Annotated in this window: 50 protein-coding genes and 1 tRNA gene (2 of these 51 only partly in view); 18 read left to right on the top strand and 33 right to left on the bottom strand. The window is 64.8% G+C overall.

Annotation, left to right across the window (positions count from 1 at the left end):
* From ACP16H_RS12885 to ACP16H_RS12875, 3 genes are all read right to left on the bottom strand, one after another.
* Window positions 1-926, bottom strand: the 5' portion of a protein-coding gene (locus ACP16H_RS12885; protein WP_425072708.1) for a calcium-binding protein. 1450 nt of this gene lie to the left of the window's left edge; 926 of the gene's 2376 nt are visible here — the first part of the coding sequence; its start codon is at window positions 924-926; its stop codon lies beyond the left edge, outside the window.
* Between the two features lie 273 nt (window positions 927-1199).
* Window positions 1200-2609, bottom strand: coding sequence for a surface lipoprotein assembly modifier (locus ACP16H_RS12880; RefSeq protein WP_425072707.1), 1410 nt, complete (start codon window positions 2607-2609; stop codon window positions 1200-1202).
* Window positions 2610-2797: 188 nt separating this feature from the next.
* Window positions 2798-3040 carry a hypothetical protein gene (locus ACP16H_RS12875; protein WP_425072706.1) on the bottom strand — a complete coding sequence of 81 codons (243 nt, stop codon included), beginning with the start codon at window positions 3038-3040 and terminating at the stop codon, window positions 2798-2800.
* A gap of 389 nt (window positions 3041-3429) precedes the next feature.
* On the opposite strand from ACP16H_RS12875, the gene ACP16H_RS12870 reads away from it, so the two are divergent.
* The gene (locus ACP16H_RS12870; protein WP_425072705.1) at window positions 3430-4530 is read left to right on the top strand and encodes an efflux RND transporter periplasmic adaptor subunit; all 1101 of its coding nucleotides are present in this window, start codon (window positions 3430-3432) and stop codon (window positions 4528-4530) included.
* 1 nt (window position 4531) lies between these two features.
* Window positions 4532-6469 carry an ABC transporter permease gene (locus ACP16H_RS12865; RefSeq protein WP_425072704.1) on the top strand — a complete coding sequence of 646 codons (1938 nt, stop codon included), beginning with the start codon at window positions 4532-4534 and terminating at the stop codon, window positions 6467-6469.
* On the opposite strand, the gene ACP16H_RS12860 is transcribed toward ACP16H_RS12865, so the two are convergent.
* The 8 genes from ACP16H_RS12860 to ACP16H_RS12825 form a co-directional block, all read right to left on the bottom strand.
* Window positions 6439-8067 carry an ATP-binding cassette domain-containing protein gene (locus ACP16H_RS12860; protein WP_425072703.1) on the bottom strand — a complete coding sequence of 543 codons (1629 nt, stop codon included), beginning with the start codon at window positions 8065-8067 and terminating at the stop codon, window positions 6439-6441. The two genes, ACP16H_RS12865 and ACP16H_RS12860, sit on opposite strands and share 31 nt — an antisense overlap.
* A 4-nt stretch (window positions 8068-8071) precedes the next feature.
* Window positions 8072-8968 (bottom strand): alpha/beta fold hydrolase, encoded by an 897-nt coding sequence (locus ACP16H_RS12855; RefSeq protein ID WP_425072702.1) that lies wholly within the window; start codon window positions 8966-8968, stop codon window positions 8072-8074.
* Window positions 8965-9711, bottom strand: a complete 747-nt coding sequence (locus tag ACP16H_RS12850; RefSeq protein ID WP_425072701.1) for a S49 family peptidase — start codon at window positions 9709-9711, stop codon at window positions 8965-8967. Before ACP16H_RS12850 ends, ACP16H_RS12855 begins: the two co-directional genes overlap by 4 nt.
* 98 nt (window positions 9712-9809) lie before the next feature.
* Complete coding sequence (locus ACP16H_RS12845; protein ID WP_425072700.1) at window positions 9810-10358, bottom strand: hypothetical protein; 549 nt, start codon at window positions 10356-10358, stop codon at window positions 9810-9812.
* 49 nt (window positions 10359-10407) lie between these two features.
* A complete protein-coding gene (locus ACP16H_RS12840; protein WP_425072699.1) occupies window positions 10408-11343 on the bottom strand; it encodes a lysophospholipid acyltransferase family protein in 936 nt (311 codons plus the stop codon).
* Window positions 11340-12629 carry a radical SAM protein gene (locus tag ACP16H_RS12835; RefSeq protein WP_425072698.1) on the bottom strand — a complete coding sequence of 430 codons (1290 nt, stop codon included), beginning with the start codon at window positions 12627-12629 and terminating at the stop codon, window positions 11340-11342. Before ACP16H_RS12835 ends, ACP16H_RS12840 begins: the two co-directional genes overlap by 4 nt.
* A 222-nt stretch (window positions 12630-12851) precedes the next feature.
* Window positions 12852-13061: a hypothetical protein gene (locus ACP16H_RS12830; protein WP_425072697.1), complete on the bottom strand. Its 210-nt coding sequence runs from the start codon at window positions 13059-13061 to the stop codon at window positions 12852-12854.
* Between the two features lie 529 nt (window positions 13062-13590).
* Window positions 13591-13680, bottom strand: a tRNA-Ser gene (locus ACP16H_RS12825).
* Window positions 13681-13904: 224 nt separating this feature from the next.
* Between ACP16H_RS12825 and ACP16H_RS12820 the strand changes: the two genes are divergently transcribed.
* A complete protein-coding gene (locus ACP16H_RS12820; RefSeq protein WP_425072696.1) occupies window positions 13905-14849 on the top strand; it encodes an SPOR domain-containing protein in 945 nt (314 codons plus the stop codon).
* A gap of 112 nt (window positions 14850-14961) precedes the next feature.
* On the opposite strand, the gene ACP16H_RS12815 is transcribed toward ACP16H_RS12820, so the two are convergent.
* Entirely contained in the window at window positions 14962-16527 is a 1566-nt protein-coding gene (locus ACP16H_RS12815) for a sensor histidine kinase (protein ID WP_425072695.1), read from the bottom strand.
* Between the two features lie 265 nt (window positions 16528-16792).
* On the opposite strand from ACP16H_RS12815, the gene ACP16H_RS12810 reads away from it, so the two are divergent.
* From ACP16H_RS12810 to ACP16H_RS12800, 3 genes are read left to right on the top strand one after another with little or no spacing between them, the layout of a single operon-like run.
* Window positions 16793-17986, top strand: coding sequence for a D-alanyl-D-alanine carboxypeptidase family protein (locus ACP16H_RS12810; protein ID WP_425072694.1), 1194 nt, complete (start codon window positions 16793-16795; stop codon window positions 17984-17986).
* Window positions 17983-18612, top strand: a complete 630-nt coding sequence (gene tmk, locus ACP16H_RS12805; RefSeq protein ID WP_425072693.1) for a dTMP kinase — start codon at window positions 17983-17985, stop codon at window positions 18610-18612. The genes ACP16H_RS12810 and tmk overlap by 4 nt, the downstream gene beginning before the upstream one ends.
* Window positions 18605-19747, top strand: coding sequence for a DNA polymerase III subunit delta' (locus ACP16H_RS12800; protein ID WP_425072692.1), 1143 nt, complete (start codon window positions 18605-18607; stop codon window positions 19745-19747). The genes tmk and ACP16H_RS12800 overlap by 8 nt, the downstream gene beginning before the upstream one ends.
* 83 nt (window positions 19748-19830) lie before the next feature.
* Here the strand turns inward: ACP16H_RS12800 and ACP16H_RS12795 are convergent, their stop codons facing one another.
* Window positions 19831-20889, bottom strand: coding sequence for an Mrp/NBP35 family ATP-binding protein (locus tag ACP16H_RS12795; protein WP_425072691.1), 1059 nt, complete (start codon window positions 20887-20889; stop codon window positions 19831-19833).
* 245 nt (window positions 20890-21134) lie between these two features.
* Between ACP16H_RS12795 and ACP16H_RS12790 the strand changes: the two genes are divergently transcribed.
* Both ACP16H_RS12790 and ACP16H_RS12785 read left to right on the top strand, forming a co-directional pair.
* On the top strand, window positions 21135-21350 hold the full coding sequence (locus ACP16H_RS12790; protein WP_425072690.1) for a DUF1127 domain-containing protein: 216 nt from the start codon (window positions 21135-21137) through the stop codon (window positions 21348-21350).
* A 674-nt stretch (window positions 21351-22024) separates the two neighbouring features.
* Entirely contained in the window at window positions 22025-25246 is a 3222-nt protein-coding gene (locus ACP16H_RS12785; protein WP_425072689.1) for a valine--tRNA ligase, read from the top strand.
* Between the two features lie 159 nt (window positions 25247-25405).
* Here ACP16H_RS12785 and ACP16H_RS12780 read toward each other — a convergent pair whose 3' ends face one another.
* The 4 genes from ACP16H_RS12780 to ACP16H_RS12765 all read right to left on the bottom strand — a co-directional run bounded on the left by ACP16H_RS12780 (window position 25406) and on the right by ACP16H_RS12765 (window position 29948).
* Complete coding sequence (locus tag ACP16H_RS12780; protein ID WP_425072688.1) at window positions 25406-26854, bottom strand: TrkH family potassium uptake protein; 1449 nt, start codon at window positions 26852-26854, stop codon at window positions 25406-25408.
* A 211-nt stretch (window positions 26855-27065) separates the two neighbouring features.
* Window positions 27066-27293 carry a DUF1127 domain-containing protein gene (locus ACP16H_RS12775; RefSeq protein ID WP_425072687.1) on the bottom strand — a complete coding sequence of 76 codons (228 nt, stop codon included), beginning with the start codon at window positions 27291-27293 and terminating at the stop codon, window positions 27066-27068.
* Window positions 27294-27489: 196 nt separating this feature from the next.
* Window positions 27490-28590: a GTP cyclohydrolase FolE2 gene (gene folE2 / locus ACP16H_RS12770; protein WP_425072686.1), complete on the bottom strand. Its 1101-nt coding sequence runs from the start codon at window positions 28588-28590 to the stop codon at window positions 27490-27492.
* Window positions 28591-28763: 173 nt separating this feature from the next.
* The gene (locus ACP16H_RS12765; RefSeq protein ID WP_425072685.1) at window positions 28764-29948 is read right to left on the bottom strand and encodes a trans-sulfuration enzyme family protein; all 1185 of its coding nucleotides are present in this window, start codon (window positions 29946-29948) and stop codon (window positions 28764-28766) included.
* A 223-nt stretch (window positions 29949-30171) separates the two neighbouring features.
* On the opposite strand from ACP16H_RS12765, the gene ACP16H_RS12760 reads away from it, so the two are divergent.
* Entirely contained in the window at window positions 30172-31146 is a 975-nt protein-coding gene (locus tag ACP16H_RS12760; protein ID WP_425072684.1) for an alpha/beta fold hydrolase, read from the top strand.
* 152 nt (window positions 31147-31298) lie between these two features.
* The gene (locus tag ACP16H_RS12755) at window positions 31299-33188 is read left to right on the top strand and encodes a monovalent cation:proton antiporter-2 (CPA2) family protein (RefSeq protein WP_425072683.1); all 1890 of its coding nucleotides are present in this window, start codon (window positions 31299-31301) and stop codon (window positions 33186-33188) included.
* A gap of 344 nt (window positions 33189-33532) precedes the next feature.
* Here ACP16H_RS12755 and ACP16H_RS12750 read toward each other — a convergent pair whose 3' ends face one another.
* From ACP16H_RS12750 to ACP16H_RS12730, 5 genes are all read right to left on the bottom strand, one after another.
* Window positions 33533-34039, bottom strand: coding sequence for a CarD family transcriptional regulator (locus ACP16H_RS12750; protein WP_425072682.1), 507 nt, complete (start codon window positions 34037-34039; stop codon window positions 33533-33535).
* 309 nt (window positions 34040-34348) lie between these two features.
* Window positions 34349-34687: a ferredoxin FdxA gene (gene fdxA / locus ACP16H_RS12745; protein ID WP_425072681.1), complete on the bottom strand. Its 339-nt coding sequence runs from the start codon at window positions 34685-34687 to the stop codon at window positions 34349-34351.
* Window positions 34688-34735: 48 nt separating this feature from the next.
* Window positions 34736-35098, bottom strand: a complete 363-nt coding sequence (locus ACP16H_RS12740) for an RNA-binding S4 domain-containing protein (protein ID WP_425072680.1) — start codon at window positions 35096-35098, stop codon at window positions 34736-34738.
* A gap of 42 nt (window positions 35099-35140) precedes the next feature.
* Window positions 35141-38161: a helicase-related protein gene (locus tag ACP16H_RS12735; RefSeq protein WP_425072679.1), complete on the bottom strand. Its 3021-nt coding sequence runs from the start codon at window positions 38159-38161 to the stop codon at window positions 35141-35143.
* A gap of 21 nt (window positions 38162-38182) precedes the next feature.
* Window positions 38183-38734 (bottom strand): tetratricopeptide repeat protein, encoded by a 552-nt coding sequence (locus ACP16H_RS12730; RefSeq protein ID WP_425072678.1) that lies wholly within the window; start codon window positions 38732-38734, stop codon window positions 38183-38185.
* An 87-nt stretch (window positions 38735-38821) separates the two neighbouring features.
* On the opposite strand from ACP16H_RS12730, the gene ACP16H_RS12725 reads away from it, so the two are divergent.
* The 5 genes from ACP16H_RS12725 (at window position 38822) to ACP16H_RS12705 (ending at window position 43893) form a co-directional block, all read left to right on the top strand.
* Window positions 38822-39112 (top strand): SCP2 sterol-binding domain-containing protein, encoded by a 291-nt coding sequence (locus ACP16H_RS12725; RefSeq protein ID WP_425072677.1) that lies wholly within the window; start codon window positions 38822-38824, stop codon window positions 39110-39112.
* On the top strand, window positions 39112-40074 hold the full coding sequence (locus tag ACP16H_RS12720) for an alpha/beta fold hydrolase (RefSeq protein WP_425072676.1): 963 nt from the start codon (window positions 39112-39114) through the stop codon (window positions 40072-40074). Before ACP16H_RS12725 ends, ACP16H_RS12720 begins: the two co-directional genes overlap by 1 nt.
* A gap of 278 nt (window positions 40075-40352) precedes the next feature.
* The gene (locus ACP16H_RS12715) at window positions 40353-41351 is read left to right on the top strand and encodes a ligase-associated DNA damage response exonuclease (protein WP_425072675.1); all 999 of its coding nucleotides are present in this window, start codon (window positions 40353-40355) and stop codon (window positions 41349-41351) included.
* The gene (locus ACP16H_RS12710) at window positions 41348-42937 is read left to right on the top strand and encodes an ATP-dependent DNA ligase (protein WP_425072674.1); all 1590 of its coding nucleotides are present in this window, start codon (window positions 41348-41350) and stop codon (window positions 42935-42937) included. Before ACP16H_RS12715 ends, ACP16H_RS12710 begins: the two co-directional genes overlap by 4 nt.
* A gap of 86 nt (window positions 42938-43023) precedes the next feature.
* Entirely contained in the window at window positions 43024-43893 is an 870-nt protein-coding gene (locus ACP16H_RS12705; RefSeq protein ID WP_425072673.1) for a hypothetical protein, read from the top strand.
* Between the two features lie 42 nt (window positions 43894-43935).
* Here ACP16H_RS12705 and ACP16H_RS12700 read toward each other — a convergent pair whose 3' ends face one another.
* A complete protein-coding gene (locus tag ACP16H_RS12700) occupies window positions 43936-45039 on the bottom strand; it encodes a hypothetical protein (RefSeq protein WP_425072672.1) in 1104 nt (367 codons plus the stop codon).
* 152 nt (window positions 45040-45191) lie between these two features.
* Between ACP16H_RS12700 and ACP16H_RS12695 the strand changes: the two genes are divergently transcribed.
* The gene (locus ACP16H_RS12695; RefSeq protein ID WP_425072671.1) at window positions 45192-47015 is read left to right on the top strand and encodes a M3 family oligoendopeptidase; all 1824 of its coding nucleotides are present in this window, start codon (window positions 45192-45194) and stop codon (window positions 47013-47015) included.
* Between the two features lie 221 nt (window positions 47016-47236).
* Here the strand turns inward: ACP16H_RS12695 and ACP16H_RS12690 are convergent, their stop codons facing one another.
* On the bottom strand, window positions 47237-47506 hold the full coding sequence (locus tag ACP16H_RS12690) for a DksA/TraR family C4-type zinc finger protein (protein WP_425072670.1): 270 nt from the start codon (window positions 47504-47506) through the stop codon (window positions 47237-47239).
* Between the two features lie 179 nt (window positions 47507-47685).
* Between ACP16H_RS12690 and ACP16H_RS12685 the strand changes: the two genes are divergently transcribed.
* Window positions 47686-48198, top strand: coding sequence for a glutathione peroxidase (locus tag ACP16H_RS12685; protein ID WP_425072669.1), 513 nt, complete (start codon window positions 47686-47688; stop codon window positions 48196-48198).
* A gap of 70 nt (window positions 48199-48268) precedes the next feature.
* Here the strand turns inward: ACP16H_RS12685 and ACP16H_RS12680 are convergent, their stop codons facing one another.
* The 8 genes from ACP16H_RS12680 to ACP16H_RS12645 all read right to left on the bottom strand — a co-directional run bounded on the left by ACP16H_RS12680 (window position 48269) and on the right by ACP16H_RS12645 (window position 55330).
* A complete protein-coding gene (locus ACP16H_RS12680) occupies window positions 48269-48505 on the bottom strand; it encodes a YdcH family protein (protein ID WP_425072668.1) in 237 nt (78 codons plus the stop codon).
* A gap of 120 nt (window positions 48506-48625) precedes the next feature.
* Window positions 48626-49300 carry a thermonuclease family protein gene (locus ACP16H_RS12675; protein WP_425072667.1) on the bottom strand — a complete coding sequence of 225 codons (675 nt, stop codon included), beginning with the start codon at window positions 49298-49300 and terminating at the stop codon, window positions 48626-48628.
* A 54-nt stretch (window positions 49301-49354) separates the two neighbouring features.
* The gene (gene betA / locus ACP16H_RS12670; RefSeq protein WP_425072666.1) at window positions 49355-51007 is read right to left on the bottom strand and encodes a choline dehydrogenase; all 1653 of its coding nucleotides are present in this window, start codon (window positions 51005-51007) and stop codon (window positions 49355-49357) included.
* A 153-nt stretch (window positions 51008-51160) separates the two neighbouring features.
* Window positions 51161-52618, bottom strand: coding sequence for a betaine-aldehyde dehydrogenase (gene betB, locus ACP16H_RS12665; protein WP_425072665.1), 1458 nt, complete (start codon window positions 52616-52618; stop codon window positions 51161-51163).
* On the bottom strand, window positions 52608-53189 hold the full coding sequence (gene betI, locus ACP16H_RS12660) for a transcriptional regulator BetI (protein ID WP_425072664.1): 582 nt from the start codon (window positions 53187-53189) through the stop codon (window positions 52608-52610). Before betI ends, betB begins: the two co-directional genes overlap by 11 nt.
* Before the next feature lie 133 nt (window positions 53190-53322).
* Window positions 53323-53520 (bottom strand): hypothetical protein, encoded by a 198-nt coding sequence (locus ACP16H_RS12655; protein ID WP_425072663.1) that lies wholly within the window; start codon window positions 53518-53520, stop codon window positions 53323-53325.
* 112 nt (window positions 53521-53632) lie between these two features.
* On the bottom strand, window positions 53633-54529 hold the full coding sequence (locus ACP16H_RS12650; protein ID WP_425072662.1) for a DMT family transporter: 897 nt from the start codon (window positions 54527-54529) through the stop codon (window positions 53633-53635).
* Window positions 54530-54736: 207 nt separating this feature from the next.
* Window positions 54737-55330, bottom strand: coding sequence for a LysE/ArgO family amino acid transporter (locus ACP16H_RS12645; RefSeq protein ID WP_425072661.1), 594 nt, complete (start codon window positions 55328-55330; stop codon window positions 54737-54739).
* Between the two features lie 81 nt (window positions 55331-55411).
* Between ACP16H_RS12645 and ACP16H_RS12640 the strand changes: the two genes are divergently transcribed.
* Window positions 55412-56311: a LysR family transcriptional regulator ArgP gene (locus ACP16H_RS12640; RefSeq protein WP_425072660.1), complete on the top strand. Its 900-nt coding sequence runs from the start codon at window positions 55412-55414 to the stop codon at window positions 56309-56311.
* A 291-nt stretch (window positions 56312-56602) separates the two neighbouring features.
* Here ACP16H_RS12640 and ACP16H_RS12635 read toward each other — a convergent pair whose 3' ends face one another.
* Window positions 56603-57331, bottom strand: the 3' portion of a protein-coding gene (locus ACP16H_RS12635; protein ID WP_425072659.1) for a YebC/PmpR family DNA-binding transcriptional regulator. Its footprint extends 18 nt past the window's final position; the window shows 729 of its 747 coding nt (coding positions 19-747); its start codon lies beyond the right edge, outside the window — the gene reads right to left on this strand; the stop codon is at window positions 56603-56605.

Below are 57331 nucleotides of genomic sequence, written 5' to 3'. Positions count from 1 at the left end.
GCCTCGTTCTCGAAGTCCTCCGGACGCACCTGATCGTTGGGGTTGTTGGTGATGGTGTGATGCATCACCAGTTCCGCCGCCGAGACGCGGTAGATATTACGCAGCGACGTGGTGGGGTTGTAGGTGTTCCACTCGTCCGGCAGGTCGAGCGTCGCTTCCATTCGCACATCGTTGGGCTTCTTGATGGTGTTGCCCCAGCGGTACAGCAGCTTGCCGTCGTCCTTCAGCGTCACGGAATAATCCGAGCTCGCGGCAATGTTGACGTCGATCTCGGTCTCGTTGGGGGACAGGACGTCCTTGATGTCGGCCACGCCGTCACCGTTCACGTCGCCGACAAGCGGAATGACATCATCCACCAGTTGCCCGTCATAAGCGCCACCGATGATATAAAGATCGTTGTCCAGCGGGTACAGCGCATCCGGGTCACCGATAAAGCGTTGGTCCGAAAGGATGTTCTGCATCACCACGTAATGCTCGGTCGAGGCCTTTACGGTGTTGCCGCCCAAACCCGCCAGCCAAGTGCCAAGGATCGCCGGCGTCTTGAACGTATCGGTCGGCGCGTCCGAGATCACGATGCCCAGCTGGTTGCCATAGGCGTCGTAGATGTCACCGGCCCAGCCCTCGGCATAATCACCATCCAGCGACTTGGTCGTGGCATTGGTGAAATCCGAGACGTAGTAGCCGAATTCGCTGTCGATGGGGTACAGCGTTACCCCTTCCTTGGTGATCTTGGTATCGCTGTCGTCGTTGGGATCGTCGATCGTATCAAAGACCGACTGCGGGTCCGCCGCATTTCCGACCGTCATACCGTCAAAGGTGACTGTCAGGTCCGCCGTACTGAAAACATGCACTGAAGAAAAACGCGGATCGCTCAGCAGCGGCGTGTCCCAATCCTGAACATTGCCTGGATTTATCTGAGTAGCCATGGTTCAAACTCCCTCGTTTCAAAGGTGTCCGACCCCCCTGCTGATGAGTAACTTGGCGTGAAAATGCCCCGGAGCGTCCCCACCAGCACCGGATTGGACGAAACACCCTCACGGGCCAGAGCCGCAGCGGGTTGGACCCCGCTCCCTTCCGGCGGTCCCGGGCAAGTGCTTCGAGCCAAGCATTCCACTTTCGCGATCTAAACGTATTGACGTGAGTCAATTTTTAGCTGACGCGCCGAAATTCGGTAAGGACGTGGCGGATAAACCATGGCGTCAGAACCCCGTTTTCAACCCAAGGTGAAACGACACATCCGACCTGTCGTAAAAATCAACGTTGGAGCGCAACCGCTCCGACTCAAGACTCAGGATCGGCGAGAAACCGTAGTAATCCACCTTGGGAAGACCAATGCGCAGCGATGCCCGCTGCACGACATCCCGGCGCGCCCCTGCTGCATACAGCGAGGCATCGTAGTTGCGCTGCTCGACGCTCACCCCCAGCCCAAGGCTGGCGACCCCTCCCAGCGGGTGCCCCTTCTCCCACGAGGCAGAGGCGATGACGGCGTCGTTGTCGACCTCGACAGAGCGCGACTCGGTGCGCCGCAGACCAAAAGACAGCACGTAGGTATCGCCCGCCCCGCTGCGCCAGCGGTAATGCAGATCGCCCTGCGCGATCCACGCGGTCTTGGCCGGATCGTCCAGCCGCAGCTGACGCTCCGCCGACAGCACCACCGCCATCACAGCTGTGCCCGGATCGCCCCAATCGGCACTTCCGCTCAGCCGCATGTAGCGGCTCAGCCCCTCGCCGCCGTACCACGTCTTGCCAAGACGCCCGTCCAGATGGAAACGCAGCGCCGCGTCGGCAGGTGTCAGCGCCTGCCCGACCCCGACCTCCAACACGCCAAAGGCATAATCCTCGGACCGCGCCGCCGGCGCCTTCGCGCGTGCCTCGTCTGACAGACGCACCTGCCGGGTCGCCGCGTTGAAGGTCAACTGACCGGGCAGTCCACCGGCCCCGGCAAACCTGTAGCGCGCCAGCACCCCGGCCGTGATCTCTGTCCCGCTCAGCGCCTGCGCATCGGGATTGAGGTTGAAGGTCAGCCCACCAATATCAACCGACTCCGCGAGACTTCCGTTGTTCACGTTCGACGACTGCGAGACATTGAATTGCAGGGCGACCTTCCAGGGCATCGCGGCCCCGATGCGCTGCACATCCACAAGCGCGCGGTCATGCGACGCCACCGTCGGCGCCATCTGCGCCGCGCGCCGCATCCAGAACTGCGCCTCCAATCCGCGCCCCTGCCCATGGCTGGCTGCCGCCATCTCGACCGCCGCGACATAGCGCTCGGAGTCATCTCGCGCCGCGTCATTGGCGCGCACGGCGGCGGCGCGCGCCCCGTCGGCATCGCCCGCCGCCCGCCGCGCCCGCGCCAGAACCACAAGTGCTGCGACATCCTCGGGCCCCGTGTCCAGCACCCGCCGCGCCAAAGCCTCGGCCTCCGCCCACCGGCCAGCCTGCGCCAGCGCCACCATGGTTTGCGGAGTCGTCTGACCATCAGCCCCGGTCACCGTCTGCGCGTCCCCGGCTCGTCCAGGACCCTGCCCCAGTTCCTGCGCAACCGCGCCATGCGGCTGCACGAAAGACAGCACAGCCACGGACAGCAACGCCAATGCCTGCGCGGCCAATCTGGACCTTACGCCCTCCCTGTCACCCATCTCTCTCGCGCCCCCTGTCGTCCTGTCATTCCGGCGCGCCGTCAGGCGCAGAAACGCCCGGAAGATCTCCTGACCTTCCGGGCGCCCCATGTTCAGAGCACCTTTGCGCGACCTGACACACCCGCATTTCAACGATCAGGGTGTGCCATTACACGTCATCAGTTGCCTTGGACCTTGTCGCGGGTCTGATCCTGGTCCTGATCCTGCAAATGAGAGGTGTCGATGTCCGCCGGATCAACGGTGGTCGGCGCAGTCGGCGTGGTCGTCACCGGTGTCGCCGCCGCAGCAGCAGCCGGCGTCGACGGCCCTTCGCCCGTGCCGCCATTGCCCATGACACCTTCCGGCGGCTCGCAGCCAGCAAGAAGCGTAGCGAGAGTAAGAGCAACGAGGAGATGTTTCATATCGGCCTCCATCCTTCCTGAATTCCTTATGCTCCAATCTTACCACCCGCTCACATTCCGGCGTTGATATGCGTCAATAAATGCACGTTCTGTGACGTTTTACTCCGCCCACCGCCTGACCACCGCTCACGCGCGACTTCGGCAGCCCGGTTGCAGAGCAGCAGGTTCATGTCGCACTCCTCACCGGCCCGCCGAACACCGAGGCCCCGCAACAGATCTTCCCGGTGAAAGTTAAGGCACGCCCGTCAACTATTTGCACGACAGCGCAGGCCACACCCTCGAAGCACCCCCAAGACAGCATTGCGACAGGGGCGGCGCGCGCCGAGCCTTGCCCGCGGAGAACCGAACAGGTATCAAACACGCGTTGATTGTGTTGACGGCTGGAGTCGATGGCCAGGAAAGTCTTGATCTATCTGGGGGCATTGGTCTGTGCGTCTGCCGTCGGTGCCGTCGCATGGAGCTCTGCGGACCGCGAAACCGCACCGATGGAGCGTGGTACGATCGTCGCAGCCCAGCGCGGCCCCATCGAATCCACGGTCAGCGCCTTTGGTCGGTTCGAACCTTCCGTCGAAGCGCAGGTCAGCCAGCTTGTTGCCGGGCGCATTGGGGCCCTGACCGTCAGGGCCGGGGACCGCGTCACCGCCGGACAAGTCGTCGCCATGGTCGAAGCACCGCTTCAGGAATTGTCTGTGGAAGCCGTCGAAAGCCGGATGAAGCGCCTTGATGCCGTCGTTCGACAGCGCGAGGCCGAAGCCCGCCTTGCACGGCAGACACGCGATACGGCCAAACCCGTCGACGAACGCGGGCGCCCGTCACCGGAGGTGATCGGCAAGGCGAACGCCGAACTGGCGGTGGCCGAGGCGCTGCTGGCACAAGCGCAGGCGCTGCGCGACGAGACCCAGGCAGAGCTTCGCCGGGAGCAGGTCTTGCTGGATCACGCCCGCATATCCAGCCCGATAGACGGAACCGTCCTCGAAATCCACGTCCGCGCCGTAGAATACAACGATCCTGAAAACGGTTCGAACAAGGTCATGCTGATCGGCGACACGGACCAGCTTCTTCTGAAGGCGATGGTCTCCGAAGCGGATGTTCTTGATCTGCATCCCGGCATGGCGGCACAGGTGACGCTGGTGTCCGATCCGGACATGATCCTGTCGAGCACGGTCTCCATCGTGCGCCCACAGCCGCAAGAGGTGAACGGGGCGATGATGTACGTGGTCGAACTGCCCATCGCCAATACAGGCGGGCGCCTCAAACCCGGTATGACGGCGCGGGCACGCTTCGTCACGTCCTCCGACAGCGATGCGGTCATCGTGCCGAGGGTCGCGGTCGGGGTGACGGACAACGGACCAGCGGTCGCAATCCCTGCGGGAGACGGCTTTGAACTACGGGCGGTCGAAACCGGCATCGAAACCCGTAGCCACAAGCAGATCACCAGCGGTTTGAGCGCCGGGCAGCCCGTGATCGTTCCCTTCCCGAAGGACCTCTGAAATGCCGTTGGCCCCGGTGCTTCGACTGAGCGGCGTGACCCGAGTGTTCCATCGCGGCGGCGAAGCGCTTGTGGCGCTCGATGCCGTCGACCTCAGCATCAGTAGTGGCGAGATGGTCGCCATCATCGGCCCTTCCGGTTCAGGGAAATCAACCTTGATGGGCATCATGGGATGCCTTGATCGCGTCGACGCCGGGCGGGTCGAGGTTCTTGGGCATCCCGTGTCGGAAATGCCGGAGCCGGACATTGCCCGCATCCGGGCGGTCTCGCTTGGTTTCGTGTTTCAGAGTTATCACCTGCTGCCCGGCCTGACGGCGCTTGAAAACGTCGCGATTGCAGGGCTGTATGCCGATGTGCCGCGCGAACGCGCCGAGGCGCGGGCGCGCCAGCTGCTTGAGCAGGTGGGCCTCGCAGATCGGATGGATCACCGCCCGGCACAGCTTTCGGGCGGTCAGCAACAGCGTGTCGCCGTGGCCCGCGCGCTGTTCCACGAACGGGCCATCCTTCTGGCTGACGAACCCACCGGGGCGCTCGACAGCAAGTCATCGGCCAATATCATGGCGCTTTTGCACCGGCTCAATGACTCCGGGCGGACAATCGTCATCGTGACCCACGACCCGAAGGTTGCGGAAACATGTGGTCGTGTGATCCGCGTCGAAGACGGCAAGATCATTGCCCACAGCGCCACCGCTGCCGCGCCGCCGCCCCCGCAGGAAACCGGCGTGCCACAGCAGGCACCGTCACAAGCGGGCAGGCTCTTGCGGGACTCCTTTGCCTCTTCGCTCACGCTGATGCGCAGCCGCCTGACGCGCACGCTGCTGACGCTGGTGGGCATCGTGATCGGGATCACCGCGGTGATCGTCATCGTGGCCCTCGGCGACGGCGCAAAGCAAGCCGTGGTGCAGACCGTGGGCAGTCTCGGGCGCAACCTCATCGTGGTCATGCCCGATGACGCCGACCGCCCCGCCAACGCCGAACCCATCCCGCTCTTCACCGAAGAGGAGCGCGCAGAGGTCGCGGCGCTCGATCTGGTTCAGGCCGCCGTTCTGGAGATGCCACAAACCCGCCCGGTGGGTTTTCAGACGCGCGCGACCGAGACGCTCGTCACCTCCACCGGCCCGGACTTTCCATTGGTGCATGACTGGACGGTAGCGCAGGGCGACTTTTTTGATGAACGCGATGCGTTGGGCATGGCTCCCGTTATCATCCTCGGAAAGAAGGTCGCAGAACAGCTTTTTCCGGACAGCGATCCCATCGGGCAATGGATGACCGTCGACAGCGCCTTTCTGGAGGTGATCGGCGTGATGTCCGAAAAGGGTGCGAACCCCGCCGGGGTCGATCTCGACGATGTGGCCTTGATCCCCTTCTCGACGGCGGTGCTCCGTCTAGGGCAGGATCGCACGGCGCAATACATCATGACCAAGACCGCCCCCGGCGCCGACCTCGACGCCGTGTCCGGTCAGATCGACGCGCTGCTGGTGGACATGCGCGGTCAGGACCAGGCAGCGGCGCGGACCCTTGCCGGCATCGTCTCTCTGGAGTTGCAGGCGAAATCGACTCTGACGGCCCTTTTGGCGGCGCTCAGTATGATATCGCTTGTGGTGGGTGCGGTGGGGATCACCAATATCACGCTGATCGGTGTGGTCGAACGCACGCGTGAGATCGGGCTGCGCAAGGCGCTCGGTGCGCGTCGCAAGGACATTGCGCGTCAGTTTCTTGTCGAGACGACCGTGATGTCGGTGGTCGGCGGCGGGCTTGGCGTGCTGTTTGGTCTGCTCTGCGTTCTGGCGATGAAGATGGTGGGCTTCCCGGCAATCTACAACGTTTCCGCCATCGGCGCGGCACTGGCCATGTCGGCTGTGACGGGCATCCTCGCCGGGGTGGTTCCGGCGCGGCGGGCGGCGGCGCTTCACCCCGTCGAGGCGTTGCTGAGCCCGTGATCGCCCGCAAGGCGCGTGACCTCCGCGGATGCCCCGAGGTGAATGCGCCACGTGCCCTGACCGAAGAACGCGTCGTCGTGCGAGACCACAAAGACAATCTGACCGGAGCGTGCGAGGCCGGGCAGGATGTCGGTGTAGAATGTCCGGCGAAAGGCCGGGCTCTGGTTGGCCCCGGTTTCATCAAACAGCGCGATGGGCTTGGGGTGGGCAAGCATATAGGCGAGGTCAAGCCTGCGCTGCTGGCCAAAGGACAGCGGATGATCCTGCCAGCGCGCGGGATCATCCCCCAGCACCTCGATCAGCCCCACCTGCATCATGGCGCGCCGCAGCGGCATGGTCAGTTCTTCGGGCCGGGGCATGGGGGACTGGCTGTCGGCGAAGACGCAATTGACCATCGCGCGGCGCTCCTGCAGGTCGAGCAATCCACCATCGCCGAAGCCGCACCCGCCTGCGCTCGGGAAAAGACCGCAAAGCGCCTCCAGCAAGGTGGTTTTCCCGGCGCCGTTCTCTCCGGTGACAAAGACCACGTCGGAGGGCTGGAAACTGGCGGTCAACCCTGTCGTCATCCAGTCGCGCGGGGCCTCTACGGCGGGACGAAACCCGGCGAGGACCAGCGCGCGCGGCTCGGCAAGTGGCACGGGCGCATCGGCACTCACGCCCGGCTGCGCCTTCAACACGGACTTCAGCGTCGTCAAAGCTGACACGCAGGCGCCGGTTGACGAAAACAGCGCCGAGGCCGTCATAAGCGGTGACAAAAGCAGGATGATAAGGATCACGGCGGCGCTGATCAGGTTGCGATCCCACACGCCCGCCCAGGCCGACAGCACCAGCCCAAGTGCGAATCCGGAAATCAGGACATAACTCACGGCCTCGCTCACGCTCATCCCCCAACGCGGGCCGCGCAATTCGGCACGATGATGCCGCGCCTCCAGGTCAAAGCGCTTTCGGATCAGCCCGTCCAGCAGCGGGTTGAGCCGCGTTTCCGGCACGGCAGAGAGCGCGTGGCCCATGGTTTCGCTCCAGCGCTCCCGATGGCTGGCGGCGCGGGTTTCGACCTCCCCTGAAAAGCGGAAACGGCTGCGCAAGGCGAGCGCGAACCCCGCCAGCACAGCCAGCAGCGTGACAAAGACAAAGGGCGCGACAAAGATCAGCGCCGCGATCATGACGATGCTCGACAAGACAGCCGGTACAGCGCTGCGCAACTCGCCAACATAAGTGGCGACCGTATCGACGGACCCATACAGCGCGGCATTGAGCGGCGGCTCCGCCTTCGCCAACTCCTGCGGAGACAGCCCCAGAACCGCACGTTCAATCCGCGCCAGAAGGTGCGCGCGAACGCTCTCGGAAAACCGCATGTAACCTGTGGCCAGCGCGATGCGGAAGGCGGCGATGACGACAAGCAGCAGACCCAAGGCGATGGCGACGTTGCGCGAAAATGTCTCTGGCACAAGGCCCTGCAACGCTTCGGGCAACACTCCGGAGAGGATAGCCAGAACGCTTAGCGTCAGCGCGCTTTCCAGCATCGCGCCCACGGCGGACCCGAACAGCAGCGCCGCAAGGATTGCCTTCTGGCGGGATGTGACAGCGGCTCCCGACATGACGTCAACGCGCGAGGAAATCAGACACACGCCCCATGACGGTGGCGCGCTGATTGCCGTTCGGCGTGTCGAAGGTGTGGCTGGCATCGGGCACGACGACAAGCGTCGAACGCGCGGCGAGGTCATCGGCCCTGCGCGCGGATTCGACCGGAACGCTCTCATCCGCTTCGCCGATGACGATCAGGACACGCTGCTTCAAGCGCTTGAGCAGCGGCCCCGGGTCGGCGTCGAGCACCGAAGACCAATAGCGGTGCGGCAGGCCCATGACCCGATCGGACAGGCTGTCAGGCCGCGCGGCAACCTGATCGAAGGAGGCCCGCATCGCAGCTTCCCGGCCTTGCCGCCTGGCAAGGATCAACAGCTCTTCGCGCTGTGCCAGCCCGCCAGCCCCCAGCAGGACAAGTGCGGGAATCTCAGGATGCGCAGCCGCCAGTTCGACCGCAACAGGCCCGCCCTCGGAGACGCCGATGATAGCCTCGATCGGCGCACCCGTGGCACGTTGCACGATGTCGAGCCCCTTTTGGTTGCGCTCGACCAGTTGCTCGTAAGTGTAATTCTCCCAGAATTCAGGCGGGCAGCTCAAGCCGAGCCCACGTTGCGGAGTCCCCGTCTTTTCAATGCCATGCAGGACAAACGCCTCGTCCAAAGCCTCGACATAGGTTTGCATGTATACCGCCAGGGCGGCGCATCCCGACCCGCCGACGAAATACAGGTGCCGGTTCCCGGGCGTGTCACCGGGCGAAACCGTCACCACGCGGTAGGTCGCGCCATCTGCCTCGTAAGTGACGACATCAGCCGAGGTGCTGAGCGCACCCTGAAGATACGCAGCCTTGCCGCCGCAGGCCGCCACGACAGCCAGCGCAAGAAGTGCCAGCGGTGTACGCAGGTGAAACCACGTCATCGACCGATCCCTTCGAGCAACGACAAAAGCTGACCACCCGGGACGGCTTGCCCCTGCCCCGGGTTCGGATCGCCGAGAAAGACAAGATCTTGCGCCGTGGGGGCACGCAGCCAGCCTTCTTCGACAAGCAGCTCCAGCGCCGCGTCGAAACCGCCAATCCCGTCGGTCAGCCCGATCTCATGCGCCGCGCGCCCGGTCAGCATCCAGCTGTTGGCCAGGGTCTCGAAATCGCCATCGGACATGGCCGGGCGCGCCTTGCGCACAAGGGCCGCGAACTGCGTGTCGAGATCACGCAGCAGCGCCTCGATCTGCGCCGCGTCTCCCTCATCGGGGCGGCGATTGGGAGAGGCAATATCCTTGTAAGCGCGCGACACGAAATTGCGCTGCGCCAAACCGAATTTCTGGCGAAACTCCATGGCGTCCGGCCAGGACAGCATGGCGCCAAACGCACCGATCTGCGCCGAAGCCGGGGCGAACACGCGATCACAGGCCACGGCCACAGCAATCCCTGCCGACAGGCAGCGCTCTTCGATCACACAGATCACCGGCTTGCCGCGCTTGCGGTACAGCCGATCAATCCAGCCGTTGAGCGTTTCGGCGGTGGCCAGCGTGCCGCCTTCGGTGTCGATGGTCACGATCAGGGCGACGTGCGTCTCCGTATCGACCTGCGGCAGCACGTTGTAGAGATCGGTCACAACCGGCGTGTTGAGCGCGATTTCGCCGCGCAGGCGCAGAACGGCCACAACGGGCTCCTCCGGGCCTCTGGCCTCCTCAACGGGCTGCTCAGCCGCGGCCCGTTCCGCGCCATTGTTCCGGCCTGCGGCAAATTTCGACAGCATGTTCATGTTTTGGCTTCCAACAAGAAAGAGTGCTCCACATCTCCGTGCCTCAGACGCTCCAACCACGTCATCCGGCAGGGTGTCTTCTGCACGTGATCGTCAAGGCCGATATCCTTCAGCACCTTTTTCGCGCGGTGAAGAAAGACCTTCGCAGACTTGGGATTCTCGAAATCGGCAAAGAACACCAGGGGACGTGTGCTGCGCCCCGCCTCCTCTTCGAGCATGACGCCGAAGAGCTGCAGGACGATCATCGGATCGCGCGCGCGCAGATCGGAGGCGACGGCCATGTTCGATGTGAAGATCCGTCCGCGCGGGGCGCGAATGACATACATCGCGCCGCGCACCTGCCCCCGGTATTCCGCCACGATGTAATAACCGCCCCTGCGCCGCATCTGGATGCGCACAGAGCGAATCCTGCTGCGGCGGCCCTTGATGTCACGCGATTCATCAAAGAACTGCCGCTCCAGAAGCCGTGCGATTCCCAGCAGGTGCCGCGGCTCGGCAATGCAGACGCGGACAGGATCAACCCGAGCCGCCGGGCTTTCGTCCACCGGCAGCGGGCGGTCCGTCGCACGACCGGACTCCGGGCGATGCAAGACGTCAGGCAACGGTCGCTTCTCCTGCGACAGCCGGTTCCACCTGCTCATGCTCGTCAAAGCTTTCCGCGTAGGACCAACGACGCGGCAACGAGGGCCAGAAGGTCCATTGCTCCGGATGCGCGCGCACCTGTGTTTCCAGCCAACCGTTCATGGCACAGGCCAGCGCAAAGGTACGTTCTGTCTGATCCCCCTCATCCGGCGCGCGCAGTGGCTCCGATATTGTCACGCGATAGCCGCCATCCGCGGTGCGCAACACGATGACAGGCACCAGCGGCAGTTTCATCCGCACGGCGATGCTGGGAATACCCGCCGGGGTCGCGGCTTCGCGCCCCATGAACGGCGCAAGAAACAGCGAAGTGTCCTCGTAGAAATAGTCGATCATCGCAGCCACCGGGCGCCCCTTGCGCACGCGCGAAATGATCTTCGGCCCGACGGAGGGATCGGTCAGTCCGATGACCTCAAGATCCTGCCCGGTCTGGGAACACAGCCGTTCCATGAGCGCATCGCGCCCTTCGGAGTGGAAGCGGCGAATGATCGTCACCGGATCGAACAACCCCGGCATCAGGGCGCCGAGGTAAAAGCTCGCGAAATGCGCCGAGATGATCATGTACGGCTTGCCGCGCAAGGCTTCGAGGATTTCGCGTCCCTCCACCTCCACCCTGTCGATCAGATGACGCTGCACGCGATCCCACTTGCCGTGCATCATGAGGCCCAGGTCGGCGTAGACACCCGCTTGTGCCGCGTCGACCTCCGCTGCCAGCCGTTTTGCCTCGCGGCCGTTGGCAACTCCCGTCGCTTCCATGACATCGGCAACGAAGTCGCAGTCCTTCACCAAACCGAAACGCCCCGCCGTGGACATCGCCCGGCGCAGGGTCTGGAACGGCATCTTGTGCAGCGTGCGCCCGACCGGGGTTTCAAGGAAATCGTAGTAGTTCATGCGGTCTCCAAAACCTTGCGGCTTTCGGAGAAAAACGCGCGCGTTTCCTGGATGACGGACGCGCGGCGGCGTTGCGGCGGGAACCGGGCGTACCAATCCAGCAGCGCGTCGCTTTGGGCCAAACGGCGCAGCAGCGCCTCGTTGATGAACTTCGACGTGGCACAATCCAGCGGATCGACCGCGTTCAGACCACCGCGCGCAAGGCAGGTGCCGCCACATTGGCCAAGCCACGTACAACTGTGGCACCCGGCAAGATTGCGCGACAGGCGCTCGCGCATCTGCCCCGCCGCAGGATGCGCCAAGGCATCCTCCAGGGTCGCCGCAGGGCTCTGCCCCAGCGAAAGCGCCCGATTGTGGATGATGTCACACCCAGAGATCGTGCCCTCCGCGGACACCGACAAAAGACGCGAGCCAGCCCCGCAGCCATTGTTCCCGGGCAGACACATATCAAGCCGCTCTGCCAGCAGGAGATTGTCGAGACGACGCAGGATCGGCTTGATCGCAATGCCGTCGAATTCGCCTTCCTCGATCCCGTCCAGCAGGTCGTCCAGCGCCGCGCAATAGGCTTGCGGCGTCACTTCCATCTGCGGGAACAACGCGCCGCGCCCGTTGAGATCGAACAACGTCGCATCCCATGTGACAAACCCCAGATCCCGCACATGGCGCACCACCTCGCGCAGCACCTTCACGTTGGTTGCCATCACCGTGGTCATGATGCCGGAGTTGTTGACTAGATACTCGCCGTAGCGATCCATACTGCGCTGGAACAGCCGGTAGGTCCCCGATCCGTCGTGCATCACCCGCAACTCGTCATGCAGGCTTTCCCAGCCATCCAGCGAAATGCCAAGACCGAAGTCATGTTTCTGAAGCATTGCAACGATGCGGTCATTCATCACCGACGCATTGGTCTGGGCAAAGCAGCCGATCGTCTTCCCCAGCCTGTCGGCCACGGTCCTCGCGTGCGTCGCGACTTCGTCGAGCGTATCCGTCCGAAGGAAAGGCTCACCTCCGTGAAACAGGAGGTTGAGGTGCGGACCGCTGAGCGCCAGCGCCTCTTCGACCAGCGATGCCATGTGGCCCGCGTCCATATCCGCATCGTCAAACCCGCAGGCATCGTAACAGTGCTTGCAGGCCTCGTTGCAGCGGTTGGTGACCTTGAGGATGATGGTGTCCAGCGTATCGGGTTCGCGGGTCTCGGAGGCAGCGCGATAATCCTCGATCGCCAGCCACAGTTGAGCATGGTCCGGGTCGCTTTCAGGCAAGGTGCCATGACCCTTTTCAGGCATTGCGATCCGCGCTTTCAGGGCTGCGATACGCTCTGCCCCTTCGACAAAGGCAAACCCTCCGCTATGTGGGCAAACCGCCGCGACGGCCTCCCCGGTCAAAGGAACGATCCGAAGAGTTTTGTCGGGTCTGGAAACGCTGAACATGATACCAAAAATCCGTTTTCTCGTCAGGTGTTTGCCCCGAATCCCCCCGGAGCAAACGTTGCTGGCGAAGCCTAGGGCTCAGCAGGTTGCCTTGGTCCAAGAGCACGTCGCCTTGGTCCAGGAGCAGGTTGCCTTGGTCCAGGAGCAGGTCGCTTTGGTCCAGGATGCGGCAGCCTGAACGCCCTGAGTTTTCGACACGGGGGTCGAGATACGCAGGGTCTTCAGAGCGCCGTCGGTGCCCGCGCGGATGACGCGGACAGGCTTCGCTTCAACGGAAGTGGTCGTCATGATCAGTTCTCACCTATTTAACACACGTTTAGCGGTATACGTTACCGCAGCGTCAGCCTTATTAACGAATCGTTAAGGTTGCAAGACACCGCATGATGCAATCTTGAGATTCATTTTACGCCTTTTGAGGGAGTCCATATTTTATTGACATCCTATAGCGATAAATGGGTGATGAAATTTCAGTCACAGTTAACGATTGGCTGAAAATCTTCGGTCTCGACGCCAATCGCGAAACATGTGTCCGCCTGTCGCTGCGCGGACGGAGGCACCTGAGCGTGGATCGGAAAAAAGGGCAGCATCCTTGCTCAGCGTCAGTCCGTCGAGGATCGCATGGACCGGATGCAGTGGATGCCCCGTTCCACGGCAAGACTTCACCACGACCTTTACGCAACGGCTGGTCTTGGCTTTGTCACGCAAATCGTGGTGTGCGCTACTCCCGGTCTCTTTGGACCTGTCACCTTTCAGCGCCGCCCCGAAGAGATATCACCAAGCATCTGATTTTATAAAAATAAACTCACACCCAGTGGGCTGGCGGAGGCTCAGGGATTCGAACCCTGGGGACGCTCTCACGCCCAACGGTTTTCAAGACCGCCGCAATCGACCACTCTGCCAAACCTCCGGTCGGGGCACTCCTAGCGCCCCGTTTGCGATTCTGAAAGCACTCCCACAGGGGTTTTTCCGCGCACCCGCGTTTGCAGGCTTCCCATGACGCACGCAAAACGTTAATCTCACTGACAAAACGGGCCGTCAGAGCCCATCCCGAGGCAGCAAAACCAAGATCATGACCGGAAAATCCGGCGTGGCGCCGTCCATGATGCGGCAAAAGAAGGCAAGAGGCACGAGATGAGCGGTAAATTTCCCAAAGGCAGGATTCTGCGCGCCCCCCTGTTCCTGGGCGCCCTGATGATGTTGTCGGCCTGCGCCGACGGCCAGATGCCGGGGTTCCTCCAGCCAAAAGGCGAAGGCGAGGAAGTCACCCGCGCCGCCAGTGGGTTGGGCAGCGCCCGCACCACGGAACGCGATGTCGAAGCGCCCGAAATCTTCAATGCCAAGGAAGCCGGTCTTTGGGACGGCCGCCCCTCGCTGGGCGGGGTCTGGGTCGCACATCCCGACGTCAAGGAACCCGAACGCGCCATCATCCGCAACACGGCGAACGGCCAATACGTGATCGGCGCATTGTTCCGCAAGGAACGCGCAACCCCCGGCCCGCGCCTGCAGGTGTCTTCGGATGCCGCGGCGGCGCTCGGCATGCTGGCCGGTGCGCCGGCGAACCTTGATGTCGTGGCGCTCCGCCGTGAGGAAGTGGCCGTCGCGCCCGAAGCCGCGGCCATGCCGAGTGACGAGATGCCGGTCGGCGACATGGCGACGACCGCCCTGCCCGCCTCGCCCGAGGTAAGCGAGGGCACGCTGGATCCGGTGCTCGACGGCGCGGCCAAGGCGCTGGCTCCCGCCGCCCCCGCCCCGGCTGCCGCGTCCAAGCCCGTGCAGACAGCAGCCCTTGCACCGGTAGCCGCCGCTCCGAAGCCCGCGGCACCGAAACCCGCCTCCTCGAAGCTGGCGAAACCCTACCTGCAGATCGGCATCTTCTCGGTCGAGCAGAATGCCCGCAACACCGCGACCGCCATGCGGCAAGTGGGCCTTGTGCCGACGGTCAAGCCCGGCAACTCCAAGGACAAGCCCTTCTGGCGCGTCGTCGTGGGCCCTGCCCAGACCGCCGAGGAACGCGCCACGCTGCTCAAGACGATCAAGGGCAACGGTTTCGAGGACGCCTACGCCGTCACCGACTGACCCCGTCCGCGTCACGACCAGTTCGCAATCGAAAAGCCGCGCCCGGATCCTCCGGCGCGGCTTTTTCCTTCGCTGTCAGCTGCCCGGAGGTCCGGCAACAATAACCTGACTGTCACGCAGACCGCATTGCCAGCGGCAGGGTAAACCAAAAGGTCGTCCCCTCGCCTCGCAGGCTGGTGTAGGTGATCCGCCCCCCGTAAGTCTCCACCGTCTTGCGCACGATCGCGAGCCCCGCGCCGGTGCCGCCGCCAAAGGCCTCCGCACCGGAAAGACGCGTGAAGATGCGAAACGGCCAGTCCGGATCGCTGGCGTCGATGCCGATGCCATTATCCTCCACACTGAACACATCCTCCCAGATCTTGCCCGCGACCTCGGCCTGGTCGTGAAAGCGGATTCTGGCGATTGGCTTCCCGGAGTTGTTGTATTTCAGTGCATTCGTCACAAGGTTGCGAAAGATGCTTTGCACCGCCGACAGGTTGGCGTGCAGCGGCGGCAAATCCGTTTCGATCACGACCCTTCCAAAGCGTTCGTTCAGGAACTCCCGCATATCGTCCTGCAAATCCCCCAACATCTCGATCAGATCGATCACCTCTCCGACCTCGGCGTTGTGCCCGATGCGAGAGTAGGCCAGCACGTCTTCCATCAAGGCCTCGACCCGGCGGCACAGGTCCGAAATCCTGATGGCCCGTTTCTCGACAGTGGGCGACAGGGGTTCACGCCGCATGAAGGCCGCGTTGATCGAAATGCCGCGGATCGGCTCCTGCAAATCATGCGACACGATGTAGGCAAAATCCTCCAGCGCCCGGTTGACGTGCCGCAATTCCGCGTTGGCCTCGGCCAGGGCGCTGCGTGCCAACTGCACGTCCGACATGTCCCGATTGGTCTCCAGCACCACGGTCTGGCCCTCCAGCCGCAGCAACTGCTGACGCGAGGTGACGTCGACGCGCCTCCCCGCTCTGGTGCGCTGTACCAGCGACCCGGTCCACTCCGGCGCCGCGTCGAGGTTCGCCCGGATCTGTGCCCAACGCGCCTTGTCCGTATACAGCACATCGCCGACGTCTTGCCCGATCACCTCGATGCGCCGATGCCCGTACAGCAGTTCAGCGCCACGGTTCCAACTGAGGATCTTGCCGGTCTCATCGTAGGTCAGGATCGCGTCATGGCTCTGGTCGATCAGCCGCGCGCGCAGTTCCGCTTCGCGCATGGCTTCAAGGGCGTCCTGCGTGCGCTCCACTTCCTCGCGGGCACGCATTGCCGCCGTCAGGTCGTTATGCGCGCCAAGCATCCGGATGGCCTTGCCCTGGGCATCGCGCAGCGCGATCCCCCGGCAACGCACCCAGACCGTCGATCCATTCACATGACGATAGCGCACGATCTGGTCATAGGGATGGGAAGGGTCGGCGACATGTTTCTGAAAGTTGTCCACCGCGACGGCCAGATCGTCGGCAAAGATGATGTCCTGCCACTCCGCCGGATCATGCCGCTTGGTTGCGGGGTCGATGCCGAAAAGCCGCCAGAACTCCGGGCTCATCCACTCGTTTTCGGGCTTCTCCAGATCCCAGTACCACAGCCCGTCCAGCGACCCTTTCTGAAGAAAGTCCCACATGCTGAGGTCATGCTGCATCCGGTCTTCCAACTCGGCCTGCAGGTAGTTCTTCTCACCGTCGCCGGTCGTCATGTCGAAACCGTTCCCCCGCATGTCCGGGCAAGCTTCGCACGGCGGCGACGGGGTTAGCAATGCCGCAACGCAGGGTATAATCGGCACGAAGCTGGGCACTCTCTGACGGATCGTCCACGAAATGCGGCGCAAACTGTATGAAATCAGTTCCACGTGATCGTCATGCCAACGCCCCGGCGATCTCTCGCCTGTGCCGGGTGACACCTGCCGCCACTTGAGCGATAAACGTAAACGAGCAGAATCGACATGGACCAGAGGCTTCGCAATGACCCGCACCATGACCAGCATCCCCCGCCTTCTGGCGTCCGCCGCCCTCATGGCGCTGATGGCCACCGGAGCACAGGCCTTCGACACAAAGGCCCGCGCGGCCTTTGTCGTGGATATGACCACCGGCACCGTTCTTCTGAACAAGAATGCCGACGAGGCACTGCCGCCTGCCTCCATGTCCAAGCTCATGACGCTGTATATCGCCTTCGAGGCGATCCGCGATGGTCGCCTGACGCTGGAGGAACGCCTGCCCGTGTCCCAGCATGCCATGTCCTACGGCGGCTCCACCATGTTCCTGAACACGCAGGACCGTGTCGCCGTCTCCGACCTGCTGCGCGGCGTGATTGTCCTTTCCGGCAATGACGCCTGCGCCGTTCTGGCCGAGGCGCTGTCTCCGGACGGCACCGAGCAGGGTTTTGCCCGCCTGATGACCCAGCGCGCGCAGCAGTTGGGCATGACCTCCTCGTCCTTCAAGAACGCGTCGGGCTGGCCCGCGGCTGGCCATGTCATGTCCATGCGCGACCTGACGCTGCTCGCGACCCATATCATCAAGGACTTCCCCGAATTCTACCCGATCTTCTCCGAGAGGAAGTTCGAATTCGACGGTCGCGCGCCCTCCAATGTGACGAACCGCAACCCGCTTCTGTCGCTGAACATTGGCGCCGACGGGCTGAAGACCGGCCATACCCAGGAAGCGGGCTACGGTCTCGTCGGCTCCGCCAAGAACGACGAACGCCGGGTGATCTTTGCCATCACCGGCCTCGACAGTTCCGCCGACCGGGCCGAACAGTCCGAGGCCATCGTCAACTGGGCCTTCCGCCAGTTCGCCGAACAGACCATCGTCAAGCAGGGCCAGCCGATCACGCAGGCCGAACTCTGGCTCGGAGCCGAGGAGGCCGTGGATCTCGTCTCCGAAAAGGACATCACCCTGCTGCTGCCGACCATGACGGCGGGCGGCGTTCAGGCCGAGGTCGTCTACACCGGCCCGATCGAGGCCCCGGTGCGCAAGGGCCAGCGCCTTGCCGAACTCATCATCCAGCCCGAGGGCCTGCCGGAAACCCGCGTGCCCCTCGTCGCCGCCAAGGACGTGGACGCGGGCGGCTTCGTCGACCGCATGATGACCGTTTCTGCCGTGCTCCTGAAGCGCTTCGCCACCCAGCCCGCCCCTGCAGAGGCGCAAGAGGCCTCGTGACGACCGGACTGTTTCTTTCCTTCGAGGGCATCGACGGCTCGGGCAAGTCGACCCAGGCCCGCATGCTGGCCGACCGCCTGCGCGCCGAGGGCCGCGACGTGATCCTGACCCGCGAACCGGGCGGCAGTCCGGGGGCCGAGGAAATCCGCGCGCTGGTCTTGCAGGGCGACCCGGACCGCTGGTCGCCGGAAACCGAGCTTCTGCTTTTTACCGCCGCGCGTCGAGACCACCTGGAACGCACCATCCGCCCCGCGCTGGCCGCCGGAAAGGTCGTGATCTGCGACCGCTTCGCCGACAGCACCCGCATGTATCAGGGCCGCCAAGGCCTGCGCGCCACCGTGGACCAGTTGCATGACCTCATGATCGGCACGGAACCGCACCTGACGATCCTCATCGACATGGACCCCGTTGCCGCCCTTGGCCGCGCCAAGGCCCGTGCCACCGTCGAGGAGCGCTTCGAGGACTTCGGCCTCGACCTGCAACAACAGATGCGCGCGGACTTCCTTGCCTTGTCGCGGGAGTTTTCCGCACGAATCCGCGTCATCGACGGCAATCGCGCGCCGGAAACGGTCGCTGACGATGTTTACGCCACGGCCATCCGACAACTGGACCACGCCCATGGCTGAGACCGAAGCCCCGGAACCAGACCGCATCGACGGTGCCCCGCATCCACGGGAAACACTGCATCTTTTCGGGCAGAAACAGGCCGAACAGGACTTCCTGACGGCCTACAACGCCGACCGCCTGCACCACGCCTGGCTCATCACCGGCCCGCGCGGCACCGGCAAGGCGACGCTCGCCTGGCGCATCGCCCGCTTCCTGCTGGCCACCCCGCCCGCCGATGACGGCGGCCTCTTCGGCGCACCTCCGCCCCCCGTTACGCTGGACGTCGACCCGGACCACCCGGTCTCCCGCCGCCTCGTCGCGCGCTCGGAACCCGGCCTCTTCCTGCTGCGTCGTGGCGGCGCGGGCAGCACCGATTCCGAGCGGCAGAAGAACTACGAGGACGGCAAGTTCTCCGACCTCATCCGCGTGGACGAGGTCCGCAAGCTGGCGCATTTCTTCTCCATGTCCTCCGCAGACGGCGGCCGCCGCGTGGTCATCGTCGACGCCGCGGACGAGATGAACCCGCAGGCCGCAAATGCGCTCCTGAAGATGCTCGAGGAACCGCCCGCCCGCGCCACCCTCCTGCTCATCAGCCATCAACCCGCCCGCCTGCTCCCCACGATCAAGAGCCGCTGCCGCACCCTGCGCGTGGACGCCCTCGATCACGACGACATGGCCGCCGCCCTGCAACAGGCCCAGATCGACATTCCGCCCGCCGAGGCGGAAGCGCTCAACATGCTGGCCGAAGGCTCCGTCGGCACCGCCATCCGCCTGCACCAGCAGGACGGCCTCGCCCTCTACCGCCAGATCCTCAACGTGCTGGGCACCCTGCCCCGCCTCGACCGCAGCGCCCTGCTGACCCTCGCCGACAGCTGCGCCGCCAGGGGCCGCGAGGACCGACTCGCCCTGACCCTCACCCTCACCGACCGTATCGCCGCACGCCTCGCGCGCACCGGAGTCATGGGCCATCCGCCTGCCGAGATCGTCCCCGGCGAGGCGCAAACCCTCAGCCGCCTCTCCCCCGACCCGGCCCATGGTCGCGCCTGGGCGCAGGCGATTCAGGACGCAGGCGACCGCGCCCGCCACGCCCGAGCGGTGAACATCGACCCAGCCATGGTGATCACCGACCTCTTCCTGCATCTGCAGGCCGCTTGAACAAAAAGCAAAGGGCCGGACAAACGGCCCGGCCCCTGCTTCTTCTTGGTCCAAATACTCGACAACGCAACGCAGCCGCGCGCTCAGACGATGCCGCCTTGGATCAACCGGTCCGCCAGTGCCGCATAGGCCTGCGACATGCTGCTCTCGCTCAGCGCCACCGGGACGCCTGCGTCCCCCGCCATCCGCGTTTCCAGATCAATCGGCAGCTGCGCCAAGAGGGGCACGCCCAGCCGCTCAGCCTCGGCCTGCACTCCGCCCTGCCCAAAGATATGGCTGTCCTTGCCGCAATGCGGACAGGTGAACACGGCCATGTTCTCGATCAGCCCCAGCACGGGCACCTTCAATGTCATGAAGGCATCGAGCGCCTTCTTGGCGTCGATCAGCGCCACGTCCTGCGGCGTCGACACCACGATGGCCCCGGCCAGCGGCGCCTTCTGGCCCAGCGTCAACTGCACGTCGCCCGTGCCCGGCGGCAGGTCGATCAGCAGCACGTCCAGCTCGCCCCAGTTCACCTGCATCATCATTTGTTGCAACGCACCCATCAGCATCGGCCCGCGCCAGATCACCGCCTTGTCCTCGGGCAGCATCGCGCCCACCGACATCAGCGTCACGCCATGCGCGTGCAGCGGCTCGATCATCTTGCCATCGGGCGAGGCCGGACGTTTCGACGTCCCGAACATGCGCGGCTGCGACGGCCCGTGTATGTCCGCATCCAGCAAGCCGACCTTCTTGCCCGCCCGCGCCAGCGCCACCGCGAGATTCGACGACACGGTGGATTTCCCCACACCGCCCTTGCCCGATCCGATGGCGATCATGGTCTTCACCCCGGCCGGGCGCATGGGCTCCGCCTGAGGTTTCATGTGCCCGCCCATCTTCAGCGAGGGCGCGGGCGGAGCGGAATGCGCGGTTACCGCCACGCTGACCGTAGTGACTCCCGGCAGGGACAGCAGCGATTCCTCCGCCGCCTTGCGCACGGGTTCCATGGCGCGGGCGACCTCGGCATCGGGCGCTTCGATGACGAAACGCACCGCGCCACCGTCCACCGTCAGCGCGCGGATCATGTCTTCGGACACCAGAGTCCCGCCGCCCGGGATCTTTACGCGCGCCAATATTGATTCGACTTCCGTCTTTACGTCCACCACTGCTCCTGCCTTTCCGAAATTCCCCTTAACGGTCTAATTGCCCTTAGGTTCGCACAACTTAGACCGTCCATTTCGCACAATTTCCGTGCCAATACCTGCATATCCCCGTCATCTTCCATGCACTTGCTGCATGGCAGCATTGCCGATGCGGTCATTGTGCAGTCGCAGCATTTGCTCCATCTTTGGATCAACGGCGGCGCTAACAGCCGCGAACGACACAGCAGCCAATGAGGCACGGAACCATGGCACACGCAACCGAGTTCAACACGCAGTCCCAACCCGCACTGGGCGGCTTCTCCGGCCTGGTCGCAGCGTTCAACGCACGCCGCGCCCGCCGCAAGGTTTTCAACCAGACCTTCCGCGAGCTGTCGGCCCTGTCGAACCGCGACCTGGCGGACTTGGGTCTGAGCCGCGGTGAAATCCGCCGCGTCGCCTACCAGGCGGCCAACGAGATCTGAATACGGACCGGGGCACTCCTCCTCCCGCCCCTTCCGTTCTAGGCGGTGCATCCTCTCCTCCTCCCTGGATGCACCGCCACGAAATACCGCCCCGATCGGGGCAGACATGCCGGACCCCTCTCCTCCTCCCTGGGGTTTCCGACATCAGCGACGGTGCCTCTCCTCCTCCCTGGCACCGTCGCGCACCAGACAACGGCCCCCGATGGGCCAGACATGCCGAGCCCCTCTCCTCCCTGGGGCCTCGACATCAGAGACGGCGCCTCTCCTCCTCCCTGGCGCCGTCTCGACCAGATACCGGCCTCCCGATGAGGCCAGACATGCCGGACCCCTCTCCTCCTCCCTGGGGTTTCCGACATCAGCGACGGTGCCTCTCCTCCTCCCTGGCACCGTCGCGCTTCAGATACGGTTCGAGGCCCCTCTCCTCCTCCCTGGGGCGCTCGTTTACTTGGCCCGCGATGTTCATCATCGCGGGCTACTTTCATTCCAGGTTTCATTCCAAGGCAGGCGCATCCGCAGGATGCCCCCCCTTGCGCAGGGATCGCCGGGGTGGGCGGGCCGCCTTTGCCCGGCACGGGCAAACAGGTACGCGCCCCGGTCCCCGCCAAAGCCCTCCACACCCTTCCCCTTCCCGCCCCCTTTCGCTAAGGACGATCCAAACGAAAGAGGTCCCGATCATGCCGCTGGAAAAGACATTCAATGCCGCCGAGGCCGAACCGCGCCTCACGCAGACATGGCTCGACGCCAAGGCTTTTGCCGCAGGGGCGAACAAGTCGCGCGACGAGAGCTTCACCATCATGCTGCCGCCGCCCAACGTCACCGGCGCACTGCACGTGGGCCACGCCTTCAACCACACCCTGATGGACATCCTCACCCGCTGGCACCGCATGCGCGGCTTCGACACGCTCTGGCAGCCGGGACAGGACCACGCGGGCATCGCGACCCAGCTTCAGGTCGAGAAAAAGCTGAAGGCCGAGAAGGGCCTGAAGCGCACCGACATGAGCCGCGCCGACTTCCTCGGCCACGTCTGGGACTGGAAAACGCAATACGGCAACACGATCATCGAGCAGATGCACCGCCTGGGCAGCAGCTGCGACTGGGACCGGAACGCCTTCACCATGTCCGGCGCCCCCGGTGCCCCCGAGACCGACGCCAAGGGCAACTTCCACGATGCCGTGATCAAGGTCTTCGTCGACATGTACGACAAGGGCCTGATCTATCGCGGCAAGCGCCTCGTGAACTGGGACCCGCATTTCGAAACCGCCATCTCCGATCTCGAGGTCGAGAACGTCGAGGTCGCGGGCCACATGTGGCACTTCAAGTACCCGCTGGCGAATGGCGTGACCTACACCTACGAGGAGAAGGACGAGGACGGGACCGTCATCTTCTCCGAAGAACGCGATTACATCTCCATCGCCACCACCCGCCCCGAGACCATGCTGGGTGACGGGGCCGTGGCCGTGCATCCGTCCGATGAACGTTATGCGCCGATCGTGGGCAAGCTCTGCGAAATCCCCGTGGGGCCGAAGGAACACCGCCGCCTGATCCCGATCATCACCGACGAATACCCGGACCCGACCTTCGGCTCCGGCGCGGTGAAGATCACCGGCGCACATGACTTCAACGACTACCAGGTGGCCAAGCGCGGCGGCATCCCCATGTACCGCCTGATGGACGTGCGCGGTGCGATGCGCGCGGACGGCGCGCCCTACGCCGAGGCGGCGCAGATCGCCATGGAGGTTGCGCAGGGCAAGCGTACCCTGACCGAGGCCGAGACCGACCTCGTGAACCTCGTCCCCGACGACCTGCGCGGCCTCGACCGCATGGAGGCGCGCGCCAAGGTGGTCGAACAGATCGTCGCCGACGGCCTCGCCGTGATGACCGAGGCCACCGACCCGCGCCTCGGCGCCGCTGCGGTGAAGGCGCCGCTGGAACCCTCCGAGGGTGGCGAGATGCGCACCGAGGAGGACCAGCTTGTGCCCCTGATCGAGGCCAAGCCGATCATGCAGCCCTTCGGCGACCGCTCCAAGGTGGTGATCGAGCCGATGCTCACCGACCAGTGGTTCGTGGATGCGGAAAAGGTCGTGGGCCCGGCGCTCGACGCCGTGCGCTCCGGCCGCATCAAGATCATGCCCGAGAGCGGCGAGAAGACCTATTACCACTGGCTCGAGAACATCGAACCCTGGTGCATCTCGCGCCAGCTGTGGTGGGGCCACCAGATCCCCGTGTGGTACATCCCCGGCGAGGAAGACTGGTTCCCGGTCTGCGCCGCGACCGAGGAAGAGGCCATCGCCAAGGCCCTCGCCATGTCGCCCGAGGGCACGGAGTTCCGCGTCGTAGCCGACGCCTTCGAGGCGGGTGAAGTGCTCAAAGGCGTGCGCGACGCGCTGGACGTGGGCGACGAGGGCACCATCCGCACCTTTGACGCCCCCATGCAGCTGCCGATCTTCCGCGATCCGGACGTGCTGGATACGTGGTTCTCGTCGGGCCTCTGGCCCATCGGCACGTTGGGCTGGCCCGAGGACACGCCCGAGATGCAGAAGTACTTCCCCACGGATGTGCTCATCACCGGGTCGGACATCCTGTTCTTCTGGGTCGCGCGCATGATCATGATGCAACTGGCCGTGGTGGACGAGATCCCCTTCCACACCGTCTACCTGCACCAGCTCGTCCGCGACGAGAAGGGCAAGAAGATGTCCAAGACCACCGGCAACGTCATCGACCCGCTGGAAGTGGTGAACGAATACGGCGCTGACGCGCTGCGCTTCAACAATGCCTCGATGGCCTCCATCGGCGGCGTGCTGAAGATGTCCATGGACCGCATCGCGGGCTACCGCAACTTCGGCACAAAGCTGTGGAACGCCTGCCGCTTTGCCGAAATGAACGATGTGTTCACCCACCACGAGACCGCCAATGACGGTGCCTGGGTCGTCCCGGCGCAGCAGACGGTGAACAAGTGGATCATCGGCGAAACCGCCCGCGTGCGCGAGGCGGTGGATGCCGCGCTGACCGAATACCGCTTCAACGACGCGGCCAGCGCGCTTTATGCCTTTGTCTGGGGCAAGGTCTGCGACTGGTACGTGGAATTCTCCAAGCCGCTGTTCGCGTCCCAGGACGAGGGCGTCGTGGGCGAGACCCGTCGCACCATGGCCTGGGTTCTGGACCAGTGCCTCATCATGCTGCACCCGATCATGCCCTTCATCACCGAAGAGCTCTGGGGCACGCTGGGCACGCGCCAGACGCTGCTGGTTCACGCCGCATGGCCGGTCTACGACGCCTCGGTGGCCGACGCCGCTGCCGACCGCGAGATGTCCTGGGTGATCGGCCTGATCGAGGGGGTGCGTTCCGCCCGCGCCCAGATGCATGTGCCGGCGGGTCTGTACGTGCCGATGCTGGTCACGGGCCTTGGCGACGAGGAACGCGGCGCTTGGGAGCGTAACGAAGTGCTGATCAAGCGCCTCGCCCGCATCGAGGGCCTGACAGAGGTCGAGGCCTTCCCCAAGGGCTGCGTGACGATCCCCGTGGGCGCGGCGACCTTTGGCCTGCCGCTGGCGGACATCATCGACGTGGCCGAGGAAAAGGCGCGGCTGGAGAAGACCTTGGGCAAGCTCGCCAAGGAGCTGGGCGGCCTGCGCGGCCGTCTGAACAACCCCAAGTTCATCGAATCGGCCCCCGACGAGGTGGTCGAGGAGGCCCGCGCCAACCTCGCCGAGCGCGAGAGCGACGAGACCAAGCTGAAGGACGCGGGGGGGGGCGGGGCGGTTTGGGGTGTGGGGTTGTTATTCGGGGGGTGGGGGGCCGCTGACGCGGCCCGACCCGCGCGCGCCCTGCGGGCGCGCGCCAATTGTTCATCTCATGCCCTTGGGATTGCCACCGCGACACCTCAGCGGCCAAGGTGAACGCGCCGTTTACGCGATCGGGCCTCTGTCCAGACAAGCAAACTATGGTTTGTCGTGCTTCGCACGACAGGTGGGGGCTCTGCCCCCACACCCCCGAGGGTATTTGGATCAAGATGAAGGAGAAGGGCGGCTCTGTGGTGATATGTGTTACTTTGCGCGTCAGCCGCGCCAGAAGCGTACTGTGAACAGGGCGTAGACGGCGAGGACTTCGAGGCGGCCCACCAGCATCGCGAAGGAGAGCACCCATTTCGCAGGGTCCGACAGGCCAGCGAAGTTGCCCGCCGGGCCGATCTGGTCCCCCAGCCCCGGGCCGATGTTGCCAAGTGCCGTGGCCGCGCCGGAGACCGCGGTGATGAAGTCCAGCCCCATCATGCCCAGCACCACGGAGAACAATCCCAGCGAGACCACGAAGAAGACGAAGAAGCTCATGACCGAGCTCAGGACGTCCTGCCCCACCGGGCGGCCGTCGTAGCGCGGCACGAAGACGCCATGCGGCGAACGGATGCGCCGCAGCTGGACCTTCACCGAGGCAAACAGCAGCTGGTAGCGGAAGATCTTGACCGAGCAGGCGGTCGAGCCGGCGCAGCCTCCGATCAGGCCGATGAAGAAGAACAGCGCGATCAGGAAGTTGCCCCAGCCCATGTAGTCGACCGAGGCATAGCCCGTCCCCGAGATGATCGAGGAGATGTTGAACAGCGCCTCGCGCACGGCCTGTTCGGGGTGGTGCGGGAAGATCCACAGCAGCGTGATGGAGGTCACCAGCACCAGCATGGCGATGGTGCCAAGGAAGGCGCGGACCTGGCTGTCGCGCAGCAGTGCCGTCTCGTTGCCGTTCAGCATCTGGACGTAGCGCACGAAGGGCAGTGCCGCGAGAATCATGAAAACCGAGGCCACGTATTCCGCGGGACCCGAGAACGTGCCGAAGCTGGCGTCGTAATTGGCGAAACCGCCCGTGGATACGGTGGTCATGGCGTGCACCGTGGCGTCGAAGGCGTTCATCCCCGTGACGATGTAGCAGACCGCGCAGATCAGCGTGAGCGAGATGTAGATGGTCGAGATGGAGGACGAGATCTGCGTGGCGCGGGGCAGGATCTTGCCCATGGTGTCAAAGGCTTCGGAACGGAAGATCTGCATGCCGCCGACCCGCAGTTCAGGCAGGAAAACCATGGCCACCACGATGATTCCCACCCCGCCCAGCCATTGCAGCAGCCCGCGCCACAAGAGCAAGCCCTTGGGCAGGGTGTCCAGTCCGGAGAAGACCGTGGAGCCTGTGGTGGTCATGCCCGACATCGCCTCGAAATAGGCGTCGGTGTAGCTGGCATCCGTCGCGCCAAAGACGAAGGGCAGCGCGCCGAACACCGGCAGTGCCACCCAGACGCCCGTGGTCAGCAGGAAGGTCTGTTGCAGCGTCAGCCCCTCGCCCACCGCGTTGGAGCAGGCCAGCGCCACCAGCCCGCCCGCGAGGATCGTGATGATGCCGCTTTCGAGGAAGACATGCCATTCGCCCCGGCCCTCGGCGAGGTCCACCAGCATCGGCAGCATCATGCATCCGCCCAGGGCGGCGACCAGCAGGCCGATGACATAGGCGACGGGACGGATATCGAACATGAGGCCGAGCCTTGGCGGCGCGGCCCGGTGCTGTCAAGCGATCATGCGGCAGGGGTAGCGACGGGCTGTGTCGGCGTGGCCAGAGCGTGGCATGGGGGTGGCATGGAGCGTGACATGGAGCTTGGTCCGGATGCCCGAGTTGCGGATTGCGGGGGCAAATTGCCGGCTGACAATTTAACCAATCTGCGCGATTGCGGGGGCAAATACACGCCTAGGCGGCAAGCAAGTCACGGAACACATGCGGCAGGATCTGATCCCGCGTCAGACCGATGTCGGCCAGTTCGTGATCCGTCCGGACCTCCAGTTCGATGATCTCCCTCAGGCGGGATCGCCGCAGGGAGGATGGATTGAAGCCCAGCCCCCGCTCGACAAAAAACGTGTCGATCCTGCGGTTCAGAGATGTGTGGCCCATGCGGAGTTGGACATTGTCGCGCGTCATACCCGGAAACCTCGTGTTGTGTCGGTTTCCTCCCATCACGAGAAAGCCTGCCACGAATATCGTGACAGGCCCGTTAACATTTCCGTAGATCGGCGGACTTTCGTGGGCTTGCCTGAGAAAGCAGCGCCCTTTCCCGTGACCGCCTGCCGGTTCAGCCCGCCTTGTCAGGCTCCCGAGCCCCCGGTGAGGCGCCCCGTCAGCCGACGTGGAACAGGCTGGCGAAGAGTTTGGGGTCGAGGCTGTCCTGCGCAAAGCGCGTGCCTTCGGTCAGGACAGACACCGCGTCATGCGAATGCAGGCTCTCCTGATGGCTCGCCACGACGCGGAAATCGCCAATGCGCGGATCGGCCTGCAACTGCTCGGCAAAGAGCCGCGCCGCATCCTCGACAAAGATCGGGTTGGCGGCGTTGAGTTCGGCAAAGGCCTGTTCGTCCTCGCGTTTCACCATGACCTGCGTTTCGGTCGGCACGGCGCGGCGGCACATGTCGATCAGGTCCTCGAACCACAGGCAATCGCCGGGGCGCACCTCGGCCGACAGGCGCGCGACGGAGCGCTGCGAGTGCGGCGTCGCCAGCTGGCCGCGTTCGCGGCGGGCATGCTCGGACAGTTCCAGCGAACACGGGCAGGTCGAGGAATAGACATAGTCGAGGTGCAGGATCTTCACCCGCTCGCCGTCCTTGTCCACCAGTTCCAGCGCGATGTCGTAATACTGGTAGCCCATCAGGCCCGAACGCAGGCTCTCGACCTTCAGCGGAAAGCGGAAGGACATGTTGATGCGCGCGTCAAAGCTGTCGAGGTCGGCCTTGTAGTCGTCCAGCGCCGCTTCGATCGTCTCGAAACTGAAGGTCTTGTCCGCATGGACATAGAAGGACCGCATGATGCGGCTCATGTTGATGCCCTTCTTGTCGGCATCTAGGCTGACGGTGCCGGTGACCGAGGTCTCCAGCGTCAGGTCGCCATTGTCGCGGGTATGATAGCGCAGCGGCAGGCGGAAGTTCGAGATGCCGACGTGCTGGATCACGCGGTTTGCGCCCCGGATCAGCGAGGACGGACCGTTTTGCAGGTCGGGCATGCGCGCCTTGTAATCGGCATCGACGGTGAAGCCTTCGGGGTAGTCGCGGGCCAGCACCGGGTATGCATCCGGCAACGCGTCGGGCGCGAGGCGCGCCAGCACGGGGTCCAGCTGCTCGATCTCGGCCTCGTGGGCCTGCCCGGCCCAGCGCTTCAGCAGCGCGAGCGCCTGTTCGGCCTCGTCGCGGCTGGGTTTGCGGTCGATTTCCGGCGTATGCACGTTCATGAGGGAGCCCCCCTTACCCTGTACCCCTGCCGCCTAACATATGTGCAGGCGGCAGGATTTCAAATTTCAGGTAGTCTACGCGCGAACCCGCCGTTCGGATCAACTTTTTCCGACGCTCATGGTCCTTTCCGCGCCGGACAGGCGCATGGGGATTTTGGATCGCCGTCGGGCGCTCAGGCGTTTTCCAGCGCCTGCATGAGGTCCGCCAGAAGGTCGTCCGGGTCTTCGAGGCCCACCGACAGCCGCACAAGCCCCGGTGTAATCCCGAGAATGTCCTTCTGCTCTTGCGGGACGCGCTGGTGCGTGGTGAAGGCGGGCGGGGTCACGATGGATTTCGAATCGGCGAAGTTGTTCGAGATCGAGAAGATCCGCAGCGCGTTCATGAAGGCAAAGCTGGCCTCGCGCCCACCCGCGATGTCGAAGGCCAGCACGGTGCCGCCCGATTCGGCCTGCTGCATGGCCACCGCGTGCTGCGGGTGGCTGGGCAGACCGGGATAGCTGACGCGGCTCACCTTGGGGTGCTTTTCCAGCTCGGCTGCGATACGCAGCGCACCGGCCGCCTGCGCGCGGACCCGCAGGTCCAGCGTGTCGAGCGATTTCAGATGCACCCACGCGCTGAACGGGTTCAGTGCCGCGCCGGTGTGTTTCATGTAGGTCTCGATGGAGCCGCGGATGGTCTCGCGGTCACCGCAGACCACGCCGCCCAGCATCCGCCCCTGCCCGTCCACGTGCTTGGTGGTGGAGATGACGCAGATGTCCGCGCCACAGGCCGACGCGTAGGAGAAGATCGGCGTCGCCATGGCGTCGTCGACGACAACCTTGGCGCCGTTGCGATGGGCGACGTCCACCACATGCTTCAGGTCGATGACCTCCAGCGTCGGGTTGGAGATCGCCTCGAGGAAGACCAGCGCAGTGTCGGGGCGGATCGCCGCCTCCCACGCTGCATTGTCGGTGCCGTCCACCAGCGTGATCTCGACCCCGAAACGCGCCAGCACGTTTTCCAGCACATAGAGGCACGACCCAAAGAGCGCGCGCGAGGACACAACGTGATCGCCCGCCTTCAGGAGCGCCATGAGCGCGCCGTTCACCGCCGCCATGCCCGACGCCGTGGCAAAGGCATCCTCGTAGCCGCAAATCGCCGCCATGCGGTCCTCGAACATGCGCACGGTGGGGTTGCCGTAGCGGGCGTAGATGAACTCGTCCTCACCAGCCTTGATGAAGCGCTGCTCGGCGGCTTCGGCGGTGTCGTAGACGAACCCCTGGGTGAGAAAGAGCGCCTCGCTCACCTCGCCATACTGCGAACGGCGGGTGCCGCCATGGACCAGCGTCGTGCGTTTGCCCGGTTTCTTGTCGGTCATGTCTCGTGTTCCTTCGAACAAAAAAGCCCCGTTTCGGCCAAGCGAAAGGGGCTTTCGTCTGACCTCTTTAGCGGTTTTTGAAGGGTCTTCGCCCGCCGTGGCCCGCAATCCGGTAACAAATCGCCACAGACCGCTGCATAGGCCCGTTAAGAACTGATTTCAAGACCGTCACAGAACGGTCACCGCGTCTTCATTCACGTTTTGCAGCCTTGGCCTATTGGCCATGCTGAAGGACGACGTGGAGCGCGCCATGCCCATGCTACGCATCACCGCTGACGACGACACGCCCCGGCTGCACGGGGCCTCGACGCCGCTGCTGCCCGTCCTGCGCCATGCGCTGGCAAGCGACCCGGGCCCGGTGACGATCATGGTGCATGGGTTCAAATACGCGCCGGGGGTGGCGGGGCGGTGCCCGCACGCCTCGATCTTTGCCCGCGACGTGACCCCGGTGCGCGGGCGCGAGATCAGCTGGCCGCGCCATCTGGGCCTGCGGGGGCAGCGCGGCGAAGGTCTGGGGGTGTCGTTCGGCTGGCCAGCGCATTGTTCCATCTGGCAGGCGCATGCACGGGCGGAACAGGCGGGCGTGGCGCTGGCGCGCATGGTGGCGATGATCCGCGACCTGTCGCCCAGGCGCCCCGTGCATGTCGTCGCGCATTCGCTGGGCGCACGGGTGGCGCTGGCGGCGGTGCGCGCGGGCCAGCCGGGGGCCATCACCCGCACCATCCTGCTGGCCGCCGCCGAATATGGCGAGACCGCCCGCGCCGCCCTCTCCTCGGACGCGGGGCGCCAGACGCAGGTCCTGAACGTCACCAGCCGGGAAAACGACCTGTTCGACTTCCTGATGGAGCGCGCCGTTGCCTCGCACCATCCGGGCGACCGGATGCTGGGGCACTTCCCGACGCATCTGCCCAACATGGTCACCCTGCAACTGGACGACCCGGAGGCGCTGGCCGCGCTGCGCCGCGCAGGCTACCCCATCGCCCCGCCCGAACGCCGGGTCTGCCACTGGTCGCCCTACCTGCGCGCCGGCGTGTTTCCGCTCTATTGCGCCTTCCTGTCGGGCGAGATGCCGCTGCCGGTGCTGCGCGCCGCCCTGCCCGAGGCCCCTGCCCCGCGCTGGTCCCGCCTGCTGCCGCTGCGCGCCCTGCGTGCCAGTCGGGCCAGCCGTGACGCTCCCCATGGCGTGACGCAGGCATGACAGGGGCCTGAACCGGTCACGACCCGCGCGTGAGCAACATTTCAATTGATGACGGATAAGTTCCCGCATGGGGGGCGGCTCATGTTGCGTTTCCCCCGCGTCGCAACGCATCATGCGGCAAAGCAGCCCCCGATCCGCAGGACCCCCTTCCGTTGAACGATTTTCTTTTCCAGGCCTCCGTTTTCCTTGCCGCCGCCGTCATCACAGTACCCATCGCCTCGCGCATGGGGCTGGGGTCGGTGCTGGGCTACCTGATCGCCGGGCTCATCATCGGGCCGGGGCTGGGACTGGTGGCCCATACCGAGGACCTGCGCCACTTTGCCGAGTTCGGCGTGGTCATGATGCTCTTCATCATCGGGCTGGAGCTGGAGCCGCGCGCGCTGTGGGACATGCGGCACCGGCTGATCGGCATGGGCGGCTTGCAGATCACGCTGACCATGGTGGCGGTCATGCTGGGCTGTATCTGGATGGGGTATGCCTGGCAGACCTCGCTGGCGATCGGCATGACGATCGCGCTGTCCTCGACCGCCATCGTGCTGCAGACGCTGAACGAAAAGGGGCTGATGCAGACGAACGGCGGACGCTCGGCCTTTTCCGTGCTGCTGACGCAGGACATCGCCGTCATTCCCATGCTGATCGTGTTCCCGCTGCTGGCCGTCGTGCCGACGGTCGCGGCCAACCCGGACGGGTCGATCCGGCGGGCCATCGACAATGGCGCGGTCCACGCGGCGGACGATCACGCCAGCATGTCACTGGTGGCCGGGCTGGAAGGCTGGCAGGCCGCCGGTGTGACGCTGGGCATCATCGCGGCGATCATTATCGCAGGGGTCTACGGCGCGCGGCCGCTATTTCGCTATATCCACGGCTCGCGCCTGCCCGAGATGTTCACCGCCGTGGCGCTGCTGATCGTGCTGGGCATTGCCTTCCTGATGAACCTCGTGGGCCTCTCGCCCGCGCTGGGGACCTTTCTGGCGGGGGTGGTGCTGGCCAACTCGGAATTCCGGCACGAGCTGGAGTCGGACATCGAACCCTTCAAGGGTCTGCTGCTGGGGCTGTTCTTCATCACCGTGGGCGCGGGCATCGATGTCGAGCGGCTGATGGCCGAACCGCTGTTGATGCTGGGCCTCGCCGTTGCGGTCATCGTGGTAAAGGGCGCCGTGCTCTATATCCTCGCCCGCGCCTTTGGCCTGCGCAAGCGGGGGCAATGGCTGTTCACGCTGGGCCTGGCGCAGGCGGGGGAGTTCGGCTTCGTGCTGGTGTCCTTCGGCGTGGCGCAGAAGGTCTTTCCCGAGGTGCTTGCCAGCCGCTTGCTGTTGGTGGTGGCGCTGTCGATGCTCATCACGCCGCTGCTGTTCCTGATCTTCGACCAGCTGCGCGCGCGCCTCGAGGCGGCGCAGGAGCACCGCGAGGCGGATGTGATCGACGAGGAAGGCCCGGTCATCATCGCAGGCATCGGGCGGTTCGGGCAGGTGGTGAACCGGCTGGTGATGTCCTCGGGCTTTCGCACCGTGGTGCTGGACCGCGACATGGAGACGATCCAGCTGATGCGGCGGTTTGGCTACAAGGGATTCTTTGGCGACCCGACCCGGCCGGAACTGCTGCACGCGGCGGGGCTGGGATCGGCGCGGGTGCTGGTGGCGGCGCTGGACGACCACAAGTCCACGACCAAGCTGGTGGCCTATGCCCGCCGGGTCCGCCCCGACCTGCACATCGTGGCGCGTGCGCGGGACCGCAACCACGTCTACGCGCTGTACCAGGCGGGGGCCGATGACATCGTGCGCGAGATGTTCGATTCGTCCCTGCGCGCGGGGCGCTACGTGCTGGAGAACGTGGGCATGTCGGATTACGAGGCCGCGATTGCCGAAGAGACGTTTTACCACCACGACCGCCACACGGTGCGCGAACTGGCAAAACTGTGGAACCCGACGGTGCCCGCCGCCGAGAACGAAGCCTACATCGACCGCGCCCGCGAGCTGGAAAAGGAGCTGGAGACGGCCCTGTTCACCGCGCTGGAAGAGCGCGGCAAGAAGGATGTGGCCTGAAAGGCGATCCGGGAGGGGCGATCCGGGAGGGGCGTTCTGAGGAGGCTTTCACTTTGGCTGCGCCAAAGCGACCGGCGCGGCCCTGCGGGCCGCTTGGAATTGGGGGAAGCGCTGCTTCCCCGGGGCATGGCCCGTTCAGCCCTCGAACCGTCCCCCGGACGGTTCGCCGCGCGAAATGCGCGGACCGGGCTTCACCCCCATCGCGGTATTTTCATCAAGATGAAGGAAGCAGCGGGCGAGACATTCCGACCGGGCTGCTTGGGGACCGACGCGTTATGCGGCGCACCGAAAAGAAAAACGGCGCCCGCTTGGGACGCCGTTTCTGTGTTGGACCGGTCGGGCGCTTAAGCGGCGCGCAGGCCGAGGACTTCGTCAACCTGCTTGGCGGCAGCCGCCTCGTCACCGGAAACGGCGGCGATTTCGCGGGTCAGGCGCTCCAGCGCGGCCTCGTAAAGCTGACGCTCGGAGTAGGACTGTTCGCGCTGGTCGTCGGCGCGGTGCAGGTCGCGCACCACTTCGGCGATGGCGATCAGGTCGCCCGAGTTGATCTTTTGCTCGTACTCCTGGGCGCGACGCGACCACATGGCGCGCTTCACCTTGGCCTTGCCCTTGAGCGTCTTCATCGCCTCGTTCACCACGTCCGGGGACGAGAGCGAGCGCATGCCGATTTCCGTGGCCTTATGGGTGGGCACCCGCAGGGTCATCTTGTCCTTCTCGAAGGAGATCACGAAGAGCTCGAGGCTGATGCCCGCGATCTCCTGCTCCTCGATCGACATGATCTGGCCGACGCCATGCGCCGGGTAGACCACGTAATCGTTGGGACGGAATTCGGACTTTTTCGCTTTGGTCATATAAGTCTTTCCTCGCAGCATCGACAGGACTTGCGCTGGCACTCGTCGGCGACAAAAAAGGTGCGCGGGAACCCAGTGGATTTCCGTTCACCTGTGTGTGTCAGCTTACGATTTCAGGCCCCCAGAGGCATGAGGGCGTGCCGCCCCGCGCAATATGTCTTCATGTGAGGCATAGGTATAACATAAAAAGGGCGCTACTCCTAGCGCCCTCCCCATCCGAGATTATCGTTCTTTAACAGCGTCTTGGCGGGCGCGCTTGGCACCCGCACACGAAAACGCGACCGAATCGACCCGGCGATTCGCGGCGTGTCAGCCGCCGACACCCGGGTTCGGCGAGAAGTACTTGTTCAGCTTGTCGGTCTCGCCGTCGCGTTCCTCGGCCTCGGGCAGCTGGTCCTTCTTGGTGATGATGACCGGCCATTCCTCGGAGTACTTGCGGTTGAACTCCACCCATTTCTCCATGTCCGGCTCGGTGTCAGGACGGATCGCATCGGCGGGGCATTCCGGTTCGCAGACGCCGCAGTCGATGCATTCGTCGGGGTGGATCACCAGCATGTTCTCGCCTTCGTAGAAGCAATCCACGGGGCAGACCTCGACGCAGTCGGTGTATTTGCAGGCGATGCAGTTGTCGATGACGACATAGGTCATGGCGGTGTCCTCAAATCGGTTTCGGTCTTGCTAATCCAGCACTTCGGATCATTCAAGCGCGGATGGCCGTGCTTTTTCGAACAAGCGCCTGTCCTTTTTGGTAGGTCTGCCGCCCTGCTCGATCACGGGCGCCGCAGGGTCGCGTTCGCGCGGTGCCGGCGGGTCGAGATCGTCATACAGCGCCTGCGCCTCGGGGGCTGGGCCGCGGCGCTCGCCCGGGGCCAGCACGCGGATCACCCGCACGTCGCGTGCCTGCGCAAACGTCAGCACATCGCCGGGGGAAACGCAAAACGCCGGTTTCGCAACCGGCGTTCCGTTGACGCGGACGCCTGCCGACACGACCTTTGCGGCCAGGCTGCGGGTCTTGAAGAACCGCGCATGCCAAAGCCACTTGTCGATGCGGATCTTCACCCGGCCCGCATCCACGGTCGTTTCGACAGGTTTTCCCGCCACTTACTTCTTGTCCTTCAGCCCCATGAGCGCCGCTGCAAAGGGGTTGTCCGGGTCGATGGCCTTTTCCTTGCGGGGCGGACGCGCCTCGAAGGACTTGGGACCACGGTCACGGTCACCTTTCGGCCCGCCCTTGCCCTTGGGACCACCCTTGCCCTTGCCGCCGCCGCGCGGACGGTCGCCACGCTCACCGCGCTCGCCGCCTTGCGCGTCACGACGCTGGCCCTGACCGCCCTCGCGACGCTGACCACGCTGGCCACCACCGCCTCCGCGACGCTGCTGGTTGCCGCGATTGCCGCCCCAGGTGAAGGTGTAGAAGGTCTCGACCTCGGCACCGGCCACCGCCGCGTCCGGAGTTTCGCCGGGGAGGATTTCCTCCTCGGGCGTTTCCGGGATCACGTTCTCGTTGGACAGCGCGTCCTCCGAGGTCTCGGCAGGGTTCTCGGCAATCGGAGCCTCGCCCTGATCGGTGATCTCGGCCACGGCTTCGGGCACATCGGCGGGCGCAACCGCCTCCCCCGCGCCGGGTTCCAGCGTCGGCGGGGTCTCGGCGGCAATGTCCATCACCGGCGTATCCGCGGGCAGATGGGTGGCGTCGCCCTCGACCTGCTCGCCGGTCTCGGCCTCGATGACGGTGTCGACCGGCTTGACCTTGGTCCGCTCGCCCTTCTCGGCGCGGTAACCCAGACCCGCCATCAGGTCGGCGAACTGCTCCAGCGTCATGCCGGTGATCGACAGCATGTCGGCCTTGGCCTCGAAACCGCCACGCGAATCCTCGGCGCGCAGCATGTCGGCCAGACGCTCCAGCATGTCGATGCGGATCGCACGCGCACCGGCCTTGCGGTAGCCAGACAGCGTGTAATGCTGCGCCGGGACTTCGGTGAGGTTCGGCACGGTGACCAGCCCCGGCGGGGGCGCCTCGGGGAATTCGTCCAGACCGTTTGCCAGCGACCACAGCACCAGACGCAGGCGCGTCGGCGCGGGCTTCAGCAGCAGCGGCATGAAAATGGTGAACTGGCCGAAACGCACACCGTGCTTGCGCAGCGCGCCACGGGCGTCCTGATCCAGAGACTTCACCTCGTCGGCGATCTCGGCGCGCGGGATGATGCCCATGTTTTCGACCAAGCGGAAGGCAAAACCCCGCGCCAGACCGGTCAGCGCCTCGTCGTCGCGCATCTTCACCAGCGGCTCGAACAGCGCGGCGATCTTGCGGTCCATGAAGTGTTGCAGGCGGCGCTCGACCTTGGAGGTCACATCCGGCCCGGCCTCTTCGTCGACAAAGGCAACGATGCGCGGCTTCAGCGGGTCATCGCCCTTCGCCAGCTTGCCCACGGCCTGATCGCCCCACATGAGGCCACCCTGCTCGGTAAAGTCGATCTCGGTATCGGGCGCGTTGTAGAAACGGTCCGCGCGCAGGTGGAAATGCGGCGTGAGCGCCTGGATGGAGGCCTGGCGGAGGGTCTTGGCCTCCTGCCCGGTGGCATCCTTGTCCTGCCGGAAGCGGAAGCCCTCGAGCTTGCCCACGACATGACCTTCGACGGTCACTTCACCAGTATCGTTTACCTCGGCCAAGAGGGCCTCCTTCTGTTTCAACCGGCGAAGCAGGACGCTGGTCCGCCGGTCTACAAATCTTTGTGTCAGCCGGTCATGCAGCGCATCCGACAGGCGGTCTTCTACAGCGCGAGTCGTCCCGCGCCAATGCTCTTCGTCACGTGTCCAGTTCTTGCGCTGCGCAACATAGGTCCAAGTGCGAATATAGGCGAGCCGTTTCGACAACGTGTCAATGTCGCCATCGGTTCGATCAATTCTTTTGACCTGACGCGCCATGAAATCATCCGGGATTCCGCCGGATTGATGCAAATGACCGTAAATCGTGCTCAAAAGGCCCGCGTGTTCCGCCGGGCTGATGCCCCGGAAGTCCGGTATCCGGCAGACATCCCACAGCAGACGCACGCTTTCCACCGAGGACGCCCTTGCGCGGACTTCCGCCTCCGACGCCATGGCCCGCAGCGCACGCAGGTCGTCGGCCTCGCGCGCCTTGGACAGCACGTCGTGGTTCGGCGAGACATCAAGTGACCGATCCAGTGCATCGATAGACGCAAAGTTCAGCTCGGACGAGCGCCATTGCAGTTTCTTCAGCGGCGCGAACTGGTGGTTGACGATGGCCTCGGCCACGTCCTCATCCAGCGGCGAGGCTTCTCCGGTCACGCCAAAGGTGCCGTCCGACATGCCGCGCCCGGCCCGGCCCGCGATCTGCGCCAGCTCGTTGGGCATCAGCGGCCGCATCCGCCGCCCGTCGAACTTCGTCAAAGACGAAAAGGCCACGTGGTTGATGTCGAGGTTGAGACCCATGCCGATGGCGTCGGTCGCCACGAGGAAATCCACCTCGCCGTTCTGATACAAGTCTACCTGCGCGTTGCGCGTGCGCGGGGACAGCGCCCCCATGACCACCGCCGCCCCGCCCTTCTGCCGTTTCAGCAGCTCGGCGATGGCATAGACGTTATCGACCGAGAACCCGACGATGGCGGTGCGCGGTTGCAGGCGGGAAATCTTCTTCGACCCGGTGTAGACCAGCTGTGACATGCGCTCGCGCCGCACGAATTCGACGCCGGGGACCAGCTGGGCAATCGGCCCGCGCATGGTGTCGGCACCCAGAAACAGCGTCTCGGACGTGCCGCGCATCCGCAACAGGCGGTCGGTGAACACATGCCCGCGCTCCGGGTCCGCACAGAGCTGGATCTCGTCGATGGCGACGAAATCCGCGCCCATCCCCTCGGGCATGGCCTCGACCGTGCAGACCCAATAGGCGGCACGCGGCGGCACGATACGTTCCTCGCCCGTGACCAAAGCCACCACCGACGGCCCGCGCACCGCGACGATCCTGTCATAGACCTCGCGCGCCAGCAGCCGCAGCGGCAGACCGATCACCCCGGTCCGATAGCCGAGCATCCGCTCGATGGCGTAATGCGTCTTGCCCGTGTTGGTCGGGCCGAGAACGGCCGCGATCCTTGCTCTCTGCGCCATGCGCCTCACTCGGGATGTGTCTTACAGGGACACACCCTTTACCTTTGTTTCCAACCGCTCCATCGCCGCGATAACATCGGGGTCGTGAGGCCGCAGTTCCAGTACCCGTTCGTATGCATCATAGGCAAGCGCCAGATTTTCCAGCTGTTCGTGGATCGCCCCCACCCCGCGCAGCGCTCCGAAATGCTGCGGGTTCAGCGCCAGCGTGCGCTCCAGCGCATCCAGCGACGGCCCGAACTGCTCGCGTTCATAGTAAACCAGCGCCAGCCCGTGCCAGCCTTCGGCGAACTCCGGCGCATGGTCGGTCAGGGCGCGGAAATGCTCTTCGGCGGCGTCCAGGTCGTCCACCTCCAGCGCATCGCGCCCGCGTTTCAGCAGCAGGTCCATGGCGGGCGAGCCGGTCTTGGACCACTCCCCGATCACCTGATTCTCCAGCCTCTGGGCGGCGGTCTCCGTCTCTGCGCCCTGAAGCTCGGACATCAGTGTATCAAGGCGCTCCTCCGCCGATCCGGCGAATGGTACGGAAATCATGACTGTGGCAAGAAATGCCGTGACGGTATTTTTGAATTCCATGTCACCCGTGCTCATAACCTGTCATGAGTGTAGCGCCCGTGCGCAGGAATAACAGCGCACGTTTTAGAGAGACGTAAAGGAGCCCCCATGAGCGAAGTCGTGACCGCGGCCGTGACAGCCCTGCAATCCAAGATGAACGGTGAATCCTTCGACGGCAGCGCCAAGTTCGTGATCGAAGGCGAAGGCAGCCTGATCATCGAAGGCACCACCGTGCGCGAAGGCGACGATGACACCGACGTCACCCTCACCGCCGATCAGGAAACGTTTGAATCGATCCTCTCCGGCGACCTGAACCCCACCGCCGCCTTCATGGGCGGCAAGCTGACCGTTGACGGCGACATGGGCAAGGCCATGGCGCTGGCAGGAGTTCTTGCCTGATGACACTGACCCCCGCGCCCTTTTTCGCCGATCTCTCCGAAGGCCCCGCCGGTTCGCGCGCCTTCTGGGTCGAGGCGCCCGACCTGCTGCGGCTGCGCATCGCGCATTTCCCGTCGCAAGGCGCGCGGGGGACCGTCCTGCTGTTTCCGGGACGCACGGAATACGTTGAAAAATATGGCCGCACCGCCGCCGTTCTGGCCGAGGCCGGGTATCACACGCTGGCGATCGACTGGCGTGGGCAGGGTCTGGCCGACCGGATGCTGGTGGACCCGCGCACCGGCCATGTCGACGTGTTCGAGGACTACCAGCGCGATGTCGCGGCAATGAAGAGCATGGTCAAGGTGCTCGACCTGCCGCAGCCCATGCATCTGATCGCGCATTCCATGGGTGGCTGCATCGGTTTGCGCTCGCTGATGGACGGGCTGCCGGTGGCCTCCGCCGTGTTCACCGGTCCGATGTGGGGCATTCGCATCGCCAACCCGGTGCGCCCCGCCGCTTGGGCCATTTCGCGCGTGTCCAAATCCGTGGGTCTGGGGCATCTGTTCGCGCCGGGCACCGGGGCGACCAGCTATGTCATGGCGAATGAATTCGACGACAACACCCTGACCCGCGACCCCGAGATGTGGGACTACATGCGTCGCCAGCTGCTGGCGCATCCCGATCTGGAACTGGGCGGGCCGTCGCTGCACTGGCTGCACGAGGCCCTGGCCGAGACGCGGGTTCTGGCGCGCCGCCCCGCGCCCAACGTGCCCTGCATCTGTTTTTGCGGCACCAACGAGCGCATCGTCGACGTCGACCGCATCCGCACCCGCATGGCACATTGGCCGGGCGGGCGGCTGGAGATGGTACAGGACGCAGAGCACGAGATCCTGATGGAAATCCCGCAGACCCGCGCGCATGTCCTGTCCGAGATCGTCGCCCTCTTCGACAGCGCCGGTCAGACGCAGGCTTTGACCGCCTGACCTTAATGACGCAACGGATGCATTTACCCTGTTAAAGCGTTGAATGCGAACGGCCCGCCCAACACGGCGGGCCTTTTGGTTTCTGACGGGTAAATTCATGTCATGGGGCGATTGACCAAGCTATCGCTTTGAAAACCCTCCCTGACGTGCGGTGTTTCATGCGTCGCACTAAGCCCTTAAAGCATTGCATTCATTAACCAAACTGAACGTCAGATGAAACCGAAGGCCCTGACGGGCAAACCCGTGACTCTCCCCCGGCCCGGCTTATCTATTCGACCATGACACAGCCGGTCCTCACCTTCACCGATCGCGGCATTTACTGCCCCGCCGGGGATTTTTACATCGACCCGTGGCGGCCCGTGCCGCGCGCGCTCATCACCCATGGTCACGCCGACCACGCCCGCCCCGGATCAGAGCGTTACATGGCGACCCATGCTGCCCTGCCCGTGATGCGCCATCGGCTTGGGGACATCGTGGCCGAGGGCATCGCCTACAACGAGGCCCGCCAGATCGGCAGCGCGCGTGTGTCGTTTCATCCCGCCGGGCACCTCGCCGGCTCGGCGCAGATCCGGGTGGAGGTGGGTGGCGAGGTCTGGGTCGTATCCGGCGACTACAAGACCACGGATGACGGATTCTGCGAGCCATTCGAGCCGGTTCGCTGCCACAGCTTCATCACCGAATGCACCTTTGGCCTGCCGGTGTTCAAATGGCAGCCACAGGCTGAGGTCGCGCAAGAAATCAACGACTGGTGGCGCGCCTGCGTGGCCGAGGGCAAGACCGCGCTGCTGGGGGCCTATTCGCTGGGCAAGGCGCAGCGCCTGCTGTCACTGCTCGACCCCATCGGCCCGATCCTGACCCACGGCGCGGTCGAGGCGACGAACGAAATCCTCCGCGCGCAAGGCTACACCCTGCCAGACACCACCCACGTCACCCCGGATCTGGACGTCAAGGCGCTGAAGGGCGCGCTGGTCGTCGCGCCGCCCTCAGCGCTGGGGTCGCAATGGGCGCGCCGGTTCACCGCCCCCTCTGCGGGCTTTGCCTCGGGCTGGATGGCCCTGCGCGGCATCCGTCGCAGGCGTGGCATGGACCGTGGTTTTGTCCTCTCCGACCACGCCGACTGGCCCGGCTTGCAAGAGGCGATCAAGACCACCGGCGCGGAAACCATCTATGCCACACACGGTTACACCGAGATCTTCGCCCGCTGGCTGACCGATCAGGGCTATGACGCTCACGTCCTGAAAACCGAATACGGCAGCGAAGAAGAGGACGCGGCATGAAACGCTTCACCCGCCTGTTCTCGGCCCTCGACCAGACCACCAAGACCAGCGTGAAAACCAGCGCATTGGCAGATTACTTCCGCGAGGCCCCGGACGAGGACAAGCTGTGGTGCATCGCGCTGTTCTCGGGCCGCCGCCCTAAACGTGCCGTCAACGCGACCGACCTGCGTGTGCTGGCGGCTGAACAGGCAGGCATCCCCCTGTGGTTGTTCGAGGAAAGCTATCCCATCGTCGGCGACCTTGCGGAAACAATCGCGCTGGTCCTGCCCCCGCCCTCACGCGACAGCGATCTGCCTTTGTCCCACTGGATCAACCATCTGAAGGCCCTTAACCAAGCCCCACTTGAAGAGCGCAAAAGCCGGATTGTCGACGCCTGGGACCAACTCGACACGCCGCAGCGGTTCCTGTTTACCAAACTGGTCACCGGCGGCTTCCGCATCGGCGTCTCGCGCAAGCTGATGACCCGCGCGCTGGCGCAGGCCACCGGTCAAGACGAGGCGCAGCTGGCGCTGAAACTCATGGGCAACTGGACGCCAGAGACGACGACCTACCACGACCTGATCGAACAGGACGACCCGCAGGCGGACGCCAGCCGTCCCTATCCCTTCTACCTCGCCTACCAACTGGAAGACGCGCCGGAAAACCTCGGCCCGCCAGAGGATTGGCAGGCGGAATGGAAGTGGGACGGCATCCGTGGCCAGTTGATCCTGCGCGAAGGCCAGCACCATCTCTGGTCACGCGGCGAGGAACTGCTGACTGACCGCTTCCCTGAATTTGTCCGCGCCGCCGATTTCCTGCCCTCCGGTTCCGTCTTTGATGGCGAGCTTCTGGCCTGGAGCGATGGTCCCCTGCCGTTCAACACCCTGCAACCGCGCATCACGCGCAAGACCGTGCCGAAAAAGCTGCTCGAGGACGCGCCCGTCATCATGCTGGCTTACGACCTGCTTGAACACGACGGGCAGGACATCCGGGACCTGCCGCTGTCGGAACGACGCCAACGGTTGGAGAGGCTGCTGGACCAAACGCCCCCAGACGCTCCTGTCAAAATCTCCCCGACCCTGCCGGTCCCAGACTGGCAAACCATTGCCGAGACACGACAAACCGCCCGCGATGCCCGCGCCGAAGGGCTCATGCTGAAACGGCTCGACGCGCCTTACCTTGCCGGGCGCAAGAAGGGCGACTGGTGGAAATGGAAGCTGGACCCGCTGACCGTCGATGCCGTGATGATCTATGCGCAGCAGGGTCATGGACGCCGCGCCAACCTGTTTACCGATTTCACCTTTGCGGTGTGGAACGGAAACGAGCTGACGCCGTTTACCAAGGCTTACTCCGGATTAACCGACAAGGAATTCAATGAGATCACCGCCTGGGTCCGCCGCAATACCCTACAACGCTTTGGCCCCGTCCGGCAGGTGCGCCCTGAACATGTCTTTGAAATCGCGTTCGAAGGCATTCAGGAAAGCCCCCGCCACAAGTCCGGCATTGCCCTGCGCTTTCCACGCATGGCGCGATGGCGCCGCGACAAGAACCCGCAAGAGGCGAATACATTGAACGATCTCAAGGACATGCTGGCAGCCTACGGCTAGCGACTGTTCGCCGAGGCGAAATTCCGGACCTTTCCTTTCGCGCCTTCGCATGCGCAGAATAACCACGACTTCATAAGGCGACACAGATGTTCCGCTCCACATGCCTGACCCTTGCCCTGCTGCCCGCCACACCGCTGGCTGCGCAGGGATTTAACCTTTCAGGCACCATCGACGCCGGTGTGACCGGGCAGACCGACGCCTCGCTGTTCGGGGCAATCGACGCCACCGCCACGCTGCGGCTGTCGAAATCCGTGCCGCTGGGGTTCGAGTTCGGGACCTACACCTTTGCCCTCGACGGGAAGAATCCGCATGAAACCTACGCCGCCTTCACGTGGGACGACCGGTTCAAACTGGGTGCCCTCCGGCCTGCCTATGACGCGGTGTTGCCCTCGGTCTTTGAACATGTCGCGCCCTATCTGGCCTATTCGCGGGCCGAATATGCGCGGTCCTTCAATACGATTGAAGCGATGCGCCGAACGGCTGTCCCCTGGGGCCTGTCAGCGCAGGGCACGCATCACGGTCTGGACTGGATCGTGTCGGTGCATGATGCCTCCAGCAAGGGCGGCTTCCGCTCTGCCTCGGCGGCGGTGACCTACCATGGCCAAGGCTATCAACTGATGGCAGCGGTCGAAGACATTCAGGACGACAGCGGCACGCGGGACGGTGTGAATGCCAAGATCGGTGCGCGGATGACCTACCGTACATCCGAATTCGGCATCGCTTACCTGCACCCGGAGGCCAACAACCGCCCCGACGCGCTGGCGCTCGACGCGCGCTTCGCCATGGGCAAACGCGTGGCCCTGGCCGTCATGGGCGAGTTCACCGAGAACGCGAAGGACGACGCCTATGGCGTTGCCCTCAGTCATGATTTCCGGGAGTACGGCACCGCTACGCTGGCGGCGACGGATGGCGCTGCGGGTCAAGCGATGCACCTGACCTACAGCTACCGCTTCTAGGGCAACCGGGGCCCGCAAGCCCCGGCCACTCAGCCATAAACCTTACTGGCAGGCCCCGTCAAAGCCCGCCGCACCGTCGCGCAGCCCCTGCAATGTCAGGGTACAGGTCTGTTCGCCCGACGGCACCTCTATGCTCTCGCCCACCGCCATCCGGGTCTGACGCACGCCGTTCACCGCAACGCGTGCCGTCTGGGCGTCTTCGTCCACCGCGACCACGTAGGCGCGCAAGGCCCCGTCAGCAAAGCGCAATGTGTTACCCGCCTTGGCGCTGTTCGTCATCGCCTCGTCGGACGCGGGCTGAGAGGCGGGCGCGGCGGCAGTCTGACCCTCGCTCCCCTCATCCGACCCGGTGTCCTCTTGCGCAGTGGCAGCCTCATCCGACCCCGCGTCCTCTTGCACAGCTGCCCCCTCACCCGACGCCGCGTCCGCAGCACCGCAATCCGAGCCAAGCGTGACGCCCTCGTCAGACAGGGTCATGACCGACACGGCACAGGCCTGCCCGTCCAGTTCGGTCGCGACCGTGCCGCCGATGCCCGCCGAGGCGGTTTCGCCGTTCACCATCAACCGCGCCGATCCACCCTGCGTATCGAGCCGCGAAACGAAAACCCGCAGCGCGCCATCGGCAAAGACCGCCGTTTCACCGACGCCCAGCGCCGCGCTGATCTCCTTGCCAGCCACCTCTGTACCGCCGCCGTCGCCTTCAGCCGCGACCACGGCAGCCGCCGCGATGCGGGCACTGTCGGCCATGCCGGCGGACATGTCGGCCAGGGCCGCCTTGACTGCCTCGGACTGCGCCTTGGCCGCTTCGTCGATGCGACCGCCCAAGGTGCTTTGCATCTCGTCCAGCTTCGCCGCCAGCCCCTCGGTCTGGGACCCGACGCCTGCCGAAACTTCGCCCGCCAGCGCCGCCGGATCCACCTTGGCCTCGCCCACCGCGGCCTCCAGCGCCGCAAGACGCTCCTGGATCGCGGTCAGCGCCTCCTGCGTGCCGCTGCTGGCTGAGGCCTGCGCCTCCTGTGCCGGGGCCAAGGCCCGGTCGAGCGCACGCTGCATCTTGTTCGCGCTGGTCGCCCCGCCCACGGCCACGCCGCCGAGCAGCCCGATCAGCACGCCGCCGACACCGTACAGAACCGCCTTGTTATCCATGTTACAAAGTCCTCCCAAGACTCGAATGCATTTGACTATGCACCCATTTAGGCCAGTCCCGCCGACAATCCGCAATTCTTTTCGCCCCCCTTGCCTTGCCTTTGCGCGCCCCCGGCCCCTATGTCTGTGGGCAAACGACATCAGAGGTATCCATGCGCTTCCCCCTTCCCCGCCCCGTCTTCGACGCAAACGCCAGTGCCGGTGGCAAGGACCTTGGCCCGCTGCCCGAATGGGATCTCTCGGACCTCTACACCGATCCCGACGCACCGGAGCTGAAGCGCGATCTCGACTGGCTGGAGGAGGCGTGCCGCAGCTTTGCCGCCGATTACGAGGGCAAGCTGGCCACGCTGGACGCGCAGGGCTTTCTGACTGCCATCCACCGCCACGAAAAGATCGAGGCCATCGCCGGGCGCATCATGTCCTTTGCCGGTCTGCGCTACTACCAGCTGACCGTCGACCCCGAGCGGGCCAAGTTCCTCTCCGACATGCAGGAGAAGATCACCAACTACACCACCCCGCTGGTGTTCTTCACGCTGGAGCTGAACCGCATCGAAGACGCGACACTGGATGCCCTCTTCGATGCAGATGGTGACCTTGCGCGGTACAAACCCGCCATCCGCCGCATCCGTGCGATGAAGCCCTACCAACTGTCCGACGAGATGGAGAAGTTCCTGCACGACCTCGGCGTCGTCGGCGACGCATGGGAGCGGCTGTTCGACGAGACCATCGCGGGCCTGACCTTCGAGATCGACGGCGAGGACCTCAACATCGAGGCGACGCTGAACTTCCTGACCGATCAGGACCGCAGCAAACGCGAGGCCGCCGCCCACGAACTCGCCCGCGTTTTTGCGGACAATATCAAGACCTTCGCCCGCGTCCACAACACGCAAGCGAAGGAGAAGGAAATACTTGACCGCTGGCGCGGGATGCCCACGGCGCAGACTGGCCGCCACCTGTCCAATGACGTCGAACCCGAGGTGGTCGAGGCGCTGCGCAACGCCGTGGTCAAGGCCTACCCGCGCCTGTCGCATCGCTACTATGAGCTCAAGCGCAAGTGGCTGGGCCTTGACCGCATGCAGGTCTGGGACCGCAACGCGCCCCTGCCGATGGAAACCGATCGCATCGTGAAATGGCCAGAGGCGCGCAAGATGGTCATGGACGCCTACAACGCCTTTGACCCGCGCATGGGCGAGATCGCGACCCCCTTCTTCGAAAAGGGCTGGATCGACGCCGCCGTAAAACCCGGCAAGGCCCCCGGCGCCTTCGCCCATCCGACCGTCACCGACGTGCACCCTTACGTCCTGCTGAACTACCTCGGCAAGCCGCGCGACGTCATGACCCTGGCGCATGAACTGGGCCACGGCGTGCACCAGGTCCTCGCCGCCGATCAGGGCGAAATGCTGGCCTCCACGCCGCTGACGCTTGCCGAAACCGCCTCGGTTTTCGGCGAGATGCTGACCTTCCAGAAGATGCTGGAAAACGCCAAGGACCAGCACGAACGCAAGGTCCTGCTGGCGGGCAAGGTCGAGGACATGATCAACACGGTCGTGCGCCAGATCGCCTTCTACGACTTCGAATGCAAGCTGCACGCGGCCCGGCGCGGCGGCGAGCTGACCCCGGACGACATCAACGCGCTGTGGATGTCGGTGCAGGCGGAAAGCTTGGGCGAAGCCTTTGATTTCATGGAAGGGTACGAGACCTTCTGGGCCTATATCCCGCACTTCGTGCACTCGCCCTTCTACGTATACGCTTACGCCTTCGGCGACGGCTTGGTGAACGCGCTCTACGCCGCCTACCAAGACGCGCCCGAGGGCTTCCAGGACAAGTACTTCGACATGCTGAAAGCCGGCGGATCGAAGCACCACAAGGACCTTCTGGCCCCCTTCGGCCTCGACGCCACCGACCCGGCCTTCTGGGACAAGGGCCTGTCGATGATCGAAGGCTTCATCGACCAACTGGAAGCGATGGAAGACTGACCCGCGTCAGCGCGCCCCGGCGATCAACCGGGGCGCCGCCCCGGACCCCGAGGGTATTTGGATCAAGATGAAGCAGAGGCCCCGCCCTTCTCTTCATCTTGACAAAAATACCCTTGGGGGTTCCGGGGGCAAAGCCCCCGACGGGGCGCGCAGCGTCCCGAACGTTCGATCGACAGGGGGGCAATCCCTGCAATCAAAGTTGGTAGATTGGGCTTGCGCCCTCACTTCAACTGGCTGTCCTTCGAGCCGCGCCGGTTGAACCCGGACCGCTTTACCTCGCGCCCCTGCCGCGCACTGGCGCATTCGACGCAAAGCTTCACCCCCGGCAGCGCCAGACGCCGTTTCTCCGGGATCTCCTCGCCGCATTCCGCGCATTCCGTGAAGCTCTCTCCCACTGGCGCGCGCCGCAGTTTCATGCGCTCCAGTTCCTCTTGGATCGAGGCTTCCATCTGCTCGTTTTCAGCGCCGTCGCGGCTCCATCCGCCTGCCATCTTGCACCTCCTTCCCAAAGTCGGACATGAAACGCCCAAGAGATGGCGCGCGTTTCCTGCGTCTTCTTGGTCCAAATACTCACTGTATCGGCAGAGACACGCGCGATCACACAAAAACTTGAAACCATTTCGCACGGGATAACGTATCTTCTTGGCAACCCTGTTCAAGGACCCGTGTCATGCGCCTGTTTGCCCTGCTGCTCAGCTTCCTCGCCGCGCCCCTCGCCGCCGCGCCCAGCTTTACCTTCGACAATATCGACGGCGGGCAGATCTCGCTGGACGACTTCAGGGGCCAGCCGGTGCTGGTGGTCAACACGGCGTCGCGCTGCGGGTTCACGCCGCAATACGACGGGTTGCAGGCGCTCTATGATGCCAACAAGGACAAGGGCCTGGTGGTCCTCACCGTGCCCTCGGGCGACTTCCGTCAGGAACTGGCGACCAACGACGAAGTGGCCGATTTCTGCGCCGTCAACTTCGACCTGACGCTGCCGATGACCACCATCACTCATGTAAAGGGCGCAGACGCGCACCCCTTCTACAAGTGGCTGAAGGACACCGAGGGCTTCGAGCCGGCGTGGAACTTCAACAAGGTGCTGCTGGACCCGGAGGGCACGCCGGTCGCCACTTGGGGCAGCGCGACAAAGCCGCAATCCGCGCCGATCACAAAGGCCATCGCGCCCTACCTCAAGTGATCCGGCCAGACAGCACAAAGGGCGCCCCAAGCGGGACGCCCCTGCATTATTTCGGTCACTTCAGGACGGATCAGGCCCGAAGCAGGGCATAAATTTCATCCTTCAGGGCAGCGCGCTCCTTGCGCAGCTGATCCTCTGCAAGCTGCTCCATCGGAGAGACATTAGTTTCAGCCTTCGCCACCTTTTCGTTCACTTCGCTATAGGCATCCGCCAGCTTGGCGAAATGCGCGTCCGAGCCTTTCAGGTCACGGATCTTGTCTGCGAATTCCGGAAAATCCTCGGCCAGTTGGTGCGGTACGTGGGACATCTGCGCCTCCTCTATTCAGGTCCGGCTTCAGACTGCCGCAGGCCGTGCCCCTCCACCTTGATGCGCGTCAAATAGACCATTCACCGACGCATTTTTTGGCGCTTTGAAAACCAAGGCCCCTCACCGCCCGGCGCGGGACCAACCCGCATTCCGCGCCTCGGATTCCGAGCAGAACCAACGCTCTCCCTTGTCGGTCGCGATCCGCGTCTCGTCGTACCAGCGCTGCCCCGGAACGTGGTAAATGCGTTTACCCTTGCCGCTGATATTGCCCTTGATCACGCATCCCTCGGGGGCGGCAACCAGATCCCATTTCGCCGCCGCGCGCCGCTCGGACGCCCGGAAATCCGCAGGCGACTGCACGCCCGTGCCGATCAATCCAGCCTTGACCCGCCGTGCATAGCGTTCGTCCTGCACGTAATTGTCGGAATAGCGCGTCATGGCAAAGGCCAGCCCGCCGCGCACCAGCGCGCGGCCGACGTCCTGCTCGCCGTCGTAACAGACCGCGACCATCCGGCCATAGCGATCCCGCTCGACCTCGTAGCAGGCCAGCACCCGGCCCTCGTAGCGCGCCCGCACCTCGCCGGTCACCCAGGCGCCACAGGCCCAGGTCGGCACGCCGTCACCACCGCAATGCTGCTGCGCCTCGACCGCGTCGATGCCATGCAACCGCACGCGCTCGCCCGCCACCACCAGCGTATCGCCATCCACCCAATGGGCGGGGCCTTCGACGGCAGTCGCCGCCAGGACGGGCGCTGCCAGCAGGCACAGCGCAAGAGTTTTAAGAGTTCTTAACATTCCGTTAATCTGGCGCAGCCAAGAGCCACGATCAACGGTTTCCGCATAAACTCCTTAACGCTGCGCCGTCTGCCAATTCGGGTGTACCCAGGGCTGCGACAGGTCCTGCGGCAAGCGCCGCCCCAGCATGTGATCGGCGATCTTCTCGCCCACCATGATCGAGGGCGCGTTCAGGTTGCCATTGGTGATGCGCGGGAAAATCGAACTGTCCGCCACGCGCAGCCCCTGCACCCCGATCACCCGCCCCTCGGGATCGACCACCGCGTGACGGTCCCCGGCATCGCCCATCCGGCAGGTGCCGCACGGATGATAGGCGCTTTCGGCGTGCTGCCGGATCACCTCGTCCAATTCATCGTCCGTCTGCGCCGCCGCTCCCGGCTGGATCTCGTGACCGCGATAGGGGGCAAAGGCCTCCTGCCCGAAAATCTCCCGCGTCAGCCGGATGCACTGGCGGAAATCCTCCCAGTCCTCGGGCGTACTCATGTAGTTGAACTGTATGCGCGGCGCCTCCGCCGGGTTGCCCGAGCGCAACGTCACCGCCCCCCGCGACGGCGACCGCATCGGCCCGGTATGCGCCTGGAAACCATGCCCCTCCGGTGCCACCTGCCCGTCGTAGCGCACGGCAATCGGCAGGAAATGATATTGGATGTCAGGGTATTGCACCCCGGCCTTCGACCGGATGAAGCCGCAGCTCTCGAACTGGTTCGACGCGCCCGGCCCCTGCCGCTGGAACAGCCAGCGCGCGCCGACATAGGCCTTGCCCAGGAGGTTCCAGTACTTCGCCAAAGACACCGGCTGCGTCGCCGCCATCTGGATGTACATCTCCAGATGGTCCTGCAAATTGCGCCCCACGCCGGGCCGATCCGCGCGCACGTCGATGCCATGGGCGCGCAGCTCGTCCGCCGGACCGATGCCCGACAGCATCAGCAGCTTGGGCGAGTTGATGGCCGAGGCAGCGATCACCACCTCGATATTGGCGCCCAGCACCTCGGTGCGCCCCCCCATGTCCACCTCGACCCCGGTCGCTCGGCCATGATCGAAACAGATCCGCCGCGCCAACCCGCGCACCAGACGCGCGCCCTTGGCCATGGCGGGCCGCAGATAGGCCTTGGCCGCCGACCAGCGCGCGCCCTGCCAGACGGTCATGTCGAAGGCGCCGAATCCTTCCTGCTGCTCGCCATTGTAATCCCCCGTCACCGGGTATCCCGCCTGCCGGCCGGCCTCGACAAAGGCTTGCACCAGCGGATTGTCCCGCCGCCCGCGCGTCACATGCAACGGCCCGCCCTGCCCGCGCCACGCGGGATCGCCACCATGGCCGCCGGAATGCCAGTCCTCCATACGCTTGAAGTAGGGCAGCACGTCGGCATAGCCCCAGCCCGCCGCGCCCTGCTCCTCCCAATGGGCATAGTCCAGCGCATGGCCGCGCACGTAGATCATGCCGTTGATAGAAGACGACCCGCCGATCACCTTGCCACGCGGACAGACAAGCCGCCGCCCGCCCAGATGCGGCTCGGGTTCCGTCATGAAGCCCCAGTCGTAGCGCTTCATGTTCATGGGATAGCTCAGCGCGCCGGGCATGTTGATGAACGGCCCCCAGTCAGAGCCGCCGTATTCCAACACGATCACCGATTTGCCCGCCTCGACCAGCCGATACGCCAGCGCGCACCCCGCCGACCCGGCCCCCACGACGATGTAATCCGCGTCCATTTCCGTAACTCCCGGCTGTCTGCCGTTCCGAATGCCTCCAGGGCGGGACGCCTCCGGCGGGAGTATTTGGACCAAGAAGAAATCCGAAGCGCGCCCTGTGCTTCTTCTTGGTCCAAATACTCACCGGCGCGACATCGCCGCCCGCGAAAGGTTTCAGAAAGGCGCCTCCACGTCGCCCATGCGCACGTAGACCGACTTCAGTTGTGAATAATGCTCGATGGCGGTTTTCGAGTTCTCGCGCCCGACGCCCGACATCTTGGTGCCACCAAAGGGCAGCTCCACCGGCGCATCGTTGTACGAGTTGATGAAGCACGACCCGGCGCGGACCTGTGCGATCACGCGATGCGCGCGGGAAATGTCGCGGGTGAAGACCCCCGCCGACAGCCCCATCTCGGTGGCATTGGCGCGCGCGATGACCTCTTCCTCGGTGTCGAAATCCAGCACCGACAGGACGGGGCCAAAGATTTCCTCGCGGGCGATGGTCATGTCGTCCGTCACATCGGCAAAGACCGTGGGGGCGATGTAGAACCCCTCGCCCTCCAGCGCCTGCCCGCCGCAGACCAGCCGCGCACCTTCGCTCAGGCCCTTTTCGATGTAGCCCAGCACGATCTCGCGCTGGCGCTGCGACACCATCGGCCCCAGCGTCGTCGCCTCGTCCATCGGGTCACCGATCTGCGCGCCTTGCAGGCGGGCGGCGAGGCGGTCGAGGAATGTCTGCTTGATCGCTTTCTGCACGAAGACCCGCGTGCCGTTGGAACAAACCTGCCCCGTGGAGTAGAAGTTCGCGAGGATGGCACCGCCCACGGCGTTCTCGATATCCGCGTCGTCAAAGATGATGAGCGGCGACTTGCCCCCAAGTTCCATGGTGACGTGTTTCATGTCCGCGGCGGCGGCAGCATAGACCTTGCGGCCCGTGGCGACCGATCCGGTCAGCGACACCTTCGCCACGCGCGGATCGCTCACCAGCGCGGCACCCACCGCGCCCATGCCCTGCACCACGTTGTAGAGGCCAGCAGGCGCGCCCGCCTCGTGCAGGATCTCGGCCACCTTCAGCGCGCAAAGCGGCGTCGTTTCCGAGGGTTTGAAGATCATCGCATTGCCGCAGGCCAGTGCAGGTGCGCCCTTCCAGCAGGAAATCTGCGTCGGGTAGTTCCACGCACCGATACCAACGCACAGCCCCAGCGGCTCGCGCACCGTGTAGCCCCAGTCGTTGCCCAGTTGAACGTGTTCGCCGGTCAGCGATCCGGCAAGGCCGCCGAAGTATTCCAGAGCATCCGCCGCGCTGGTGGCATCAACGTAAAGCGTTTCCGACAGGGGTTTGCCGGTGTCCCAAGTCTCCAGCACCGACAGGTCGCGGTTGCGTTCGCGCATGATCTGCGCTGCGCGCAGCAGGACGCGGCCCCGTTCGACACCCTTCCACGAGGCCCATTCCCGCTGCGCGCGCAGGCCGCTTTCCATGGCCTTCTCGATCACCGCAGGGGTGGCCGCATGGACGCGCGCGATGACCTTGCCGGTGGCCGGGTAGACCACCTCGATCAACTCGCCGTCCGTATCCTCGATATAGGCGCCGTCTACGAAATGACTTGCCACGGGTTGCGTGTCATAGGCCATTGTCTGTTCCTTTTGTCATGAGAGCATGGGCCACGCGCGTGACCTCTTGGGCCGAACCTCTGACCCCGGTGCCTGCCAGTGCCGCGCGCAGGTAGACGCCGTCGATCAGCGCGCCCAGCACCCCGGCCACATGCGCCGGATCGGCGCAGCGTCCGCGCAGGGCGTGGCGCAGGTTCGATCCCAGCCGTTTGTGGTACACCGTCAGCAGCCGCCGCGCCTGCGGGTCGCGCTGCGCCAGCCCGTAAAAGGCCAGCCAGGCCGAGACGGTCGAGGCCTCGAAACTGGAGGGGGCAAAGTTCGCGGCGATCAGCGCTTCGAGCCGCGTGTCGGGCGTCGCCCCGGCCAGCGCTTGCCGCACTTCGGCGGCATATTCCGTCAGGATATGGCGCATGGCGGCGAGGAAGATGTCCGTCTTGCCGCCGAAATAGTGATGCGCCAGCGCGCTGGACATGCCCGCACGCTTTGCAATCGCGCTGACGGTCACGTCAAGCGATCCCTTGGCCCCGATCTCTTCGACCGTGGCGGCCACCAGCGCCGCGCGCCGTATCGGTTCCTGTCCCAGCTTTGGCATGGGTTCAGGACTGCCGTTTATTGACTGATGAGTCAATCAAGATGTGGTGGAAAAGCCCACCGGCCGAACGCAAATGCCCGACATGACGCCGCGCGATGCATCGCCGCGAAGCGCCCGTTCCCGTATCGCGCGATTACAGCGCCAGCGTGCCCAGCAGCTTGTTCTGCGGCAGTCGGCTGACCTCGACGCCACCGGTGGTGCGCTTCAGGTTGTAGCCGTAGCCGCGCATGCGAAAGCGCCACTCGGCCTCCGACAGGGTCTTCGTCCGCTCGGCAAGCAGGAAGGCCTCGATCTCTGCCATATCCTCAGTCAACTTGTTCTCCGTAAACATTCTTCACACTCCTGAAACTGACTGTTCTCAGGTTTAGAAATGTCTAACGAAGAGGGCACAAATGTGCCCTTCCTGCGGATTTTTCGCGAATTGAGGACAATGCCCCGGCGGCTTAGTGTTTCGTTTCCGCAACAACCGGGGTGATGCGGCGCTTCAGCACCGCCTCGCGCCAGGTGATAAACACCACCGCCGCCATGATGACCGATCCGCCCGCCACGACCCACAGGTCGACGGGCTCGGCGAAGAACACGGCGCCCAAGGCCACCGACCACACCAGTTGCAGGAAGGTCACCGGCTGCGTCACCGTCACCGGCGCCGCGGCAAAGGCCAGCGTCATGGTGTAATGCCCCGCCGTGGCAAAGCTCGCCACGCCAAACAGCACCGCCAGTTCGCTCCACGAGGGCCAGACCCAGACCGCCACCGCCATGGGCGCCAGACCAATCGTCACCGTCACCGACAGCATGGCGACCACCACCACGGCGCTCACCTCGCCGGACAGGACCTTGGCCAGCAGGTAGGACACGCCGAACACCAGCGCCGTCACCAGCATGGCGAAATGCCCCGGGTCCAGCTCGCGAAAGCCCGGTCGCAGGATCAGCAGCGCCCCCGCCAGCGCCGCCACGATGGCAAGGATGCGCCGGATCGCCAGCTTCTCGCCCAGAAACAGCACCGCGAGTATCGTCACGTAGACCGGGTTGAGGTAGTTCATCGCCGTGACCTCGGCGATGGGGATGCGCGTCATGGCGAAGAACCAGAAGGACACGCCCACCGTGTGCACCACCCCGCGCAACCCGAACAGGCCCCACTGGCGGCGCGTCAGTCGCACCGTGCTCAGCGTCCGCCACAGCGGCAGCAGGAACACCAGCCCCAGCAGGTAGCGCAGGAACGCTGCCTCCACCGCCGGAACCGAGCTGCCCAGCGCCTTGACCAGCGCCGTCACCATGACAAAGCACAGCCCCGTCACCACCATCCAGAAGATGCCCACGCCGGGGCGCTGTGCCGTATCCATGCGCCAGAGTTAGCGCGCAAGTGTCGCGAGTGCCAGCGGGGAGGATGCGGGCAGATGCGTTTCACGCCCGCAGGATCCGGGCTGCTTCGAATTGCGGGGATTCGATGTGCAGACATCCACCCGGTCTTCATCGAATCGCCCGAGGGTGGAGGGCGGTAGGGAGGGGGAAATCGGGCTAGTTGCCAAAGGGTTACCACCCTGCACACCCTACCCCGCCAGCAGCATCGCTGCAATCGACAGCATGGTCAGACCGATGACAGCATCCAGGACCTGCCAGGCCCTCGGGCGGGCAAAAACCGGAGCCAGCAGCCGCGCGCCATACCCCAGCGACACAAAGAACACGCCGGAGGCCGCCGCCGCCCCGATCCCAAAGGCCAGTTTGTCCGCATATTGCGCCGAGATCGCGCCGATCAGCATCACCGTATCAAGGTAGACATGCGGGTTGAGCCAGGTCAGCGCGAGGCATGTCAGCACGGCGGCGCGCAGGCTTTGCGCCTCGGCCCCGGCCTGCATCGCCGCGCCACCGCGCCTGGCCGACCGCAGCGTCCGCAGCCCATACCACGTCAGGAACGCCGCCCCCGCCCAGCGCATCGCACTCTCGAACCAGGGCATGGCCTGTGTCAGCGCGCCGATGCCAAGGATCCCCGCCGTGATGAGCACCGCATCCGATGTGGCACAGACCAGCACCACCGGCAGGACATGCCGACGCATCAGCCCCTGCCGCAGCACAAAGGCATTCTGCGCCCCGATCGCGAGGATCAGCGAAAACGACAGGGCAAATCCGGCAAGCAATGCGTCCATTGGGGTCTCCTTTGGCGCTTCTGTAAGATGACACCAAGGTGAAGCCCAGTTAATCTATCTTCATCCAGATCAGGATTGCTAATGCACGACCCAGCCCAGCTTGCCGCGCTCGAATCCGTCCTGCGCCTCGGAGCCTTCGACGCGGCCGCGTCGGAACTGAACGTCACGCCCTCCGCCATCTCGCAGCGCATCCGCGCGCTCGAAGACCGCGTCGGCGCGCCTCTTGTGCTGCGCGGCACCCCGGCCCTGCCGACCGAGACCGGCAGCCGCCTCGCCCGCCATGCCCGCGACATCGCGCTGCTGGAGGCCGACCTCGCCCGCGATCTTGGCCGCCACGTCCCGGCGCGCCTGCGCGTGGCGATCAATGCCGACAGCCTCGACACTTGGGCGATCCCGGCGCTGGCACAGACGGAGTTCCTGTTCGACATCGTGGTCGAGGATGAAAGCGTGTCCTGGCAGCGCCTGCGCGACGGCGATGTGACCGCCGCCATCACGGCGCGTGCCGCCCCGGTGCAGGGCTGCGAGGTCACGCCGCTCGGGGTCATGCGCTACACCGCCACCTGTGCGCCCGCCTTTCACGCCCGGTACTTCGCATCCGGCGTCACCCCCGACGCGCTGGCCCGCGCGCCCATGCTGGATTTCTCGGGAAAGGACGTGCTGCAACGCGGTTGGCTGGCGGGCTGGACCGGCCAGCGCCTGTCACCGCCGACGCATCACCTGCCCTCCACCCACGGCTTTGTCACCGCCGCGCTCTGCGGTCTGGGCTGGGGGCTGAATCCGCTGCCGCTGGTGGCGGCGCATCTCGCCTCGGGCGCGCTAGTCGAAATGGTCCCGGACCACGTCCGCGCCGTGCCGCTGTACTGGCAGACCCGCAGCCTGACGGCACAGGCAATCCGCCCCCTGACGCGCGCCCTGCGCCGCGCCGCCGCGACCGCCCTGCCGGAGGTCGCAGACCCGCAGGGACCTGAAACCAGCGATTAACCCCTGTAAACGGCGCGATCACCGGGCCGCACCCCGGTCCCGGCCAGAGCCGCCAGAATTTTCACTGCCCACCCGGCAATTTTCACCTGCGAGCCGGGGGCCGGACGCAACGTCATGTGCCGATGTCATCGACCGGGTGCCTCCGGTCCTCAAACCCCCATGCGTTAGCGCCACCAATTGCTAACATGTGGCCACAACACCCCGCCAAAGTGGTCACGACTCACCTTTCGCAAAGGTAAACGCGCGGCAGGTTTCCCCACCGCGCGCTCCATGTTCCGGTTCGTAATGAAATCAGGCGTCCAGCTGCGCCATGACCTCGTCCGAGGCTTCGAAGTTCGTCGTGACGCGCTGCACGTCATCGTCGTCTTCCAGCGCATCGACCAGCTTCATCAGCGACTGCATGCCGTCGAGGTCCAGCTCGGTCGTGGTGCTCGGCTTCCACACCAGCTTGGTGGATTCGGATTCGCCAAGCGCTGCTTCCAGAGCGTTGGAAACCTCAGCAAGATCAGTGTCTTCGCAATAGACCACATGCCCGTCTTCCGAGGATTCCACATCCTCGGCCCCGGCCTCGATCGCGGCCATCATCACGTCATCGGCGCTGCCGACGGAGGCCGGATAGATGATCTCGCCCTTGCGCTCGAACATGAAACCGACCGAACCCGTCTCGCCCAGGTTGCCGCCGTACTTGGTGAAGGTCGAGCGCACGTTCGACGCGGTGCGGTTGCGGTTGTCGGTCATCGCCTCGACGATCACCGCCACCCCGTTCGGGCCATACCCCTCGTACCGGATCTCGGCGTAATCCTCGCCCTCGCCGCCCACGGCCTTCTTGATGGCGCGCTCGATGTTGTCCTTCGGCATGGACTGGCCACGCGCTTCCTTCACTGCCAGACGCAGGCGCGGGTTCTTGTCGGGATCGGGGTCGCCCATCTTGGCGGCGACGGTGATCTCCTTGGAAAGTTTCGAGAATACCTTTGCCCGCAGTTTGTCCTGACGGCCCTTGCGGTGCTGGATGTTTGCCCA

It is taken from the genome of Sagittula sp. S175, from assembly GCF_049800975.1.
Taxonomy (GTDB): Bacteria; Pseudomonadota; Alphaproteobacteria; order Rhodobacterales; family Rhodobacteraceae; genus Sagittula.
The sequence above is the reverse complement of the archived record's forward strand: the minus strand, read 5'-3'. Positions and strand labels throughout refer to the sequence as shown.

What these genes read in the sequence shown, in the direction of transcription:
- ACP16H_RS12690 (WP_425072670.1), bottom strand. Translation starts at nt 47,506, where the DNA reads ATGGCAGGCGGATGGAGCCGCGACGGCGCTGAAAACGAGCAGATGGAA.
- fdxA (WP_425072681.1), bottom strand. Translation starts at nt 34,687, where the DNA reads ATGACCTATGTCGTCATCGACAACTGCATCGCCTGCAAATACACCGAC.
- ACP16H_RS12685 (WP_425072669.1), top strand. Translation starts at nt 47,686, where the DNA reads ATGCGCCTGTTTGCCCTGCTGCTCAGCTTCCTCGCCGCGCCCCTCGCC.
- folE2 (WP_425072686.1), bottom strand. Translation starts at nt 28,590, where the DNA reads ATGAACGTGCATACGCCGGAAATCGACCGCAAACCCAGCCGCGACGAG.
- ACP16H_RS12800 (WP_425072692.1), top strand. Translation starts at nt 18,605, where the DNA reads ATGGCTGAGACCGAAGCCCCGGAACCAGACCGCATCGACGGTGCCCCG.
- ACP16H_RS12775 (WP_425072687.1), bottom strand. Translation starts at nt 27,293, where the DNA reads ATGACGCGCGACAATGTCCAACTCCGCATGGGCCACACATCTCTGAAC.
- ACP16H_RS12750 (WP_425072682.1), bottom strand. Translation starts at nt 34,039, where the DNA reads ATGACCAAAGCGAAAAAGTCCGAATTCCGTCCCAACGATTACGTGGTC.
- ACP16H_RS12680 (WP_425072668.1), bottom strand. Translation starts at nt 48,505, where the DNA reads ATGTCCCACGTACCGCACCAACTGGCCGAGGATTTTCCGGAATTCGCA.
- ACP16H_RS12785 (WP_425072689.1), top strand. Translation starts at nt 22,025, where the DNA reads ATGCCGCTGGAAAAGACATTCAATGCCGCCGAGGCCGAACCGCGCCTC.
- ACP16H_RS12705 (WP_425072673.1), top strand. Translation starts at nt 43,024, where the DNA reads ATGTTCCGCTCCACATGCCTGACCCTTGCCCTGCTGCCCGCCACACCG.
- ACP16H_RS12700 (WP_425072672.1), bottom strand. Translation starts at nt 45,039, where the DNA reads ATGGATAACAAGGCGGTTCTGTACGGTGTCGGCGGCGTGCTGATCGGG.
- ACP16H_RS12735 (WP_425072679.1), bottom strand. Translation starts at nt 38,161, where the DNA reads ATGGCGCAGAGAGCAAGGATCGCGGCCGTTCTCGGCCCGACCAACACG.
- ACP16H_RS12870 (WP_425072705.1), top strand. Translation starts at nt 3,430, where the DNA reads ATGGCCAGGAAAGTCTTGATCTATCTGGGGGCATTGGTCTGTGCGTCT.
- ACP16H_RS12765 (WP_425072685.1), bottom strand. Translation starts at nt 29,948, where the DNA reads ATGACCGACAAGAAACCGGGCAAACGCACGACGCTGGTCCATGGCGGC.
- betB (WP_425072665.1), bottom strand. Translation starts at nt 52,618, where the DNA reads ATGGCCTATGACACGCAACCCGTGGCAAGTCATTTCGTAGACGGCGCC.
- ACP16H_RS12640 (WP_425072660.1), top strand. Translation starts at nt 55,412, where the DNA reads ATGCACGACCCAGCCCAGCTTGCCGCGCTCGAATCCGTCCTGCGCCTC.
- ACP16H_RS12790 (WP_425072690.1), top strand. Translation starts at nt 21,135, where the DNA reads ATGGCACACGCAACCGAGTTCAACACGCAGTCCCAACCCGCACTGGGC.
- ACP16H_RS12650 (WP_425072662.1), bottom strand. Translation starts at nt 54,529, where the DNA reads ATGGATACGGCACAGCGCCCCGGCGTGGGCATCTTCTGGATGGTGGTG.
- ACP16H_RS12710 (WP_425072674.1), top strand. Translation starts at nt 41,348, where the DNA reads ATGAAACGCTTCACCCGCCTGTTCTCGGCCCTCGACCAGACCACCAAG.
- ACP16H_RS12840 (WP_425072699.1), bottom strand. Translation starts at nt 11,343, where the DNA reads ATGAACTACTACGATTTCCTTGAAACCCCGGTCGGGCGCACGCTGCAC.
- ACP16H_RS12655 (WP_425072663.1), bottom strand. Translation starts at nt 53,520, where the DNA reads ATGTTTACGGAGAACAAGTTGACTGAGGATATGGCAGAGATCGAGGCC.
- ACP16H_RS12820 (WP_425072696.1), top strand. Translation starts at nt 13,905, where the DNA reads ATGAGCGGTAAATTTCCCAAAGGCAGGATTCTGCGCGCCCCCCTGTTC.
- ACP16H_RS12865 (WP_425072704.1), top strand. Translation starts at nt 4,532, where the DNA reads ATGCCGTTGGCCCCGGTGCTTCGACTGAGCGGCGTGACCCGAGTGTTC.
- ACP16H_RS12835 (WP_425072698.1), bottom strand. Translation starts at nt 12,629, where the DNA reads ATGCCTGAAAAGGGTCATGGCACCTTGCCTGAAAGCGACCCGGACCAT.
- ACP16H_RS12720 (WP_425072676.1), top strand. Translation starts at nt 39,112, where the DNA reads ATGACACTGACCCCCGCGCCCTTTTTCGCCGATCTCTCCGAAGGCCCC.
- ACP16H_RS12695 (WP_425072671.1), top strand. Translation starts at nt 45,192, where the DNA reads ATGCGCTTCCCCCTTCCCCGCCCCGTCTTCGACGCAAACGCCAGTGCC.
- ACP16H_RS12645 (WP_425072661.1), bottom strand. Translation starts at nt 55,330, where the DNA reads ATGGACGCATTGCTTGCCGGATTTGCCCTGTCGTTTTCGCTGATCCTC.
- ACP16H_RS12855 (WP_425072702.1), bottom strand. Translation starts at nt 8,968, where the DNA reads ATGACGTGGTTTCACCTGCGTACACCGCTGGCACTTCTTGCGCTGGCT.
- ACP16H_RS12780 (WP_425072688.1), bottom strand. Translation starts at nt 26,854, where the DNA reads ATGTTCGATATCCGTCCCGTCGCCTATGTCATCGGCCTGCTGGTCGCC.
- ACP16H_RS12875 (WP_425072706.1), bottom strand. Translation starts at nt 3,040, where the DNA reads ATGAAACATCTCCTCGTTGCTCTTACTCTCGCTACGCTTCTTGCTGGC.
- ACP16H_RS12860 (WP_425072703.1), bottom strand. Translation starts at nt 8,067, where the DNA reads ATGTCGGGAGCCGCTGTCACATCCCGCCAGAAGGCAATCCTTGCGGCG.
- ACP16H_RS12675 (WP_425072667.1), bottom strand. Translation starts at nt 49,300, where the DNA reads ATGTTAAGAACTCTTAAAACTCTTGCGCTGTGCCTGCTGGCAGCGCCC.
- ACP16H_RS12715 (WP_425072675.1), top strand. Translation starts at nt 40,353, where the DNA reads ATGACACAGCCGGTCCTCACCTTCACCGATCGCGGCATTTACTGCCCC.
- betI (WP_425072664.1), bottom strand. Translation starts at nt 53,189, where the DNA reads ATGCCAAAGCTGGGACAGGAACCGATACGGCGCGCGGCGCTGGTGGCC.
- ACP16H_RS12725 (WP_425072677.1), top strand. Translation starts at nt 38,822, where the DNA reads ATGAGCGAAGTCGTGACCGCGGCCGTGACAGCCCTGCAATCCAAGATG.
- ACP16H_RS12830 (WP_425072697.1), bottom strand. Translation starts at nt 13,061, where the DNA reads ATGACGACCACTTCCGTTGAAGCGAAGCCTGTCCGCGTCATCCGCGCG.
- ACP16H_RS12760 (WP_425072684.1), top strand. Translation starts at nt 30,172, where the DNA reads ATGCTGAAGGACGACGTGGAGCGCGCCATGCCCATGCTACGCATCACC.
- ACP16H_RS12810 (WP_425072694.1), top strand. Translation starts at nt 16,793, where the DNA reads ATGACCCGCACCATGACCAGCATCCCCCGCCTTCTGGCGTCCGCCGCC.
- betA (WP_425072666.1), bottom strand. Translation starts at nt 51,007, where the DNA reads ATGGACGCGGATTACATCGTCGTGGGGGCCGGGTCGGCGGGGTGCGCG.
- ACP16H_RS12815 (WP_425072695.1), bottom strand. Translation starts at nt 16,527, where the DNA reads ATGACGACCGGCGACGGTGAGAAGAACTACCTGCAGGCCGAGTTGGAA.
- ACP16H_RS12730 (WP_425072678.1), bottom strand. Translation starts at nt 38,734, where the DNA reads ATGGAATTCAAAAATACCGTCACGGCATTTCTTGCCACAGTCATGATT.